Origin of the sequence: Sphingopyxis sp. MG (genome assembly GCF_002953155.1) — a bacterium.
GTDB classification, from domain to species: domain Bacteria; phylum Pseudomonadota; class Alphaproteobacteria; order Sphingomonadales; family Sphingomonadaceae; genus Sphingopyxis; species Sphingopyxis granuli.
In genome coordinates this window covers 3624672-3680406 of record NZ_CP026381.1, presented here as the reverse complement: position 1 = coordinate 3680406, position 55735 = coordinate 3624672, and the positions used below count along the sequence as shown (strand labels likewise).

The following is a 55735-nucleotide window of genomic DNA, read 5'->3' as shown; positions in this document are numbered from 1 at the left end:
GGCGAGAGCGAGCGGCGCGCGCCTCATGCCGCTGCCTCCCGCCCGGCGCCGCGTTTGCCGAAACGGGCGCGCAGCGCCGCGAACCCGTCGCGCACCCCGCGCCGCACGAGGACGAAGAACAGCGGGATGAAGAAGATGGCGAGGAAAGCGGCGGTCATCATGCCGCCGATCACCGCGGTGCCGATGGCGACGCGGCTGTTCGCGCCCGCGCCGGTCGCGAGCGCCAGCGGCAGCACGCCGAAGATGAAGGCGAAGCTCGTCATCAGGATCGGACGCAGACGGATGCGCGCCGCCTCGACCGCCGCCTCGATCACGCGCTTGCCCTTCTTTTCCTCCTGCTCGGCGAACTCGATCATCAGGATCGCGTTCTTCGCCGCGAGCCCCATCGTCGTCAGCAGGCCGATCTGCAGATAGACGTCGTTCTGCAGCCCGCGCAGCGACACCGCGAACACCGAACCGACGAGCCCGAGCGGGATGACCAGCAGCACCGCGAGCGGGATCGACCAGCTTTCGTAGAGCGCCGCGAGGCAGAGGAAGACGACGAGCAGCGACAGCGCGTAGAGCAGCGGCGCCTGCCCCGACGACAGCCGCTCCTGATAGGAGGCGCCCGCCCAGGCGACGCTAGTGCCTGGAATCTCGGCCGCCATCCGCTCCATCTCGTTCATCGCTTCGCCCGAACTGGTGCCGGGGGCCGGCTGGCCCGAGATTTCGAAGGCGGAGACGCCCTGGAAGCGCGAGGTGCTGCTCGGCGTCGTCGACCAGCCGATGTCGGCAAAGGCGGAGAAGGGTGCCATCTGCCCGTTCGACGAGCGGACATACCATTGGCCGATATCCTCGGGCCGCGCGCGATAGGGGGCGTCGCCCTGAACATAGACGCGCTTGACGCGCCCCTTGTCGATGAAGTCGTTGACGTAGCGCCCGCCCCACGCGGTCGCGAGCGTGCTGTTGACGTCGCTGTTCGACAGACCATAGGCGGTAAGCCGCTGCGTATCGATGTCGATCTTCAGCGTCGCGACGTCGGGAAGGTCGCTGAGGCGCACCGATTGCAGCTTCGCATTGGCGTTCGCCATCGTGAGCAGCCGGTCGCGCGCCGCGGCGAATTGTTCGTGGGTCATCCCGCCGCGATTCTGCAATTCCATCGTGAAGCCCGACGTGTCGCCCAGCCCGCGCACTGCGCCGGGAACGAGCGCGAACACCTGCGCATCGCGCAGGCCCGACAGCGCCTTGCGCGCGCGCTGGGCGATCGCGTCGGCGCTGTTCTCCTTGCCCGGCCGGTCGTCCCAATGGACGAGGTTGACGAAGCCCTGGCCGGTATTCTGCCCCGACGCACCGCCCCCGCCGCCGCCGGCGATCAGGAAGGCCGACTGCACATTCGCCTTCTCCTCCGTCAGCAGATAGCGCTCGATCTGGTCGCGCACCTCCAGCGTCCGCGCCTGGGTCGCGCCCGCGGGCAGGCGGAACTGGATCGAGACGCGGCCCTGATCCTCGTTGGGCAGGAAGCCGCCCGGCAGCCGCACGAACATCGCCGCGAGCAGGACGAGGAGCAGCGCATAGATGGCGAGGAACAGCCACTTGCGGTCGACCACGGTGGTGACATTGCCGACATAGCGGTCGACCGTGCGGTCGAAGCGCGTGTTGAAACCGTCGCGGGCGCGGATCATCGCGGCATGCAGGCGCGGGAAGCGATGCGGCCGCTCGCCGCCGTGCGTGCGGGGCTTGAGCAGCGTCGAGGTCAGCGCCGGGCTCAGGATCAGCGCGACGAGCACCGACAGCGCCATGGCCGAGACGATGGTGACCGAGAATTGGCGATAGATGACGCCGGTCGAGCCGCCGAAGAAGGCCATCGGCAGGAACACCGCCGACAGCACGAGCGCGATCGCGATCAGTGCGACCTGCAATTCCTTCATCGACTGGATCGTCGCCTCGCGCGCCGACATGCCGGGATTCTCTTCCATCAATCGCTCGACATTCTCGACGACGACGATCGCGTCGTCGACGAGCAGCCCGATCGCGAGGGTCAGCCCGAACAGCGTCAGCGTGTTGATACTGAAACCCAATATGTAGAAGACGGCGAAGGTGCCGAGCAACACGACGGGCACCGCGATCGCCGGGATCAGCACCGCGCGCCAGCTTTGCAGGAAGACGAACATGACGAGGACGACGAGCAGGATCGCCTCGAACAGCGACTTCTGCACTTCCTTGACCGACAGCTTGATGAAGGCGGTCGAATCGTTGGTGTAGCCGTAGGTGAGGCCGTCGGGGAAGTCGGCAGCCAGTTCCTCCATCCGCGTCTTGACGCGGTCGGCGGTTTCGAGCGCGTCGGCCCCCGGCGACAGCGAGATCGACATGCCCGCGCCCGGGTGTCCGTTGATCCGGCTGATCGTCGTATAGCTTTCGGCGCCGATCTCGACCCGCGCGACATCCTTGATCCGCACCGTCGCTCCGTCGGGGAGCGTCTTGAGGACGAGGGCCTCGAACTCTTCGGGGGTCTGCAATCGCGACTGGGCGGTGACGGTCGCGTTGAGCATCTGGCCCTGTGGCGCGGGCAGGCCGCCGACGTCGCCTGCCGCGATCTCGCTGTTCTGGGCGCTGATCGCGTTGATCACGTCGCTTGGCATCAGCGACACCGCGGCGAGCCGCTGCGGGTTCAGCCAGATGCGCATCGCGTGCGGGGCGCCATAGACATTGACGTCGCCGACGCCCTCGACGCGCGACAGCGGGTCCTGGATGTTCGACGCCATATAGTCGGACACGTCCTGGTTCGACCGCGTGTTGGTCTCGTCATAGACGCCGACGAGCAGCAGCGAGTCCGAATTGGACTTGGTGACGCGCACCCCCTGCTGCTGCACCTGCTGCGGCAGGCGGGAAACGGCGGTCTGAATCTTGTTCTGGACCTGGACCTGCGCGATGTCGGGGTCCGTGCCCTTGGCGAAGATGGCGGTGATGCTCGCCTGCCCGCGCGAACTCGACTGCGAGCTGAAATAGAGCAGGCCGTCGATCCCGGTCAGCTGCTGTTCGAGGACCTGCGTGACGCTGTTCTCGATCGTTTCGGCCGACGCGCCCGGATAGGAGGCGCGGATATTGACCTGCGTCGGTGCGATGTCGGGATATTGTTCGAGCGGCAGCGCGCGCAGCGCGCCGAGTCCGCCGAGCATGACGATGATCGCCAGCACCCAGGCAAAGATCGGCCGGTCGATGAAGAGGCGCGACATCGGCTGCTATTTTCCTTCGTTCGCATCCTTGCCCGCGGATGCCCCCACGCGTTCCGGGCTGCTGGCGGGAACCGGTTTCACCTGCGCGCCCTGCCGAAGGTTGCCGACCCCCTGCGTGATCACCCTGTCGCCCGGTTTCAGCCCGTCGGTGACGACCCAGTCGGCGCCGACGGTGCGTTCGGCGACGACCTTGCGCCGCGCCGCCTTGTCGTCCTTGCCGACGAGATAGACGAAGGCCGATCCGTCGAAGTCGCGTTGCACCGCGGTCTGCGGCACCAGCATAGCCTTCGGATCGACCGCCTGCTCGAACAGCGCGGTCACGAACATGCCGGGCAGCAGCAGCCCCTGCGGATTGGGGACGCGCGCGCGCAGCGTCACCGTGCCCGTCGCCTCGTTGACGGTGACTTCGGAGAATTGCACCGTCCCCACGATCGGATAGAGGCTGCCGTCCTCGAGCCGCAGGCGCACGGCGGTGCTGCCCGGCTGCACCCCGCCGGCGGCGAGCGAGCGGCGCAGCGCGGTCAGTTCGGCCGCCGACTGCTGGATATCGACATAGAGCGGATCGGTGCGCTGGATGACGGCGAGCGGTTCGGCCTGGTTTGCGCTGACGAGCGCGCCGGGCGTCGCCAGCGATCGGCCGATGCGGCCGCTGATCGGCGCCGCGATCGCGGTGTAGCGCAGGTTGATCCGCGCCGTGTCGAGCGCGGCGGCGGTCTGCGCCACAGCGGCGCGGGCGACGCGCGCGGCGGCGAGCGCGTCGCTGTAATCCTGCTCGGCGATCGCCTGCATCTTGGCGAGCGGTTCAAAGCGCTTCGCCTTTTCCTCCGCCGCCTGCGCATTGGCCCGCGCGCTCGCCAGATTGGCCTCGGCCTGCGCGACCGCGGCGCGATAGAGGCTCGCGTCGATCTGGAACAGCGGCTGGCCCGCGCGCACCGTCGCGCCCTCGGTGAACAGGCGCTGGCGGATCAGGCCGTTCACCTGCGGCCGCACCTCGCTCGTTTCGAAGGCGACGGTGCGCCCGCCGAGCTCGGTCGTGATCGGCACCGCCGCGGTGGTCACGACCACATAGCCGACCTGCGCGGCCTGCCCGCGCTGGCCGGCATCGTCATCCTTGTTCGCGCAGCCGGTCAGCAACAGAATCGCTGCGACCAGGGTCCCGCTCAGGGACGGCAGCCTCTTGTGGGGCATAGTCGATAAATCTCGTGTCGATCCGCGGGGAGGGAGCGGGAATTAGGGCCTATTCAACCGATTGAACCGAAGGAAGCAAGGGAAATAGCCGCCGTGCGACAATTTGCGACATTTTTGTCGTCCGATCAGGGAACGAGCAACTTCCGATGCGTCTGCACCGCGCCGTCGAGCCAGTCGATAAAGGCGCGAATCCGCGGTTGCGGCGCGATATCGCGGTGGAGCGCGAGCCAGAAACTGCGGCTGATCGTCTGGTCGGGCCGCACCCGCACCAGCGCCGCATCCTCGGCCGCCAGGAAGCAGGGAAGCACCCCCACACCCGCGCCGCTCGCGATCATCCGCCGCTGGGCGAGAATCGACGACGACCGCACGGTCGCGCGCAGCCCCGGCTCGATCTCGTCCAGATAGTCGAGTTCGGGGGCATAGAGGATGTCGGGGACATAGCCGACCACGGGCAGGCCGGCGCGCCCCAGCGGCGATTCCTCGGCCGCCGCCTGCCAGTCGGGCCGATCCGCGGGCGCATAGAGGCCGAGGCTGTAGTCGGCGAGCTTGCGCGTGATCAGCGGGCCTCTTCTGGGCCGCGCGAGCAGGATCGCCATGTCGGCCTCGCGCCGCGAGGGGTTGAGGAACCCCGACGAGGCGACGAGGTCGATCTCCAGTTCGGGGTGCGCGGCGGCGAAGCCGGCGAGGCGCGGGGCGATGAAGCTGCTGCCGAAGCCCTCCGACACGCTCAGGCGAAGGTGGCCCGACAGCGCCGCGCCGCCTTCGCTCGCCGAATCGACGCGCGAAGCCGCCGCCGCCATCGCCTCGGCATGCGGGACGAGCGCGCGGCCCGCGGCGGTCAGCGCGAATCCCGTCGGCGCGCGCTCGAACAGCGTCTGCTGCAACGCGCGTTCGAGCGCGCTGACCCGCCGGCTCACCGTCGTCGCGTCGACCTGCAGCGCCTGTCCGGCACGCGCCAGCGTGCCGTGCCGCGCGACCATCAGGAAATATTGCAGCCCATCCCAGTCCATATTCCTGCAGATATGCAGGATTAAACTGCAAGTCTATCCCTTGCAATCGGCCCGCCGTTGGTCTGTGGCGAAAGGCAAGGACAGACGGGAGACTTGACCATGCGACAGATCGACCATCATATCGTCGGCGGTGCCGGCGGCGGCTCGCGCCACAGCGACATCTTCGACCCCAACAACGGCGGCGTGCAGGCCGCGGTCGCGCTCGGCGACGCCGCGCTGCTCGACCGCGTCGTCGCCGCCGCAAAGGCGGCGCAACCCGCTTGGGCGGCGGTCAATCCGCAGCGCCGCGCGCGCGTGATGTTCGATTACAAGCGGATCGTCGAATCCCATCTCGACGAACTGGCCGAACTGCTGGCGAGCGAGCATGGCAAGGTGGTCGCCGACGCGCGCGGCGACGTGCGGCGCGGGCTCGACGTTATCGAATTCTGCTGCGGCATCCCGCATGTGCTGAAGGGCGAATATACGCAGGGCGCGGGCCCCGGCATCGACGTCTATTCGATGCGTCAGCCGATCGGCATCGGCGCGGGCATCACGCCGTTCAACTTCCCGGCGATGATCCCGATGTGGATGTTCGGCCCGGCGATCGCGACCGGCAACGCCTTCATCCTCAAGCCCAGCGAGCGCGATCCGAGCGTGCCGGTGCGCCTCGGCGAGCTGATGCTCGAGGCGGGGCTGCCCGAGGGCATCCTTCAGGTCGTCCACGGTGACAAGGAGATGGTCGACGCGATCCTCGATCATCCCGACATCGGCGCGGTCAGCTTCGTCGGTTCGTCGGACATCGCCCATTATGTCTACAATCGCGGCGTGTCGAACGGCAAGCGCGTGCAGGCAATGGGCGGGGCGAAGAACCACGGCATCGTCATGCCCGACGCCGATCTCGACCAGGTGGTGAACGACCTGACCGGCGCCGCCTTCGGCTCGGCGGGCGAGCGCTGCATGGCGCTGCCGGTCGTCGTGCCGGTGGGCGAGGACACCGCGAACCGGCTGCGCGCCAAGCTGATCCCCGCGATCGAGGCGCTGCGCGTCGGCGTGTCGACCGATGCCGAAGCGCATTACGGCCCCGTCGTCTCGGCCGCGCACAAGGAAAAGGTCGAAGGCTGGATCCAGAAATGCGCCGACGAGGGCGCCGAACTCGTCATCGACGGCCGCGGCTTCACGCTGCAGGGGCATGAGGACGGCTTCTTCGTCGGTCCGACGCTGTTCGACCATGTCACCCCCGACATGGAAAGCTATCGCGAAGAGATTTTCGGCCCGGTGCTCCAGATCGTCCGCGCCCCCGATTTCGAGAGTGCGCTCGACCTGCCCTCGAAGCACCAATACGGCAACGGCGTCGCCATCTTCACCCGCAACGGCCACGCCGCGCGCGAATTCGCGCAGCGCGTCAACGTTGGCATGGTCGGCATCAACGTGCCGATCCCGGTGCCCGTCGCCTATCACACCTTCGGCGGCTGGAAGCGCTCGGCGTTCGGCGACACCAACCAGCACGGCATGGAGGGCGTCAAATTCTGGACCAAGGTCAAGACGGTCACCGCGCGCTGGCCCGACGGCGGCGGCGACGGATCGAACGCCTTCGTCATCCCGACGATGGGCTGACGACGGCCACGCCGATGAAACCGGACCCGGCCGCCGGGCATTTCTCCTGCGAAGGAGAAAGACGATGAGACTTGGAAACGGCAGCGCCTCCTCGACGGGGCTGGGCTTGATGGCGGCCACGCTGCTGCTTGCCGCGTGCAGCGGCGGCAACGACGAGCAGCCGCCGGCCGAGACCGCCGAAAAGGCGGCGCCGGCACCCGTTGCCCCGGCTCCGTCCGCCCCGGCCGAACCCATGCCCGCCGACGCCGACCTCACCTATGCGGCCGACCCGGCGCTGGCGCCCCCCGCCGCTCCTGAGGCGGGCATCGGCAGCGGTGCCAAGGCGATTCCCGCCGCGATCCAGGGTCGCTGGGCGCTCGATGCCGGGGATTGCGCCGCGCGCGCCGGTACCGATCTCACCGCGCTGGTCATCGACGCAAAGACGCTGCGCTTCTTCGAATCGGCCGGCGATCTCGCCCGCGTGCGCGAGCGGAGCGCGAACCGCATCGTCGCCGATTACAAGTTCAGCGGCGAAGGCGAGCAATGGGACCGGCTGATGCTGCTGGCGCTCGCCGACGGCGGCAAGACGCTGGTGCGCCGCGACTACGGCGAGGGTGCGGCGCCCGAGCCGATGCGCTATAGGCGTTGTACGCCCTGACCGGGGAAGAGAGAAGGGGAACAGAGACATGGATATTCGTTGGATCGCCGCCGCCCTCGCCCTGCCGCTCGCCGCCTGCGCGAGCGCCGATGGACCTGCCGAATCGACGCCGCCGCCCGCCGCGATGACCTGCAACGCCGATGCGGGGCAAGGCTTCGTCGGCCAGACCGCGGCGCCCGACCTCGGCGCCGCGGTGCTGAAGGCGACCGGCGCGCGCACGCTGCGTTGGGGCCCGCCGCGTTCGGCGATGACGATGGATTACCGGCAGGATCGGGTGAATGTGATGTACGATGACGCCTACAAGATCACGCAGGTCACCTGTGGCTGACGCTGCCCGTCGCAGCCACGGCTCCGTCTCGTTCTGTGAGCCCCTCGATGGCTAGGCAGGGGCGTGCGCGTCGAGTCCGAGGCGATCGTGGGCGCCCTCTCGTCAGCATGACGGGGAGGGAGCAGAATGCGCGAGCGGAACCCGTGCGTCTATATCATGGCAAGCGGTCGCCACGGCACGATCTACATCGGCGCCACGTCCGATTTGATGGCTCGCGTCTATCAGCATCGCGAAGGGCTGATCGACGGCTCCACGAAACGCTATGGCGTGAAGCGGCTGGTCTTTTACGAGATGCACGAAACGATGGACGCGGCGATTGTGCGGGAAAAACGGCTTAAGGCATGGAAACGCGACTGGAAGATCGCCCTGATCGAGACGGACAATCCTTTTTGGGAGGATTTGGCCATTCACCTTGGCTTCCCGCCGCCGACCTAGTTCCGAATGGATGCTGACTTTCGTCGGCATGACGTAGAGACGAGTGATGATGACCGACCAGTTCCAGCTTACCGACGACCAGCTTGCCATTCAGGACATGGCGCGCAAGTTCACCGCCGATGCGATCACGCCCTTTGCGGCCGAATGGGACGAGCGGGGCCATTTCCCGCGCGACGTCATCAAGGCGGCGGCGGAGCTCGGCTTCGCCGCCATCTATGTCGGCGAGGAATCGGGCGGCATCGGCCTCGGCCGGCTCGAGGCGGCGCTGATCATGGAGGCGATGGCCTATGGCTGCCCCGCGACCAGCGCCTTCGTCTCGATCCACAATATGGCGAGCTGGATGATCGACAGTTTCGGCAGCGCCGAAGTCAAGGCGAAATATCTGCCCGACCTCGTCACCATGGATCGGATGGCGAGCTATTGCCTGACCGAGCCCGGCTCGGGGTCCGACGCCGCGGCGCTCAAGACCACCGCGAGGCTCGAAGGCGATCATTATGTCGTCAACGGCACCAAGCAGTTCATCTCGGGCGCCGGGGTCAACGACATCTATGTGACGATGGTGCGCACCGGCGCGCCGGGGCCGAAGGGCATTTCGTGCCTCGTCATCGAAAAGGACATGCCCGGCGTCAGCTTCGGCGCCAAGGAGCGCAAGCTCGGCTGGAACGCATCGCCGACCGCGCAGGTGATCCTCGACAATGTGAAGGTGCCGGTCGAAAACCGCGTCGGGGCGGAAGGCGACGGCTTCCGCTTCGCGATGGCGGGGCTCGACGGCGGGCGGCTCAACATCGGCGCCTGTTCGCTCGGCGGGGCGCAGCGCTGCCTCGACGAGGCGATCGGCTACACGAAGGATCGCCAGCAGTTCGGCCAGCCGATCGCCGATTTCCAGAACACCCAGTTCACGCTCGCCGACATGGCGACCGACCTCGAAGCCGCGCGCGCGCTGCTCTATCTCGCCGCGGCGAAGGTCACCGCGAACGCCCCCGACAAGTCGCGCTTCTCGGCGATGGCGAAGCGGCTCGCGACCGACAACGGCAGCGCCGTCGTCGACCGCGCGCTCCAGCTTTTCGGGGGTTACGGCTATCTGAAGGACTATCCGATCGAGCGCTTCTGGCGCGACCTGCGCGTTCATTCGATCCTCGAAGGGACGAATCAGGTGATGCGGATGATCGTGGGAAGGGACCTGCTGCGCCAATGACCGAAGATGTATTGATCGGTGTCGAGGGCCGCGTCGGCCGCATCGCGCTGAACCGCCCGAAGGCGATCCACGCGCTCAACCTGCCGATGTGTCAGGCGATGATCGACGCGCTGCTCGCCTGGCGCGACGATGCCGCGATCGAGGCCGTCGTCATCGACCATAGCGAGGGCCGCGGCTTCTGCGCCGGCGGCGACATCCGCATGCTCGCGGAAAGCGGGGCGAAGGACGGGCGCGAGGCGCGGGCCTTCTTCCACACCGAATATCGCCTCAACCACCTGCTCTTCACCTATGCGAAGCCCGTCGTCGCCTTCATGGACGGCATCACCATGGGCGGCGGGGTCGGCATTTCGCAGCCGGCGAAATATCGCGTCGCGACCGAACATACGCGCTTCGCGATGCCCGAGACCGGGATCGGCCTGTTCCCCGACGTCGGCGGCGGCTGGTATCTGCCGCGGCTGGAGGGGCGCGTCGGCGCCTTCCTCGCGCTCACCGGCGCGCGGCTCGACGGGGCCGAATGCCTCGCGCTCGGCCTCGCCACCCATTATCTGCCGTCGGCGAATCTCGCCGAGGCGAAGGAGCGCATCGCGCAGCACCCCGACCGCATCGGCGGCATATTGGGCGAGCTGTCGGTCACCGCTCCGCCCGCCGCGATCACCGGCCAGATCGACAAGATCAACCGGCTGTTCGCCAGCGACCGCTACGAGGATATTCTCGCCGCGCTGGAAAAGGACGGCGGCGAATGGGCGCAGAAGGAATTGGGCGCGCTGCGCACCAAGAGCCCGCAGACCTGCAAGGTCGCGCTGCGCCAGCTTCGCGAGGGCGCGGCGATGCCCGATTTTGCCGCCGAGATGCGCCAGGAATATGCGATCGGCAGCCGCGTCGTCGCAATGCACGACTTCCTCGAAGGCGTCCGCGCGCTGATCGTCGACAAGGACAACAGCCCGAAATGGGACCCGTCGACGCCCGAAGCAGTGACCGACGAATGGATCGACGCGATCTTCGCGCCTTTGCCGCCGGGTGAAGCGTGGACGCCGCTAACATAGGCTCGTCACCCCGGACTTGATCCGGGGTCCATTCAGGCCTCGCGGGGCGGAATGGATGCCGGATCAAGTCCGGCATGACGAAAAACCGGAGACAAGAATGACCTACGAAACCCTCCTCGTCGAAACGCACGGCGCCGTTACCTTGGTGACGCTCAACCGCCCGCAGGCGCTCAACGCCCTCAACTCGTCGGTGCTCGATGATCTGATCGCGGCCTTCGCCGCCTATGAGGCGGACCCGGGCCAGCGCTGCGCGGTGCTTACCGGCTCGGGCGACAAGGCCTTTGCCGCGGGTGCCGACATCAAGGAAATGGCCGACAAGCCCGCTGCCGATTTCTATCTTCAGGATTTCTTCTCGAAATGGACGAGCGACTTCGTGAAGAAGGTGAGGAAGCCGTGGATCGCCGCGGTCAACGGCTTCGCGCTGGGCGGCGGCTGCGAACTGGCGATGATGGCCGACTTCATCATCGCGTCGGAGAAGGCGAAATTCGGCCAGCCCGAGATCAAGCTCGGCGTCGCCCCCGGCATGGGCGGCTCGCAGCGGCTGACCCGCGCGGTCGGCAAGGCGAAGGCGATGGAGATGTGCCTGACCGGCCGGATGATGGATGCCGAGGAAGCCGAACGCGCGGGGCTGGTCGCGCGCGTCGTGCCGCACGAAAGCCTGATCGACGAAGCGCTCAAATCGGCCGCGCTGATCGCGTCGATGCCGCCGATGGCCGCGATGGTGAACAAGGACATGGTCAATGCCGCATTCGAGACGACGCTCGACCAGGGGCTGATCTACGAACGCCGCCTGTTCCAGATCCTCGCCGCGACCGAGGACAAGGCCGAAGGCATGGCTGCCTTTATCGAGAAGCGCGAAGGCGTGTGGAAGGGGCGGTGATCTTCTGAGCCCTCTCCCCTTCAGGGGAGAGGATATGGAGGCTTGGCGCGTAGCGCCTAGCCGGAGTTGGAGAGGGGAATGCACGCCTCCCCCTCTCCCAACCCTCTCCCCTGAAGGGGAGAGGGCTTATGGAGAATGACATGAAAATCGCCTTCATCGGACTCGGCAACATGGGCGGCGGGATGGCCGCGAACCTCGCGAAGGCGGGGCACGAGGTGCGCGCCTTCGACCTCAGCGAAGAGGCGCTCGCGCGCGCCGTCGAGGCGGGTTGCGCCCGCGCCGCGTCGGCCGCCGAGGCGGTGTCGGGTGCCGAGGCCGTGGTGACGATGCTCCCCGCGGGCCGGCATGTCGCCGGCGTCTATGAAGCCGACGTCTTCCCTAACGCCGCGCCCGGCACCCTGCTGCTCGACTGCTCGACGATCGACGTCGCGACCGCGCGGGCGAATATCGAGGCGTCGACCGCGAAGGGCCTCGTCGCGGTCGACGCGCCGGTATCGGGCGGCATCGCGGCGGCCAATGCGGGGACGCTGACCTTCATGGTCGGCGGCACCGACGAAGGCTTCGCGCGCGCGCAGCCGATCCTCGCGAAGATGGGCAAGGCAGTGATCCACGCGGGCGACGCGGGCGCGGGGCAGGCGGCGAAAATCTGCAACAACATGCTGCTCGGCGCCTCGATGATCGCGACCTGCGAAAGCCTTGCGCTCGCGCAGAAGCTCGGGCTCGATCCGCAGAAATTCTTCGACATCGCCAGCGTCTCGTCGGGGCAGTGCTGGTCGCTGACCAGCTATGCGCCGCTCCCCGGCGTCGGTCCGACGACACCCGCCGACAATGGCTACAAGGGCGGCTTTGCGGCGGCGCTGATGCTCAAGGACCTGCGCCTTGCGATGGAGGCGGCGCAAAGCGTCGACGCCGACGTTCCGATGGGCAGCCGCGCGCGCGAACTCTACGAAGCCTTCGTCGCGGCGGACAAGGACGGCCACGACTTTTCGGCGATTATCCAGACGTTGCAGGGCTCACGGTGTCCCCTTTGATGCGGGTGCCACATTCCTCGTCACCTCGGACTTAATCGGCAATTATCCCCTTTCGACAAGTAGCTGTTCCCCGGCGAAAGCCGGGGCCCATGCGAAGCAGCGCTGCGCCATCTGGGCCCCGGCTTTCGCCGGGGAACAGCTCCTTACTTGCCCGAAGGACATATGTGCCGACTTGATCCGGGATTCATTTTCCCGGCGCTGGTTTGAATGGATCCCGGATCAGGTCCGAGGTGACGATGAACGTGATGGGCCGCTCATTCCCGGCACGCGCGGTTCAATAGAAATCTGCCGTTTCGCCGCCATCGCGGCGGTCGGTGCGATGCACCTGCGTCGGCGCGTCCTTTCGGCCGGTCCGCACCTCGATCCGCCCGTTCACCCGCCGCACTTCGGCGGGGGCGAGGATACGCGCCCGCGCCACGCCGACCGCGGTCGGTTGCGGCGCCGGTGCGGCAGCCGGGGTGCTCGCGGCGAGCGACAGGGCGGCGGCAAGGAGCATGACGGTCATGCTCTACCCTGACGGCAGCGCTTGCCAGCGTTTTAACCCTGAATCGCAAGATTTCGGCAGGTCGGGGAGGGCCGCTTTGACGAAGGCGGCGCCATTTGCTCCGCATCGGGACGAATCGGAGCGCGATGCCATCGAATCGCATCGTCATCCGCGAGCGGCGACACCGCGTGGCAATCCAGAGCAGGCGCAAACCGCCCTGGATTGCTTCGCTCCGCTCGCAATGACGAAGTGGGTCAATCCAATATCATCATGCTCCAACGCCCCTCTTCCGAAGAGGAGGGTGGATTCGTGTCAAAACCCGCTTTTCGCCGCCGCCTTTTCCTTCAGCAGCGGTGCAACCTCGAAACCGTGCTTTTCCAGCGCCGCGGCGATCTTGTCGGTGCCTTCCAGCCCGGCCCAGAACATCGGGCCGCCGCGATAGACCGGCCAGCCATAGCCATAGATCCACACGACATCGATGTCGCTCGCGCGCTGCGCCTTGCCCTCGGACAGGATCAGCGCGCCCTCGTTGACCATCGGATAGAGGGTGCGCTCGACGATCTCCTGATCGCTGATCTCGCGCTTCTCGACGCCCGCCTTGGCGCGGAACTGCTCGATGATCTCGGCGACGCGCGCGCTCTCCGACGGATTGCGCTTGTCGTCATAGTCATAGAAGCCCGCCTGCTTCTTCTGGCCCCAGCGACCCTCGGCGCACAGTGCGTCGCGGATGCTCTCGATCCGGTTGGGGTCGCGGTGCCAGCCGATGTCGACGCCGGCAAGGTCGCTCATCTGGAACGGTCCCATCGGCATGCCGAAATCGACGTGCACCTTGTCGACCTGCGCCGGGGTCGCGCCTTCGAGCAGCAGCTTCTGCGCCTCGATCTGGCGCGGCGCGAGCATGCGGTTGCCGATGAAGCCGTGGCATACGCCCGCGACCACCGCGACCTTGCCGATCTTCTTGCCGATCGCCATCGCGGTCGCGAGGACGTCGTCGGCGGTCTTGTCGCCGCGCACGACCTCGAGCAGCTTCATGACGTTGGCGGGCGAAAAGAAGTGCATGCCGAGCACGTCGCCGGGGCGGCCGGTCGACGCGGCGATCTCGTTGACGTCGAGATAGCTGGTGTTCGACGCGAGGATCGCGCCGGGCTTGGCGATCTTGTCGAGCTTGCCGAAAATCTCCTTCTTGACGTCCATATTCTCATAGACCGCCTCGATGATCAGGTCGCAGTCGGCGAGCGCCTCCAGTTCGAGCGCCGGGGTGATCAGGCCCATCATCTGGTCGACCTGTTCGGGCTTGAAGCGACCTTTCGCGGCGCTCGCGTCGTAATTCTTGCGCACCACGCCCAGCCCGCGGTCGAGCGCTTCCTGCTGCATTTCGACGATCGTGCAGGGGAAGCCCTTCTGCAGGAAGTTCATCATGATGCCGCCGCCCATCGTGCCGGCGCCGATGATGCCGACCTTCTTCACGTCGCGCAGCTTGATGTCCTTGGGCAGGCCGTCGATCTTCGCGGCCTGGCGCTCGGCGAAGAAGATGTGGCGCTGCGCCGCCGACTGGCTGCCCATCATCAGCTTCATGAACTCCTGCCGCTCGAAGGCGAGCCCTTCCTCGAACGGCAGCCGCGTCGCCGCCTCGACGCACGCGAGGTTGGCATAGGGCGCCTCGAAACCGCGCCAGCGCTTGGCGTTCTTGGTCTTGAGCTGTTCGATCACACCGACGTCGCCGAACACCGCGCGCTCGCGCGTCGGGCGCGGGCCGTCGGCGATCTTCGCGCGGGCAAAGGCGATCGCGTCGGCGGCGAGGCTGTCCTCGCCCGCCAGTTCGTCGACCAGGCCCATCTCCTTCGCCTTGGGCGCGGGGACGGGATCGCCGAGCGAGGTCATCGTCGCCGCAGCCTCGACCCCGACGACGCGCGGCAGCCGCTGGGTGCCGCCCGCGCCGGGCAGCAGTCCCAGCTTGACCTCAGGCACGCCCAGCTTCGCCGACGGAACGGCGACGCGATAGTGACAGACGAGCGCGGTTTCGAGACCGCCGCCCAGCGCCGTGCCGTGGATCGCCGCGACGACGGGCTTCGACGCCGCCTCGATCATGTTGAGCACGGCGTTGAAATCGGGACCGCGCGGGGCCTTGCCGAACTCGCTGATGTCGGCGCCGGCGATGAAGGTGCCGCCGTCGCAGCGCAGCACGATCGCCTTGACGCCGTCGTCGGCGAGCGCCGCCTTGAAATTGTCCTCGAGGCCCTGGCGAACGTGCCAGGACAGCGCGTTGACGGGCGGATTGTTGACGATGATGACGGCGACGTCGCCGTCCTTCTGCATCGTGACGCTGACGGGGGTATCTTCGGACATGGGAGAACTCCTTGGTCTAATGGTCAATCGTCGATCGCGGCGTGGACGAGCGTCTTGACCTCGCGCCGCACGGGATAGGTGGAAGAGGGCATGAGCTGGGTCATGAAGACCATGCACATCTCTTCGACCGGATCGACGAAGAAACCGGTCGAGAACATGCCGCCCCAATAATAATCGCCCGCCGAGCCGGGAATGCCTGCATGCGCGGGGTCGAGCGTGACCGCGAAGCCAAGCCCGAAGCCGACCCCGGCATTCTCGTCCTCGGAAAAGATGCCGACGCTGTGCTGCGTCAGGTCGCCGCCGCCGACCAGGTGGTTCGCCGTCATCAGGTCCAGCGTCTTGCGGCTGATGATTCGCGTCCCCTCCAGCTTGCCGCCGCCGAGCAGCATCAGGCAGAAACGGTGATAGTCGTGCAGCGTCGAGGCGAGCCCGCCGCCGCCCGAATGGAAGCTGCGCGCCTTGGCCCATCGGCTGCGGTCGCCGCTGTCGAACGGCTTCATCTTCTCCTTCGGGTCGAAGGCATAGCAGTCGGTCAGCCGGTGCTGCTGGTCGGCGGGCACCTGAAAGCCGGTGTCGGCCATGCCGAGCGGATCGAAGATGCGCTCCTTGAGCACCGCGGCGAAGGGCTTGCCCTCGATCCGTTCGATCACCGCGCCCAGCACGTCGGTCGCCATCGAATAGTTCCAGTGCGCGCCCGGGTCGAATTGCAGCGGAATCTTCGCCAGCCCCTCGATGAAACCGTCCATCGTGTAGTCGGCGTCGAAATCGTCGATCTTCGTCTTGCGATAGGCGGCGTCGACCGGCGTCCGCTCCTGAAAGCTGTATGTCAGCCCGGCGGTGTGGCGGAGCAGGTCGACCATCAGGATCGGTCGCGCCGGCGGCCGGGTCAGGAAGGGGACGTTGCCGCCCCCCGCGACGAACACGCCGGTGTCCCTGAACTCGGGGCAAAATTTGACCAGCGGGTCGCTCAGCGCGACCTTGCCTTCCTCGACCAGCGTCATGAAGGCGACCGAGGTGATCGGCTTGCTCATGCTGGCGATGCGAAAGATCGCATCTTCCTTCAGCGCCGATCCGGGACGGCCGTCGCCGATGCACGACAGATGCGCGATCTCGCCGCGCCGCGACACCAGCGTCGCGGCATGCGGCAGGCGGCCCGTCTCCACATATTTGGCGGATAGAAAAGCTGGAATGCGATCCAGCCGCGCCGTATCGAAACCGTGACCCATATCGTCTCCGTTCTAGTGCGAGGTCTGGCCGAGAAGCTGGCGCGTAACCGGGTGCGAGCTGGTGAGGCCGCCGTCGACCGCGATTGCTTGCCCGTTGACATAGCTCGCCTGGTCACTCGCGAGGAAGAGGGCGACGTTCGCCAGCTCCTCGGGCTGCCCTGCGCGCTTCAGCGGATTGAGCTGGCCGATCTTGTGGGTGACGCCTTTTTCCTTGGCATAGTCGAAGGTCGGCCGGGTCATTCCCGTCTCGGTCAGGCCGGGGCAGATCGCGTTGACGCGGACATTGGCGCTCGTCATCTGCTGTGCCGCGGTCTTGGCGAGGTTGATGACCCCCGCCTTCGACGCCGAATAGGCGGCCGGGCCCGCGCCCGAATTGATCCCCGCGACGCTCGCGGTCAGCACGATCGCACCGCCGCGGCCTTGGTCGACCATCGCCTTGCCGGCGTGCTTCACCATCAGCGCCGGGCCGATCAGGTTGACGCGCAGCGTCTCGGCGAAACCTTCGGGCGTGATGTCGAAGATGCCGCCCATGTCGCCGATGATCCCGGCGTTGGCGAAGACGATGTCGAGCCCGCCGTAAGTCTCCTTGGCGGCTGCGACGAGCTTCGCGACGTCGGCCTCGACCCCCGCATCGATTTCGAGCGCGACGGCCTCGCCGCCCGCATCCTTCACCGCCTGCGCCGTGTCATGCACCGCCGCCGTCTTGTCGCCGATGACCAGCTTCGCGCCCTCGGCGGCAAAGCGCAGCGCGCTCGCGCGGCCGATGCCGCTGCCCGCGCCGGTGATGATCGCGATCTTGCCGTCCAAAGCGCCCATATTCAGCCTCCGCTCGATGTGTTGCCGCCGTCGATGACGATCGTCTGGCCGGTGGTGAAGCCGCCCGCCGGGCTCGCGAGGAAGACCGCGGCGCCCGCGATCTCGTGCGGCTCGCCGATGCGGCGCAGCGGCGACCGGCGCGTCGACACCTCCAGCGTGTCGGGGCTCTCCCACAGCGCGCGGGCGAAATCGGTCTTGATCAGGCCCGGCGCGATGCAGTTCACCCGTACGCCGGCGGGCCCGAACTCGTCGGCCAGATTGCGGGCCATCTGCATGTCGGCGGCCTTCGAGATGCAATAAGCGCCGATGATCGATGATCCCTTCAGCCCGCCGATCGAGCTGATGATCGTGATCGACCCCTTGCCCGCCGCCGTCATCGCCGGGGCGCACATGTGAATCAGCCAGTGGTTCGACAGGATGTTGTTGTCGAGAATCTTGCGGAACGCATCGTCGCTGATCCCCGCCGACGGACCGTAATAGGGATTGGAGGCGGCGTTGCAGACGAGCGCGGTGACGGGGCCGAAGGCGGCCACCGTCTCGTCCACCAGATGCTGCAGGTTCTCCTTCGAGGAGATGTTCGCGGCAACGGCGATTGCGGTGCCTGCGCCGTGTTTTGCGTTGATCTTTGCGGCGACGGCGTCGCAGGCGTCCTGCTTGCGGCTCGAAATCACGACCTTTGCGCCGTGCGCGGCCATCGCCTCGGCGATCGCCTTGCCGATGCCGCGCGACGATCCGGTGATCAGCGCGACCTCGCCCTGCATGTCGAACAGATTCATGCGCCGGCCTTTCTGGCAAACTCCCACGCCCGCTGCGCGAGCGGCAGGACGCGTTCGGACATCTCCTTCGCATGGGCGGAGGAAGCGGTGCCGTCGATGACGCGCTTCTTGATCCCCTGCATGATGCCCGCGAGACGGAAGAAATTATAGGCGAAATACCAGTTCATGTCGGGCACGCTGTCGCGCCCGGTCGCCGCGCAATAGCGCTCGACCACCTCTTCGAGCTCGGGAATGCCCAGCGCCTTGCGGTCGAGGTCGGCGACGCCCGACCGGCCGCCGTTCTCGGTCACCCACGCCATGGCGACATAGGTGAAATCGGCGAGCGGATCGCCGAGCGTCGACAGTTCCCAGTCGAGCACCGCGCGCACCTGCGGCCGATCGCTGGCCCAGATCATGTTGTCGATGCGATAGTCGCCGTGGACGACGCTGGTGCGCGTCTGTTCGGGCAGCGTCGCGGGCAGCCACGCGATCAGCCGCTCCATCTCGTCCATCGTCTCGGTTTCGGACAGCCTGTACTGTTTGGTCCAGCGGTCGACCTGACGGCCGAAATAATTGCCCGGCTTGCCGAAATCGGACAGCCCCGCCGCCGCGACATCGACGCCGTGCAGCGCGGCGAGCGTGTCGATCATCGCGAAATAGGTGGCGCGGCGATTCTCCGGCGTCGATCCCGGCATCGACCCGTCCCAGATGGTGTGGCCGTCGACCATGTCCATCACATAGAACCAGCTTCCCACCACGCTTTCGTCGGTGCACAGTCCGTACTGGCGCGCGACCGGGAAGCCCATCTTGTGGAGCCCCGCCTGCACCTTGTATTCGCGGTCGACTGCGTGCGCCGAGGGGAGCAGCGGGCCGAAGGGCTTGCGGCGCAGCACATAATTGCCGGACGGCGAGGCGATCCTGTAGGTCGGATTCGACTGGCCGCCGGCGAACTTGCTCTGCGTCAGCGGTCCCTGAAAGCCTTCGACATTCGCTTCCATCCACGCCGTCAGCTTCGCCTCGTCGAGGATGTCGGCGCCCTCGGGCGCGACGGTGCCGGAGAAAAGTTTCTGTGCGTCCATTGCTGTCGTCATGCGGGCCTCTTTTCCCGTTCGGGCTGAGCAAGGGGATGGAGGATCACTGATCGAACACGATCACCGACCGCGCGGCATCGCCCTTCTTCATCTTGTCGAATCCCTCGTTGATCTTCTCGAGCGGAATCGTCTCGGCGACGATGCTGTCGAGGTCGAGCAGTCCGCGCAGGTAGAAATCGACCAGTCGCGGAATGTCGACCGGGAAGCGGTTGCCGCCCATGATCGCGCCCTGCAGCTTCTTGCTCGCGAGCAGGTCCATCGCGCCGAGCCCGACCTGTTCATTGAGCGGCATCATGCCCAGGATCGTCGCGGTGCCGCCGCGGCGCAGCGACGCCACCGCGAGCTTTGCCGAAGCCGGGCGCCCGACCGCCTCGATCGCATGATCGACGCCGCCCCTGGTCATCTCGACGATCTGCTTCGCAGCATCGTCGGCGAGCGCGTCGACCGTGTCGGTCGCGCCCAGCTTCATCGCCAGCTCGCGCTTCTCGGGCACCGGGTCGGCGGCGATGATGCGCCCCGCGCCCGCGATCTTCGCGGCGTTGATCGTCGCGAGGCCGACGCCGCCGCAGCCGACGACCGCGACCGTCTCGCCCGGCGTGACCTTGCAGGCGTTGAAGATCGTTCCCGCGCCCGTCGTCACCGCGCAGCCGATCACCGCGGCGCGGTCGAGCGGCATCTCCGGGTCGATCGCGACGCAGGCATGTTCGTGGACCAGCATCACCTCCGAAAAGGCGCTGAGGTTGAGCATCTGGTTGACGGGCGATCCGTCGGGCCGCGTGATGCGCGGCGCCGATCCGGCCGGCCGCCGCGTGTCGCCGCCGAGGCACAGCGACATGCGGCCCGTCACGCAAAATTCGCAGTGGCCGCAGAAGGCCGACAGGCAGGTGACGACCGCGTCGCCGGGCTTGACCGTGCGCACCTCGCTGCCGACCGCCTCGACGATCCCCGCCGCCTCGTGGCCCGGGATCGCGGGCAGCGGGTGCGGATAGGCGCCGTCGATGAAATGCAGGTCCGAATGGCACAGGCCGCAGGCGGCGGTGCGGATGCGCACCTCGTGCGGGCCGGGCGCGTCGACGACGATCTGCTCGATGACGAGCGGCTTGCCGGGTTCGATCAGGACGGCGGCTTTGGTCATTCTATGCTTCCCTCATTGCCGTTCGTGCCGAGCTTGTCGAAGCACCGTTCTTCCTTCATGTCGTCAAAAGAAAAGAACGGCCCTTCGACAGGCTCAGGGCGAACGGTTCAAGATTTAACGCGAAACCCCGACGTCGCCCGACGAAAAGCCCGGGTCGTTCAGCGCCGCCGAATGCTTGGCAAGCTCGATGCGGGCGATGGCGCGCGCGTGAACCTCGTCCGGCCCGTCGGCAAGGCGCAGCGTGCGCTGCCCGGAATACATCTTGGCGAGGCCGAAATCCTCGCTGACGCCGCCGCCGCCATGCGCCTGGATCGCGTCGTCTATGATCTGCAGCGCCATCGACGGCGCCTGCACCTTGATCATCGCGATCTCGGCCGCGGCCGACTTGTTGCCGACCTTGTCCATCATGTCGGCCGCCTTCAGGCACAGGAGGCGCGTCATCTCGATATCGATGCGCGCGCGTGCGATGCGCTGTTCCCAGATGCTGTGCTCGGCGATCGTCTTGCCGAAGGCGACGCGCGACTGGAGCCGCCGGCACATCTTCTCCAGCGCTTCCTCGGCGACGCCGATCGTGCGCATGCAGTGATGGATGCGCCCCGGCCCGAGCCGGCCCTGCGCGATCTCGAACCCGCGGCCCTCGCCCAGCAGCATCGCATCCTCGGCGTTGACGCGCACGTCCTTCAGCTCGATTTCCATATGACCGTGCGGCGCGTCGTCATAGCCGAAGACGGGCAGGTGGCGGATGATGTTGATGCCCGGCGCGTCCATCGGCACCGCCAGCATCGACTGCTGCTGGTGGCGCTTGGCGCCGAAGTCGGTCTTGCCCATCACGATCGCGACCTTGCAGCGCGGATCGCCCGCGCCCGACGACCACCATTTGATGCCGTTGATCACATAATCGTCGCCGTCGCGCTCGATCCGTGTCTCGATATTGGTCGCATCGGACGAGGCGACCTGCGGCTCGGTCATCAGGAAGGCCGAACGGATTTCGCCGTTCATCAGCGGCTTCAGCCATTTTTCCTTCTGCGCGGCGGTGCCGTAGCGATGGAACACCTCCATGTTGCCGGTGTCGGGCGCCGAGCAGTTGAACACCTCGCTCGCGAAGCCGACGCGGCCCATCTCCTCGGCGCACAGCGCATATTCGAGGTTGGTGAGGCCGGGCCCCTCGAACTCGAACGTCTCGTCGACATGATGGTGTGCGTCGCTGCGCGGCGGCATGAACAGGTTCCAGATGCCCGCGGCCTTCGCCTCGGCCTTCAGTTCCTCGACGATCTGGATCACCTTCCAGCGGTCGCCCGCCGCATCCTGCTCCTTGTAGGTCGGGACCGCGGGCCGCACCTTGCGTTCGATGAATTCGCGCACCCGGCCCTGCCAGTGCTTCTGCCGATCGGTGAGGTCGAAATCCATCGCAGCTTCCTTTCCCTTTACGTTCACGTAAGCCTATGGGCCGATTCGCCCCCCTTTGCCAAGTCCCGCGGCGCAGAAAATTGCCCGAAGCGCAAAGCGCGCGCAATCTTCCGCTACGGTGTCGGCCCCTCGCGCCTGGTCGAGGCGAGGGCGGCGAGGCGGGCCTCGTGGCCGGCCCGGTCGATCGTATAGCGGCGCAGCAGCAGCGCGGCGATGATGGAGATCAAAACCATCGCGCCCGCAAAGGCCCACGCCAGCGCGGTGGCGGTGCCGGGCGCCAGATCCTCGGGCCGGACGCGGTCGCCGAGCCCGGCGAAGACGACGAGTTCGCCGACCAGGAAGATGCCGAGCGCCTGGCCGAATTTCTGGGTCATCAGATAGCCGGCGAAGAAGACCCCCTCGATCCGCGTCCCGTGCTCGACCTCGTGCGCCTCGACGATCTCGGCGACCATCGACGAGGCGGAGATCGTCGCGACGACGAAACCGAGCAGCGACACGGTCATGAAGACCAGCAGCAGGATCATCGACGGCCAGCCGCCCAGTTCGGCCCACCAGCCGAGGTTGCGCGCGGCATAGGGCAGGAATCCAACCGCGCCGCTGAACAGGATCGCGCCGACCGCGGTGTCGCGCTTGCCGAAGCGGCGGTGCGCGCGGCCGACCGCGAAGAAGGCGCCGAACACCGCGATGGCGAGCCCGGCCGGATACCAGGCGAGCTGCGCGTCGCTGAGCTGCCAGACATAAAGCATCATGTAATTGACCGACGCGATCATCGTCGCATAGCCGGTGACGAGGAACAGCGCCCCGCTCGTCAGCGCCAGGAAGGCGGGATTGCGGAAGGCGAGCGCGATGTCGGCGAGCATCGCGAGCCCGTGGCGCTGCACCGGCGGACGCGGCGGCAGCGTCATGATCCGCCGATGCTGCCCGGCCGCCGAACCCAGCGTCGAGACGAGGATCAGCACCGCGCCGAACAGCCCGAAGGCGGCGTAGCCCGACGGATCGAGCAGGCCGTTCTGGCCCGGATCGTCCGATTTCAGGAAATAGCCATAGGCAAGCGCGGTCGCGAGCAGCCCGCCGAGCCAGCCGAACAGGAAGCGATAGCGCATCAGCGCGGTGCGCTCGTCATAGTCGTGGGTCAGCTCGGCGACCAGCGAGATCGACGGAATCTCGCACGCCGACACCAGGATGCGCACCGCGATCAGGTTGAGTGCGAGGCCCAGCGTCGAATGGGTCGCAATGTCGGGCGACAGCCACAGCAGCGTCCAGGCGATCGCCATCGGCACCGCAGCGCCATAGAGCCACGGCAGCCGCCGCCCCAGCCGCGTGCGCGTTGCGTCGGTCAGGCGGCCGATCAGCGGGTCGGCGAGCCCGTCGACGAACATCGCGCCGATCAGCACCAGCGACACGATGCGCGGGTCGAAGCCGAGCACCTGGTTGTAATAGATCATGAAGAAGGTGGTGAGCCCCGCCTCCTTCACCCCCAGCGCGACGCTGCCCAGCCCGTGCGCTAGCTTGATCCGCGTCGGCAGCAGGCCCGCGGGCGGCGCGGCGGTCATCGCTGCTCCTCTGCCGCCGCCTGCGCGCTCGCCAGCGCCGCGACGCGCGCCTCATGGTCGGCGCGGTCGATCGGATAATAGCGGAAGATCAGCGAGGAGACGACCGCGAACAGGATCACCAGCACGCAGTAATAGAGCGAGAAATCGTCGATCACCGCCTCGGGAACCTTGGCCGGGTCGGCCTTTTCGGGGATGCCCGCGATATCGACGAGCAGCCCGGTGACGAAGATGCCGAGCCCGGTCGCGCATTTCTGCATGAAGAAATTGCCGGCGAAGAAGGTGCCCTCGCTGCGCCGCCCGGTCTCGACCTCCGACGCCTCGACGATGTCGGCGATCATCGACCCGCCGGAGATCATCACCGCGACGCTGAACAGGTTGGCGAGGAAGAAGAAGACGAACAGGCCGGCGGTCGAGGCGGTGCTGCCCTCGACCGGCCAGGCGCCGAAATGGCGCAGCAGGAACGGCGTGACCCAGAAGGCCATGCCGATCAGCCCGCCGGCGATCGCGGTCGCGCGCTTGCCGAAGCGACGGTGCGCCGGGCCGACGAGCAGGAAGGTGCCGACGACGCTCGCGAACAGCACCCACGGATAGAGCATGAAGGCGCCGGGCGAGAAGCGCCAGATGAAGATATAGAGATAGTTGGAGATGGAGAAGGTCACCCCCTGGCTCGTATAGGCGATCGCCCCCGCCGCGAGCAGAACGAGGAAGGCCGGATGGCTCAGCGCCTCGCGAATCTCGCGAAAGGCGGTGCCGATGCGCAGCGCCGACGGCTTGCGTTCGGGCCAGCGCGCCGCCCAGCGATGCTGCCCGGCGGCGGAGACCAGCACCGTCGCCGCCATCAGCAGTCCGCCGAACAGCCCATATTGATAATAGCCCTCGACCTGCAGCAGCGACTTGGCGAGAAAGACGTCATAGGCGAGGAAGAGCATCAGCAGCCCGCCCGCCCAGCCGAACAGGAAGCGATAGCGCATCAGCGTCGTCCGCTCGTCGTAATCGCGCGTCAGTTCGGGAAGCAGCGCGACCGACGGCACCTCGCAGCACGACACCAGGCTGCGCACGATCATCGCGACGATGACGAGGTGCCAGAAGCCGGGCGCGGCGTCGGCGTCCGGCGTCCACAGCGCGAACCAGGCGAAGGCGAGCGGGATCGGCGCCAGATAGAGCCACGGCAGCCGCCGGCCCCAGCGCGTGTGCGTCTGGTCGGACAAATAGCCGATCACCGGATCGACGAAGGCGTCGAGCACGAGCGCGAGCATCAGCGCGAGGCTGACCAGCTTCGCGTCCATCCCCAGCACCTGATTGTAGAAAAGCAGCAGGAAGGTCGAGAAACCGTTGTCCTTCACGCCATAGGCGATGCTGCCGAGGCCGTGATAGAGTTTGAGGCGCAGCGGCAGCCGCGCCTCCGCCGCGGCGGCGGTCACGCGGCCGCCCCGGCCTTCGCCGCTTCCTCCATCGCCGTCAGCGCGTCGAACATCCCCGGTTCATTGGGGTCCCAGGCATGGCGCTGGCCGATCGTCAGCCCGCCGTCGACCAGCATGTGGGTGCCGGTCATGAAGCCCGCGTCTTCGCTCGCCAGATAGGCGACCGCATTGGCGATGTCCTCGGGCTGGCCGCCGCGCGCGACGGGCTGCGCGTGCGCGCTCATGTCGGCGATGATCGCCTTCGCGGCGTCCTTGCTCGCTTCGGGCACTTCGAGCGATTCGGTGAAGATGTTGGTGTTGATGAAGCCGGGGCAGATCGCGTTGACGCGGATGCCATATTGCGCGAGGTCGGTCGCCGCGACCTTGGTCAGGTGCAGCACTCCCGCCTTCGCCACGGCATAGGCGGTCGGCGAATAGCCGGCGCCCATCGCCGCGACGCTCGCAGTGTTGACGATGCTCGCGCCCCCGTTTTTCGTGGAGGGGCGCCCCTTCATGTGCGGCGCGGCATAGCGGATGCCCATCGCGACCGATTTCAGCAGCAGGTCCATCGTGCGGTCCCAGCCTTCGGGCGCGATCTCGTCGATCGGGGCGCGGTCGCCGCCCGCGCCGGCATTGTTGAAGACGATGTCGATGCCGCCGCCCTTGGCGGCCGCGGCGTTCATCAGCGCCTCGATGTCGGCCGGCTGCGTCACGTCGCAGCGGATGAAATCGATCCGGCCGTTCGAGGCGGCGGCGAGCGCCTGCCCGCCGGCTTCGTCGATGTCGGCGGCGAAGACGTGAGCCCCTTCGCTCGCCAGTTTCAGAACGGCGGCCTTGCCGATCCCCGATGCCGCGCCGGTGACGACGGCGACCTTGCCTGCGAATCGCATGATTGTCTGCTCTCCCGTTTTCTTTTGCCACCCAGCTTAGGCGCACGGGAAGGCGCGTCAACGGCTCGCAAACCGACGCTACGGCGCCGTAGCGGCAGCTTGTCGCATCCAAGTTGACGCTTGCGTAAACTTGCCGAGTCCTACTAGTTTGCGCGGCAGAAGAGGAGCCTGTGAAGATGAGCGATCCGGACGCTTTCCGCGCCGAGGTGCGTGCCTGGCTGGAAGCCAATTGCCCCCCCGAAATGCGCGAGCCCGTGCGCGACGAGGACGACGTCTGCTGGGGCGGACGCAAGTTCGTGTTCAAGAACGCGGCGCAGAAACAATGGCTCGAAGCGTGCGTCGCCAGGGGCTATACCGTTCCCGACTGGCCGAAGGAATATGGCGGCGCCGGCCTCAGCCCCGAAGAAACGAAGATCCTGCGTCAGGAAATGAAGCGCATCCACGCGCGCTCGCCGCTCGACAGCTTTGGCATCTGGATGCTCGGCCCGGCGCTGCTCAAGTTCGGGACCGAGGAGCAGAAGGTCCATTATCTGAACCAGATCGCGCGCGGCGAAATCCGCTGGTGTCAGGGCTATTCGGAACCGGGTTCGGGCAGCGACCTCGTGTCCCTGCAAACCTTCGGCGAAGACAAGGGCGATCACTGGGTCGTCAACGGCAGCAAGATCTGGACCAGCTACGCCGACAAGGCCGACTGGATCTTCTGCCTCGTCCGCACCGACAAGGCGAACAAATATCAGGGCATCACCTTCATGCTCTTCGACATGGAGAGCCCCGGCGTCACCACCAAGCCGATCCTGCTGATCAGCGGCAACAGCCCCTTCTGCGAAACCTTCTTCGACGATGTGAAGGTGCCGAAGACGCAGTTCGTCGGTGAGGTGGGCCGCGGCTGGGACGTCGCCAAATATCTGCTCGGGCACGAACGCGAGATGATCTCGGGTGGCGGCGCGGGCGGCGACATGGTCAGCATCGGCGGCGCCTTCGCGAAGGCGATCGGCCGGAACGAGCAGGGCGAGCTCGACGACCCGATCCTGCGCGCCGAAATGGCGGCGTTCGACGTCGACGTCTTTGCCTATCGCGCGATGGGCGAGCGGTTCATGGACATGTGGAAGACCGGCCGCGCACATCCCGCGTCGTCGAACATGATGAAATATGTCGGGACCGAGCTCAACAAGCGCCGCCACGAACTGGTGATGGCGGGCGGCGGCAGCGAGGCGCTCGAATGGGATAGCGAGGACAGCAAGGGCGGCGCGCGCGCGCGCACCTGGCTGCGCACCAAGGCCAATTCGATTGAGGGCGGGACGAGCGAGGTCATGCTCAACGTCATCGCCAAGCGCATCCTGGATCTGCCGGGGGCGTGAAAATAGCCCTCTCCCCCTCAGGGGAGAGGGTTGGGAGAGGGGGACGCACCCCACTTCCGTTGGTGTTTTTTCAGAGGGCCGGGGCGACTTCCCCTCTCCCCGGCCCTCTCCCCTGAAGGGGAGAGGGAGTTTCTATGCCGCTCTATCACAATGACGACCAGGCGATGCTCAAGGACAGCGTCGCGCCCTTCGTGGCCGAACAGGCGCCGGTCGCGCACCTCCGCCAGCTTCGCGACAGCGCCGATGCCACCGGCTTCTCGCGCGATCTGTGGGCGCAGTTCGTCGAAATGGGCCTGCCCGGCATGCTGGTGCCGGAAGCGCACGGCGGCCTCGGCATGGGCCACATGGAGGCGGGCATCGTGCTCGAGGAGATTGGGCGCAACCTAACGCCATCGCCCTTCCTGTCGACCAGCGTCGGCGCGGTCGCCGCGCTGGCGAAGGCAGGCGGGACGCAGGCCGACCGCTGGCTTCCCGCGATCGCGGCGGGCGAGGCGATCGTCGCGCTGGCGATCGACGAGGGCGCCAAGCACCGCCCCGACCGCATCGCCACGACCGCGACGCGCGCCGGCAACGGTTTCCGCCTCGACGGGAAGAAGAGCTTCGTCCTCCACGGCCATGTCGCCGACATGAGCATCGTCGCGGCCAAGACCGACGGCGGCCTCACCCTGTTCGCGGTGCCCAGGGATGCGAAGGGGCTGACCGCCGACCCGCGCCGCCTGGTGGACAGCAGCCTTGCGAGCCACGTCACGCTCGACGGCGTCGAGGTCGACGCCGACGCGGTGATCGGAGAGGTCGACGCGGGCGAGGCGGTGCTGAATGCCTTGCTTGCCGCCGCCCGCACCGGCGCCGCGGCCGAGATGGTCGGCGTCGGGCAGGGCGCGATGGACATGACGGTCACCTACCTCAAGGAACGCAAGCAGTTCGGCAAGCTGATCGGCGAGTTCCAGGCGCTCCAGCACCGCGCCGCGCATCTCTATGGCGAGATGGAAGTCGCGCGCGCCACCGTGATGAAGGCGCAGCAGCTTCTCGATGAGGGCAGCGAGGGCGCGAAGCTGATGGTCTCGGTCGCCAAGGCGAAGGCCGGCCGCGCCGCCAATCTCGCGGTGCGCGAGGGCGTCCAGATGCACGGCGGCATCGGCATGACCGACGAGTATGACATCGGCCTCTACATGAAACGCGACCGCGCGCTCGCCGAATATATGGGCGACGTGCATTACCACATCGACCAGGTCGCGCGGATGAACGGATACTAAGTCCGCCCAGGAGTTTTCAAACCCCGTTCGCCCTGAGCTTGTCGAAGGGCCGTCCCTTCTTTCGGGCGTCGCGGGGAAGACGGTGCTTCGACAAGCTCAGCACGAACGGAAGAGAGATAATCCTATGAACCTCACTGACATGTTCGGCCTCGACGGCCGCATCGCGCTCGTCACCGGCGGCTCGCGCGGGATCGGCGCGATGATCGTCGAGGGCTTCCTCGCCGCGGGCTGCGCGTGCGTCTATATCTCGGCGCGCAAGACGGCGCAGGTCGAGGCGGCGGTCGAGGATTTCAACAGCCGCTACCCCGGCAAGGTCGTCGGCCTGCCGGTCGACCTGTCGACCGTCGAGGGATGCCGCGGCCTCGCCAAGGAACTCGAGGCGCGCGAGGAGCGGCTCGACATCCTCGTCAACAACGCCGGCGCCGCGTGGGGCGAACCGTTCGAGGGCTTCCCCGAGGCGGGCTGGGACAAGGTGATGGACATCAACGTCAAGTCACCCTTCTTCCTGACGCAGGCGCTGCACGGCCTGCTCAAGGCCGCGGGCACGGCGGACCGGCCGGCGAAGGTCATCAACATCGGCTCGATCGACGGCATGCGGCTCAACCCGTGGGAGACATACAGCTACCACGCGTCGAAGGCGGCGATCCTCTACCTCACCAAGCGCCTCGCGGCGCGGCTGGTGCAGGATCATATCATCGTCACCGCGATCGCACCGGGCGCCTTCCAGTCGGACATGAACAAGGCGGCGCGCGACCATGGCGACGCGGTCGCGCAGAGCATTCCGGTGAAGCGCATCGGCGCGCCGGAGGACATGGCCGGCGCCGCGATCTTCCTCGCGTCGAAGGCGGGCGACTATGTCGTCGGAGACACGATCGCTGTCGACGGCGGGCTGGTCCACGGCGACCTGAAGACCAGCATCGACGCCTGATCGAATCCCCAGACCCTCGCTCCGTTCGTGTCGAGCGAAGTCGAGACACCCGTCGGTCTTGCGCTTCGCTTTCCCGATGGGCATCTCGACTTCGCTCGATGCGAACGGTGATGGTTGAGCTTTGCGCTACCCGCTATTCCGCAGCGCCGTCGCGATCGCGTTGATCGTCAGTTGGATGCCCTCGGCGATGCGCGGGTCGGTCTCGCCCGCGCGGTGGCGCTTCATCAGCTCGATCTGGAGCAGGTTGAGCGGCTCGATATAGGGCAGGCGCAGCCGGATCGACGCTTCGAGCGCCGGATTCTTCTCCAGCAGCCGCGACTGGCCGGTGATCCGCAGCAGGCCGTCGTGCGCGCGCTGCCAGCCGTCACGTATCGCCATGAAGATCGCGTCATGCCCGTCGATATGGCTCGCGAGCCCGGCATAGCGCGCCGCGATCCCCATGTCGGACTTGGCGAGCACCATCTCCATATTGTCGAGCAGCGCCGCGAAGAAGGGCCAGCCCGCCGCCATCTCGGCGAGCAGCGTCTGGTCGGGGAAGGCGGCGAACGCCTCGCCCGTCCCGTACCATCCGGGCAGCATCGTGCGCGCCTGCGCCCAGCTGAACACCCAGGGAATGGCGCGCAGGTCCTCGATCGCGCTGCTCTTCGTCCGGCTCGACGGGCGCGACCCGATCTTCAGCGTCGCGATCTCCGCGATCGGCGTCATCGCGCGGAAGACATCCCGAAAGCCCGGCGTGTCGTAGACAAGCCCGCGATAGGCGGCGAAGGCATGATCGGACAGCGCATCCATCGCGCCCGCGAAGCGCACCGCATCGGCCGCGCTCTTCGCCTCGGGCTCCAGGCTGGCGAGCAGGCTGGCCGACACCATCGCCTCCAGATTGGTCGCGGCGCTGTCGGTGGTGCCGTATTTGGCCGCGATCACCTCGCCCTGTTCGGTGATGCGGATGCGGCCCTGCACCGTGCCCGCGGGCTGGGCGCGGATCGCCGCGAAGGCGCTGCCGCCGCCGCGCCCGACCGCGCCGCCGCGTCCGTGGAACAGCTGCATCGCGGTGTCCGCCGCCGCGAACACCGGGGTCAGCGCCGCCGATGCCTGATGCAGTCCCCAGGTCGAGGTCAGATAGCCGCCGTCCTTGTTCGAATCGGAATAGCCGATCATCACTTCCTGCGACCCGCGCGCGCCGACGCGCTGCGCGATCTCGGGCAGCGCGAAATAGGCGGCCATGATCGCGGGCGCCTGATCGAGGTCGGCGATCGTCTCGAACAGCGGCACGACCATCAGCGCATCGTCGGCATCGCCCGACCACAGCCCCGCCTCGCGCGCGAGGACATGGACCTCCAGCAGGTCGGACAGGCTTTCGGCCTTGCTGATGATCCACTGGCAGATCGCCTCGCGCCCCAGCCGCGCGCGGATCGCGGCGGCGGCGTGGACGATCGCCAGTTCGCCCGCCGTTTCCTCGCTCCACCGGTGCCATGGCGCGGCGAGCGGCCGATCGACCGCCAGTTCGCGGCGCAGCAGCGCGACGCGCGCCTCCTCGTCCAGCGCCAGATAATCGCCCTCGACCCCCGAGACGCGCAGCAGTTCGGCGAGCACGCGTTCGTGCACCGCGCTGTTCTGGCGCATGTCGAGCGTCGCGAGGTGGAAGCCGAAGACTTCGACCGCGCGGATCAGCCGCCCCAGCGCGCCGAGCCCGCCGAGCTGCCCCTCGCCCCCCGCAGACAGCCCGTCGGCGAGGGTGACGAGGTCGCGGCGGAAATCGGCGGGCGCGGCATAGGGCTCGCCCGCCAGCATCGACGGGCGCGGCGGCGGGTGGCCGACGATCGCGACATGGGTGGCGCACAGCCGCGCATAGATGCCCGACAGCGCGCGGCGATAGGGTTCGTCGCTGCGGCTCGGCGCTTCGTCGCCGCTCGCATCGGCGAGTGCCGTGACCGTTTCGGGCACCGGGGCCAGCGTCTGCGATACCGACAGCTCGGTGCCGAGTGCATGCACCGCGTCGCAATAATGGCTGAGCACCGCCGCCGCGTTGCGTCCGGTCGCCGTCTCCAGCGTTTCGGCGGTGACGAAGGGATTGCCGTCGCGGTCGCCGCCGATCCAGCTTCCGACGCGCAGGAAGCTCGCGGGGCGCCGCCCCAACTCCTTTTCCCAGCGCGCATAGAGCCGCGGCACGACCGGCAGAAAGACGTCGCGCAGATAGGTGAGCGCATTGTCGATCTCGTCGGCGACGAACAAGCGTTCGGTGCGCAGCGGCCGCGTCTGCCACAGCAGCGCGATCTGGCGGCGGATCGCCGCTTCGACGCTGTCGCCCTCGGGCGTTTCCTCGCGCCCCGCGTCGCGCAGCCGCATCAGTTCGGCGATGCGGTTCTTGTGGTCGAGTACCGACTTGCGGCGCACCTCGGTCGGGTGGGCGGTCAGCACCGGGGCGACCAGCGCCCGCTCCAGCAGTGCCGTCACCGCATCGCCGTCGATTCCCTCCGCCGCCAGCCGCTCGAGCGCCGCCGCCACCGTCGCCCCGGGCTCGGCGGCGACGCCCTGCCGGTCCTCCGCCAGGTTGGCGAGCATCGAAAAGAGCATGAAGCCGCGCACGAAGGCGATTGTGTCGTCGAGACTCAGCGCGTCGAGCCCCGGGTCGATCGCCTCGGCCCCCGCGATACCGCGATGCCGGTCGACGCTCGCCGAACGGATATATTCGGTCCGGCGGAACAGCGTCTCGCCGCCCTGCGCGCGAATGACCTCGCCCAATATCCGCCCGAGATAGCGGATGTCGGGATTCTGGCTGATCTGGATCGGCTGGTTCATGGCGCCTTTGCTGCACCTGCGAAGGGGTGCGGTCAAGCGGCGCGTCGCGCGGTCAGCGCGCGCGGACCAGATTCAGCGTCCCCATGTCGACCCGCGCCTTGCCGACGAAATCGACGCCGTTGTGCGTGTCGGTGATGAACATCAGCCGGCCGTCGGCATCGCTGATCCGCGCGGCGACGGCATAAGTGTGGCGCGGATCGAGCCGGTTCCGGTCGACGGTCAGCGAGAAAGCGAACGGCACCTGCCGGCCGTCGGCGGTGAAGGCCTGACGTGCCAGCGTGCGCGCGGGGGCGTCGGCGAGGCTGACGTCGTCGAGCCGGATTTCGACCTGCGCCGTCGGCGGCAGTGCGATGCGCTCGCGATAGGCGATGCTGCCGGTCACCGTGACGGGCTCTTCGGACGGCATGATCGTCGCGCAGGCGGCGAGCGACAGGGCGGTGAGGCTGAGCGCGACGGCGCGGGCGATGGGGACCACGGCTGTTCTCCTGCGAAAAGGCTGCCGGCCGGCTAGGGCTGCGCGAATGAACCCCGGCTGACCCGTCCCGATACGCGCCGTTCAGCCTTCCAGTTCCACGTCCCAGTACAGCCAGTCGATCCAGCTTTCGTGCAGATAATTAGGTGGAAAGCCGCGGCCGTGGTCCTGAAGCTGCCAGCTTGTCGGGCGCCACGGCTGGCGGTGCAGCGGCATGTGCGCCTGCGCGGGGGTGCGGCCGCCCTTCTTCAGGTTGCACGGCGCGCAGGCGGTCGCGACATTTTCCCAGCTCGTCCGCCCGCCCAGCCGGCGCGGCACGACGTGATCGAAGGTCAGATCCTTGCCCGACCCGCAATATTGGCAGGCGAACCGGTCGCGCAGGAACAGGTTGAAGCGCGTGAAGGCGGGATATTGCGACGGCTTCACATATTGGCGCAGCGCGATCACGCTGGGGATCGGCATGGTGCGCGTCGGCGACCGGATTTCGCGCTCGTAATTCTCGACGATGGTGACGCGGTCGAGGAAAACCGCCTTGACCGCGGTCTGCCACGACCACAGGCTCAGCGGATAATAGCTCAGCGGCGTATAGTCGGCGTTGAGGACCAGCGCGGGACAATGATCGGGATGGCGGGCAAGATCGGGATGGAACATGGCTTCGCTGCGCAACCCCCTGTGGTGCGGGATGGCGCGCCACTGCCTTTCCCGAGTGACAGCAGCATTACATCACGCAACGGATTCCGACGTCAAGAGGGCATGTGCCGCAATATGTGGCAAGCTCGCTGTCGTTTCGCCACAGCATATGGATAAGTGCGCCGTTCGATGCTGACCCGTTTTGCCCCCAGCCCGACCGGCGAGCTGCACCTCGGCCACGCCTACAGCGCGCTGCTCGCGCACGATGCGGCGCGCGCGGCGGGCGGCCGCTTCCGGATCCGTATCGACGACATCGACGGCGGCCGCTCGCGCGAAAGCCATGTCGCGGCGGCGCTCGCCGACCTCGCCTGGCTCGGGCTGGCGTGGGACGGGGCGCCGGTGCGCCAGTCGGCGCATCTCGACGCCTATGCCGCGGCACTCGCCGATCTGGCGGCGCGCGGGCTCGTCTATCCCTGTTTCTGCACCCGCGCCGACATCGCCGCCAGCCTCGCGGCGCCGCACGGTCCCGCCGGCCCCCTCTATCCGGGCACCTGCCGCCGCCTGACCGCCGCCGAGCGCGAGCGGCGCCGGGCGGCCGAGCCGCATTGCTGGCGGCTCGACATGGGGCGCGCCGCGGCGCTCGCGGGTCCGCTTCGCTGGGAGGAGGAGGGGCAGGGCGTGCGGCTCGCCGATCCGGCCGCGCACGGCGACATCGTGCTCGCGCGCAAGGACGCGCCGGCCAGCTATCATCTCGCGAGTACGATCGACGATGCCGCGATGGGGGTGACGCACGTCGTGCGCGGCGCCGACCTGATCGCATCGACCGACGTTCACCGGTTGCTCCAGGCGCTGCTCGCCCTGCCGACGCCGCGCTATCGCCACCACGCGCTCGTCTGCGGTGCCGACGGCCGGCGGCTCGCCAAGCGCGACGGCGCCGCGACGCTCGCGATGCTGCGCGAAAAGGGCGTCGACGGGGGCGCGCTGGCGAATGATTTGCGCGCCGGGCGCCTTCCCGCTGGATATTCGCTGCGGATGGCCTAAATAGGGGGAATGCAGATTCTGCTCGTCCTCGCGGTCGTCGTTGCGGCCGGTCTCGTCCTTTTCTCGCTCGCGCGGGGTCTCATCTATTTCGCGCAGGGGCATCGCGCCACGACCGAGGGGGCGATCCACGACAATCAGGTGATGCAGAACCGGATGATGATGGCCCGCATCAAATGGCAGGCGATCACCATCATCCTGCTCATCATCATCGGTGTGACGGCGGCCGGTTCCTGAGCGCTTCGCCCGTATGCGGCACCGGCCCACGCCCCCACCCGGCCTCCCAAACAGCGTAACATTGCGTTGGGAGGCCGGGTGGGGGCGTGGGCCGGTGCCGAGCTCTCCGTAGGAATCCCATGGTCAAGCTCAACAAGATCTACACCCGCACCGGCGATCGCGGCACGACGGGGCTCGTCGATGGCTCGCGCATCGCCAAGTCGGCGCCGCTGATGCAGGCGGTCGGCGACGTCGACGAAGCGAACAGCGCGATCGGCATCGCGGTCGCGGCGCTGCCCGCGGACGGCGACGAAGCGGCGATGCTGGCCCGCATCCAGAACGAATTGTTCGATCTCGGCGCCGATCTCGCGACCCCCGCCGATGCCGAGCACGGCTTCGGCCCGCACGACATGGCGCTGCGCATCGTCCCCGGCCAGATCGAACGGCTGGAGGCAGAGATCGACGCGATGAACGCCGCGCTCGATCCGCTGCGCAGCTTCATCCTGCCCGGCGGCGGCGAAGCGGCGGCGCGGCTCCACCTCGCGCGCGCGGTGACGCGCCGCGCCGAGCGGTCGGCGGTCGCGGCGGGGGCGGACCGCGCCCTCAACCCGCTCGCGCTCGCCTATCTCAATCGCCTGTCGGACCATCTGTTCGTGCTGACGCGCCACCTGAGCGCCGCGGCGGGCGGCGACATCCTCTGGAAACCCGGCGCTACGCGCTGACCATCGGAACCCCGTTATCGTCATTGCGAGCGGTGAAGCCGCGCGGCAATCCAGAGCGGGCGCAAACTGCCCGGGATTGCTTCGCTCCGCTCACGATGGCTCTGGCCTATCCAAAATTGTCAGGACTCCAAGACACGCCCGACCCTCGCCGTGCGGAAGCAGAGTGGGGGCCTTGTTCCATTCGGATCATTATGGTAGAAAAGAAGAAGTTTTTCTAGAAAGGCATATTGTGAGTTTGAATGTCAAAGACCCGGAGGCACACCGCCTCGCACAGGCTATCGCGCGGGCGACTGGCCAGAGCATGACCCGCGTGGTCACGGATGCCTTGCGCGATCGTCTCGCCGCGATCCAGCGCCGCAAGGCCAGGGCCAGCGTGGAGGAACTCCTCGCGATTGCCGACCGAGCGGCTGCCCATGTGAAGCGCCCCTACGCCGATCATGCCGAACTGTTATACGACGACGCCGGCCTGCCTCGGTGATGCAGTGATAATCGACACTTCTGCTCTGGTCGCGATCCTTTATCACGAACCCGAAGGTCCGTCCTTCGTCCGGCTGATCCATGATGCCGAAAGCTGTCGCATCAGCGTCGCCAATCATGTCGAATTATCGATGGTCGTCGAAAGCCAGCTCGGACCCCAAGGGATGCGTCAGGCGGAAAACTTCTTTCGGCGCGCAGGCATCGCGATCGAACCCGTGACGGTCGAACAGGGCGAGCTGGCCCGACAGGCCTTTCTCGACTACGGCAAGGGACGCCACAAGGCCGGGCTGAACTTCGGCGACTGCTTCGCCTATGCCCTGGCGAAGGCGGCGGGCGAGCCGCTGCTGTTCAAAGGCGATGATTTCGCACGGACCGATATCGAGGCGGCCTGGAGCGGCGAGCGGTAGATCGATCGTCTTTGAGACATCCGTGCCCGTGTGCAGTGGGGCAGGGTGATGGCGATCGTTCCCTATATGTTCTGGACAATCGCCGCGTATCCGTGCATAGTTCCCCGCTCGCGAAACCGAATCGCCCTCTCGCGGATTGTTTCGACATGGCCAGCCGAATAGATGTTTCGTCCGCTTCGCTTTCCGGTGTCTCCGATCTGGCGCGGCGCTTCGCCGCGACGCGGCAACTGACGCTCGACCTCGCGGCGCCGCTGTCGGACGCCGACGTCAGCGCACAGTCGATGCCCGACGCCTCGCCCGCCAAATGGCATCTCGCACACACGACATGGTTTTTCGAAACCTTCGTGCTGCGCGATCACCAACCCAGCTATCGGCTGTTCGACGACCGCTACCCCTATCTCTTCAACAGCTATTACGAGGCGGAGGGGCCGCGCCACGCGCGCGCGCGCCGCGGGCTGCTGACGCGTCCGTCGCTCGATCAGGTGCGCGCGTGGCGGGACCATGTCGATGCGGCGGTGCAGGCGGCGCTGCCCGGCCTGCCGCCCGCCGCGCACGCGCTGATCGAACTCGGCATCCAGCACGAGCAGCAGCATCAGGAATTGCTGCTCACCGACATCAAGCATCTGTTCGCGCAGAACCCGCTCGGCCCCGCGCTATGGGAGCCCGAACCGCGATTCGCGTTTGAAGCCGCGCGCTCTTCCGCGCCTTCCGCATCCGCACCCGACCCGGCGGGCGCGCTGACCTGGGTCACCGGCGCGGAAGGTATCGTGGCGGTCGGCCACGACGGCGACGGCTTCGCATTCGACTGTGAAGTTCCGCGCTTTTCCGTGCTTCTGACGCCGCACGCGCTCGCCAGCCGTCCGGTGACCAACGGCGAATGGCAGCAGTTCATCGCCGATGGCGGCTACCGCACCGCGTCGCTGTGGCTCAGCGACGGCTGGGCCTGGGTGCAGGCGCAGGACGTCGACGCGCCCGCCTATTGGCGCGACGGGCGCTGCTTCACCCTGTCGGGCTGGCGCGAGATCGACCCGGACGCGCCGGTGACGCACATCAGCCTCTTCGAGGCCGACGCCTTCGCGGCCTGGGCCGGCGCGCGGCTGCCGACCGAGCATGAATGGGAAGCCGCCGCCGCGCCGCTCGACCCGGCCGCGGGGCAGCAACTCGACGCGGCGGGGCCGGTGCAGCCCGCGGCACAGGCCGCCGCCACCGGACTGCAACAAATGTTCGGCAGCGTGTGGGAATGGACCGGCAGCGCCTATCGACCCTATCCCGGTTTCCGCCCCGCGCCCGGCGCGGTCGGCGAATATAACGGCAAGTTCATGAGCGGCCAGTTCGTGCTCAAGGGCGGCAGCTGCGCGACCCCGCGCGGGCATGCGCGCGCCTCCTACCGCAATTTCTTCTATCCGCATCAGCGCTGGCAGTTCACCGGTCTGCGCCTCGCGCGGGACCTTTGACATGGGCGTCGTCCGTCATCTGCGGCAGGTCGATGCCGATGCCGCCGGGGTCGACACCGCCTTTCGCGCCGACGTCCGCGCCGGGCTGTCGCAGGCGCAGAAGGCGATTCCGGCGCGCTGGCTCTACGATGCGACCGGATCGGCGCTGTTCGAGGATATCACCGCGCTCCCCGAATATTATCCGACGCGCAGCGAGACCGACCTGCTGAAGCGCCATGCCGCCGCGATGGCCGCGGCGATCGGCCCGGGCCGCGCGGTGGTCGAACTGGGATCGGGCAGCGCGACGAAGACGCCGCTGCTGCTCGATGCCATCGCCCCCGCCGCCTATGTGCCCGTCGACCTTTCGGGGACGATGCTGCGCGACAGCGCCGCCGACCTCGCGGCGCGCTTTCCCGGCCTTCCCGTCTATCCGGTCGAAGCCGACTTCACCCAGCGCGTCCTGCTGCCGCGCGAGATCGCGGCGCTGCCCAAGCTCGGCTTCTTTCCCGGATCGACGATCGGCAACATGGTCGCGGCCAGCGCGGTCGACCTGCTGCGCAACTGGCGCGCGGCGCTGGGCGACGGCTCGCGCCTCCTGATCGGGATCGACCGGATCAAGGACCGCGCGACGCTGACCGCCGCCTATGACGATCCGGCGGGGGTCACCGCCGCTTTCAACCGCAACCTGCTCGAACGCATCAACCGCGAGCTGGAGGGCGATATCGCGATCGAGAATTTCCTTCACCGCGCGGTCTGGAACGATGCGCAGGCGCGGATCGAGATGCATCTCGTCGCCGCGTGCGACATGGCGTTCACCGTCGACGGGCAACGCTATCGCATGGCGAAGGGGGAGACGATCCACAGCGAGAACAGCCACAAATACGGCCCGCGTGATGCCAGCCTGCTGCTGCGCGCCGGCGGCTGGACCCCGCTCGCGACGTGGGACGACGCCGATCCCGCCTTCGCGCTGATCCTCGCCGAAGCGACCGAGCCCCGCTCCGCCCCTTGACGGCGCGATCGCTTTTCCCGACTGACGCCGGGAACCGGCACCAGCCCACTCCCCGACCCGCCTTCCGACGACAGCGTCCTGATGGGAGGCCGGGCGGGGCAGCGGGCCGGTGCCGCCAATTGGAAAGGGCAACATATGATCGTCGGCGTTATCGGGGCAGGGCAAATGGGCGCAGGGATCGCCCAGGTATCGGCGGGCGCGGGGCACGACGTCCTGCTGTCCGACGTCGACCTCGCGCGCGCCGAGGCGGGCAAGGCGGGCATCGCCACGGCGCTCGGCCGCCTCGTCGCGAAGGAGAAGATGGCGCAGGACGCCGCCGACGCGCTGCTCGCCCGCATCGCCCCGGTCGCCGATCATGCCGCCTTCGCCCCCGCCGGCCTCGTCATCGAGGCGGCGACCGAGCGCGAGGAGATCAAGCGCGCGATCTTTGCCAGCGTCGGCCCGCATCTGTCGGACACCGCGATCCTCGCGACCAACACCAGTTCGATCCCGATCACCCGCCTCGCGCAGGCGGCGCCCGATCCGGCGCGCTTCATCGGCGTCCATTTCTTCAACCCGGTGCCGGTGATGGGGCTGATCGAACTGATCCGCGGCCTTGCCACCAGCGACGCGACGCTCGCGGCGGTCGAGGCCTATGGCCGCGGCCTCGGCAAGGAGATCGTCCACGCCAACGACGCACCGGGCTTCATCGTCAACCGCGTGCTGATGCCGCTGATCAACGAGGCGGTGTTCGCGCTGGGCGAGGGCGTCGCGACGATGCGCGACATCGACGCCGGCTGCCGGCTCGGGCTCAACCATCCGATGGGACCGATCACCCTCGCCGACTTCATCGGCCTCGACACCTGTCTCGAAATCATCCGCGTGCTGCACAGCGGCACCGGCGACCCCAAGTTCCGCCCGGCGCCGCTGCTCGTCCAATATGTCGAGGCGGGATGGGTCGGCCGCAAGGCCGGGCGCGGCTTCTATGACTGGACGGGGGCGGAGCCCGTGCCGACGCGGTGACCGCCGCCATGACCGATACGCTTCTCCCGCTCCTCAAATCGACCTTCGGCTTCGACGCCTTCCGCGGCCGCCAGGCCGAGGTGGTGGAGCGGGTGATGGCGGGGCGCCACACGCTCGCGGTGATGCCGACCGGGGCGGGCAAGTCGCTGACCTACCAGCTTCCGTCGGTTGCGCTCGACGGCTGCGTGATCGTCGTTTCGCCGCTGATCGCGCTGATGCACGACCAGCTGCGCGGCGCGCGGGCGGCGGGAATCCGGGCGGCGTCGCTGACCAGCGCCGACGCCGACCATGCCGACACGCGGCAGGCCTATCGCGAGGGGCTGCTCGACCTCCTCTACGTCGCGCCCGAACGCGCGACCGGCGAAGGATTCCGCGCGCTGCTCGACTCGCGCAGGCCCGCATTGTTCGCGATCGACGAGGCGCATTGCGTTTCGGAATGGGGACATGATTTCCGGCCCGACTACCGCCTGCTCAGGCCGCTGCTCGACGCCTTTTCCGACGTGCCGCGGCTCGCGCTCACCGCGACCGCCGATCGCCACACTCGCGCCGACATCCTCGTCCAACTGGGTATCCCGCAGGACGGGCTGGTGCTCGCGGGTTTCGACCGGCCGAACATCCGCTACCGCGTGATGCCGCGCGTCGGCGCGGCGAAGCAGCTTGCCGCCTTCATCACCGCCAACCCGGGGCCGGGGATCGTCTATTGCCCGACGCGCGACGGGACCGAGCGCATGGCGGCCAGCCTCGCGGCGGCGACGGGACGGCCGGTCGCCGCCTATCACGCCGGGCTCGATCCCGAACGGCGCGCGCAGGTGCAGCATGATTTCGTCACGTCGGAGGAGGGCATCGTCACCGCGACGGTCGCCTTCGGCATGGGGATCGACAAGCCCGACGTGCGCTTCGTCGCGCACGCGGGCCTGCCTAAGTCGATCGAGAGCTATTATCAGGAAACCGGGCGCGCGGGCCGCGACGGCGACCCGGCCGAGGCGCTGATGCTGTGGGGCGCCGACGATTTCGCGCGGGCGCGAATGCGCCTGTCCGAACTGCCCGAGGCGCGCGTCGCGAGCGAGCGGACGCGGCTCGACGCGCTCGCGGCGCTGGTCGAGACGGTCGAATGCCGCCGCGCGCTGCTGCTGCGCCATTTCGGCGAGCATCCGCCCGAACGCTGCGGCAATTGCGACAATTGCCTCGACCCGCCGCGCCAGGTCGACGCGACGGTGCTCGCGCAGAAACTGCTCTCCGCCGTCTATCGCACCGGACAGAGCTTCGGCGCGGGGCATGTCGAGGCGGTACTGACCGGGCGGAGCGACGAGCGCATCGTCCAGCGCGGCCACGACAAGCTGTCGGTTTTCGGCATCGTCGCGGGGGAGGAGGCACGGCTGATCAAGCCGCTGGTGCGCAGCCTGATGGCGCGCGAGGCGCTGGCGACCACCGAGCATGGCGGGCTGATGCTCGGCCCGGCGGCGCGGCCGGTGCTGAAGGGTGAGGCGCCGGTGCTGATCGCCGAACCCCCGGCGCGGCCGGCGCGTCGCGGCGGGCGCGCCGACCGGGCGGCGGCGAATCCGGTCGGCGATCCGTTGTTCGAAGCGCTGCGCGCGATCCGGCGCGAGCTGGCGGCGGAGGCGGGAGTGCCGCCCTATGTCGTCTTCCACGACGCGGTGCTGCGCGCGATGGCGAGTGAGCGACCTTCGACGCGGGCCGAACTGGCGACGATCCCGGGGGTCGGCGCAAAGAAGCTGGAGGCATGGGGCGATGCCTTTCTGGAGGTGATCCGGCAGTATTGAGCGTGAGAAAGCGAACTGTATGTCATCCCGGACTTGATCCGGGATCCATTCATCCGACGCTGCGTGAATGGATCCCGGATCAAGTCCGGGATGACGAGCGGGGCCGGGCAATGTCCGCTCACCACCTCCCAGCCGCCGCGCTGCCCTCACCCTTGCCCGACAGGATCGCAGACCGCGCACCTTCACGCTTGTCAGCAAATGCGGCTGGCCTATACATCGCGTCATGAGCGATTTTCGTCCCCTGACCGACCATTACAGCGTCGCGCCGCAGATCGACCTCGAGGATGTCGCCGCGGCGAAGGCGGCGGGCTTCGCGCTTGTCGTCAACAACCGTCCCGATGGCGAGGACAGCGCGGCGCCGCAGGGCGATGCCATCGCGCACGCCTGCGCGGCCGAAGGGCTGGCCTATGCCGCGATTCCGATCGGCCATGCGGGGTTCAGCCACGCGCAGCTCGACGCGCTCGACACGTTGCTTCGCGACGCGACGGGGCCGGTGCTCGCCTATTGCCGCTCGGGCACGCGCTCGACGCATCTGTGGGCGCTGACGCGCGCGCGCGCCGGCGACGATGTCGACGCGATCTGCGCCGCTGCCGCGCGGGCGGGCTACGATCTGGCGGCGCTGCGTCCGATGATGGACGCGCTGGCGGGCGACGCGTGACGGCGGGCGCGCTGATCCAGCTTGCCGCGTCGCTGGTCGCGGTGCTGTTCGTCGCCTGGCTGGTGAAGGCGATGGGGCTCGGCGCGGACCCGCGCATCGCCGACGCCGCCCACGCGATCCGCCTCGCCGAGGAAGCCGAGACGGGGTTCGGCGGGGTCGACGTCGCGCGCGACCGTGCGGGCTATGCGGCGATCGTCCGCAACGCGGAGGGGCGGATGATGCTGGTCCGCGCGCACGGCAACCATTTCGCGGCGCGCGCCGTCGACGCCAGCGTGATCGGGCGGCTCGACAAGAATTTCCTGACCCTCGCCACGCCCGAGCGGACCTTCGGCGCGGTGACGCTCCAGCTCGGCAAGGATGCCGGGGTGTGGGCGGCGCGGATGCGGGCGCTGTCGGATCGCGCGGCGGCGCCGCCCGCGGCGGAGCGGATCGCCGCCGCCGCGGCGCGCGCGCCGGAAGGGGCGGCGAGCCATGGATAAGCTGCCCGATCCCGTCGTCTATGCGGTTCCGGCGTTCATCCTCCTGCTGATCGTCGAGATGATCGTGTCGCTGCGCCGCGACCGCAGCCGCTATGAAGCGCGCGACACGCTGACCTCGCTGATGCTCGGCACCGGCAGCCAGGTCGCCGGCGCCTTCGTCGGCGCGGCGGTGGTCGGCATGGCGGTGTGGGTCTATCAATATCGCCTGTTCGACATCGGCCTCGACCTGCGGCACTGGTGGTGGGCGTGGCTGCTCTGCTTCCTGCTCGATGACCTTGCCTATTACGCCTTTCACCGCAGCGCGCACCGCGTGCGCTGGTTCTGGGCGAGCCATGTCATTCACCACAGTTCGCAGCATTATAATCTCTCGACCGCGCTGCGGCAGACGTGGACTGGCTTCTTCAGCCTGACCTTCCTCTTCCGCCTGCCGCTGTTCCTGATCGGCTTTCCGCCGGCGATGGTCTTCTTCTGCGGCGGGCTCAACCTGATCTATCAGTTCTGGATCCATACCGAAGCAATCGGGCGGATGCCGAAATGGTTCGAGGCGGTGATGAACACGCCCTCGCACCACCGCGTCCATCACGGGGTCAACCCGCGCTATCTCGACGCCAATTATGCCGGCGTCTTCATCGTCTGGGACAAGCTGTTCGGCAGCTTCGTCCCCGAACGCGACGAAGATCCGGTGCGCTACGGCATCGTCAAGCAGCTCGGCAGCTTCAACATCCTGTGGGCCGCGGTCCACGAATGGGTCGGCATCGCCAAGGACGTATGGGCTGCGCCGTGGCGGCACAAGCTCGACTATGTCTGGCGCGAACCCGGCTGGAGCCACGACGGCAGCCGGCTGACCAGCGACATGATCAAGGACCGCTGGCGCGCGCGGCACGCGGTGGAAGAGGCGGCGGAGTAAGCGCCATCGCTTCGCGAGCGAGGCGTAATGGGCTTGCCTCGCCATCTAATGACATTCATGTAAGTCGCGATGGACCACCGAGCGGGTGGCGAGGGGAGCGGCATATGGATCAGTTCGACATCATCGTCATCGGCGGCGGCAGCGCGGGAAGCGCGGCGGCGGGACGGCTTGCCGCGGATGGAAGGCGGCGCGTCTGCCTGGTCGAGGCGGGCGGGCGCAACGATACGGTGCGGGTCAAGACGCCGGGCTTCATGCCCTTCATCCCCAAGGCGTCGAACTGGCAATATGACACGGTGCCGCAGGCCGGGCTGAACGGGCGCGTCGGATACCAGCCGCGCGGGCGCGGGCTCGGCGGGTCGAGCGCGATCAACGCGATGGTCTATATCCGCGGCAACGCCTTCGACTACGACCAGTGGGCCGAACTGGGCGCGACGGGGTGGGGCTATGCCGACGTGCTGCCCTACTTCAAGCGCAGCGAGGGCAACGAGCGCGGCGCCGACGATTTTCACGGCGGCGACGGGCCGCTGAACGTCATGGACCAGCGCTGGCCCAATGTGACGAGCCGGCGTTTCGTCGAAAGCGCGGCGGCGTTGCAACTGCCGCGCACCCCCGATTTCAACGGGGCGCAGCAGGAAGGCTTCGGCCTCTATCAGGTGACGCAGAAGGCGGGCGAGCGCTGGTCGGCGGCGCGCGCCTATGTCGAGCCGCTGCGCGGGCGCGCCAATTTTGATATCCGGACCGGGGCGCTGGTCGAGCGGATATTGATCGAGGACGGGCGCGCGACCGGGGTGGTGATCCGCCGCGGCCGGGGGCGAGAGACGCTGCGCGCCGCGGGCGGCGTGATCCTGTCGGCGGGGGCCTTCGGCAGCCCGCAGATCTTGATGCTGTCGGGTATCGGTCCTGCTGCGCATCTGCGCGAACATGGCATCGACGTCGCCCTCGACCGCGCCGGGGTGGGCGCGAATCTGCAGGATCATATCGACTATGTGTCGAGTTGGGAGACGCGCTCGACCGAGCCGTTCGGCGACAGCCTCGGCGGCACATGGCGGATGGTGAAGGCGATCGTCGAGCATCGCCGCAGGCGCACCGGCATCATGACCACCTGTTTCGCCGAGGCGGGCGGCTTCTGGAAATCGCGCCCTGACCTGCCCGCGCCCGATATCCAATATCATTTCGTCCCCGCGATGCTCGAGGATCACGGCCGCGCCAAGGTGAAGGGGCACGGCTTTTCCTGCCACGCCTGCGTGCTGCGCCCCGAAAGTCGCGGCAGCGTGACGCTGGCGTCCGCCGATGCCGCCGCCGCGCCGCTGATCGACCCCGGTTTCCTGACCGACGACCGCGACATGGCCGTCCTGCGCGCCGGGGTGCGGATGATGCACCGGATCGTCGCCGCGCCGCCGCTGTCCGGTTATGCCGGGGCCGACCGCCATCCGATCGACCTCGACGACGATGCGGCGCTCGACGCGCTGATCCGCAGCCGCGCCGACACCGTCTATCACCCGGTCGGCACCTGCCGCATGGGCAGCGACGCGGACGCCGTGGTCGATCCGACGCTGAAGGCGAACGGGATCGAGCGGCTGTGGGTCGCCGACGCGAGCGTCATGCCGCGGCTGGTCAGCGGCAACACCAACGCCCCGAGCATCATGATCGGCGAGCGCGCGGCCGATTTCGTCGCGGCGGCGCTAGGCTGACCGGCGCTACCGTCGATTCGGCGAATCGCTATATGGCGGCACGGCAAGCGCCTGCAAAAAGGGCGTTTCCGGCCCCGCGGATGGGCAAGGTAAAAAAAAGAGGGCCGGAACTTGCGTCCCGGCCCAGCCTTTCAGGCTCTCCCCTCCTGAAACTCATGACAGGCTGAATGCCATATTAATGAGGGGATGAAAAGGCCTAATTTGCAGGCAATGCTGCACCCGTCTTGTGCAGCGGCCCGGTGCACAAAAAACGGCCGGGACATCCGTCCCGGCCTGAGTGGTTCGCAGGAGGAACCTCGTCGGACCCCGCCGCCTTTTTCGAAGAGGAGAGCGTGCGGCGGCGGGTGTCCTGTCCGGTCGATCAATAGGTGTAGGCGCGCTCGCCATGTTCGCCGAGGTCGAGCCCTTCGCGCTCGACCTCCTCGCTGACGCGCAGCCCGGTGAGCGCCTTGGCGACGGTGATGGCGATGGCGGTGCCGACGCCGGCCCAGACGATCGTCGTGCCGACCGCCAGCACCTGCGTGACGAACTGGCCGCCGATCGCATAATCGGCCCCGCCGGGCCCGCCGAGACCGGGGGCATAGACGATGGCGGTGCCGAGCGCCCCGACGATGCCGCCGACGCCGTGGATGCCGAAGGCGTCGAGCGAGTCGTCGTAGCCGAGCCGCGGCTTGAGGACGGTCACCATGTAGAAGCAGATCACCGACGCCGCCGCGCCCAGGACGATGGCGCCGAACGGCCCCGCGTTGCCGGCGGCGGGCGTCACCGCGACCAGCCCGGCGATGATGCCCGAGCAGAAGCCGAGCGCCGACGGCTTGTGCCCCGCGACCTTCTCCGCGTTCATCCAGAACAGCCCGGCCGACGCGGTGGCGACGAAGGTGTTGATCATCGCCAGCGCCGCCGAACCGTTTGCTTCGAGCGCCGACCCGGCGTTGAAGCCGAACCAGCCCACCCACAGCAGGCCGGTGCCGACCATCGTCAGCGTCAGCGCGTGCGGCGCCATGATCTCTTTCTGATAGCCGATGCGCTTGCCGAGGATCAGCGCCGCCACCAGCGCCGAGACACCGGCGTTGATGTGCACGACGGTGCCGCCGGCGAAATCGAGCGCGCCCATTTCGAAGAACAGGCCGCCCGCCGCCCACACCATGTGCGCGATCGGGAAATAGACGATCGTCAGCCAGACGATGCCGAACACCATGACCGCCGCGAATTTCATCCGCTCGACCGTCGCGCCCAGCACCAGCGCGAGGGTGATCGCGGCAAAGGTCATCTGAAAGCTGATGAAGACATATTCGGGCAGCTTGAAACCGTCGCTGAACGTATCGGCGAGGCTGTCGGCGGTGACGCCCGACAGGAAGAACTTGCCCCAGGCGATGAAGGCATTGCCTTCGGGGCCGAAGGCGAGGCCGTAGCCGTAACAGACCCAGACGAGCATCGCGAGGCAGGCGGCGGCGCCGACCTGCGTCATCGTCGACAGCATGTTCTTGGTGCGCGTGAGGCCGCCGTAGAAGAGCGCGAGGCCGGGCAGGATCATCGTGAGCACCAGCACGGTCGCAGTCATCATCCAGGCGACGTCGCCTTTGTCGACAACGGCTTCGACAACGGCTTCGGCGGCTTCGGGCGCGGCCTGCTGCGCCCAGGCGGGTGTCGCGGCGATCAGCGCGAGACCGGCGGCGCCGGTGGCTGCCGCCATTTTCTGTGCGAACGTCATATCAGTCCCCTTGGTCATTTTACAGCGCCGCCTCGCCGGTCTCGCCGGTGCGGATGCGCACCGCCTGGCCGACGTCGAGCACGAAGATCTTGCCGTCGCCGATCGCGCCGGTGGCGGCGCTTTGCTGCAGCGTTTCGACGACGCGCGGTGCGATTCCGTCGTCGCAGACAAGCTCGATCCGCACCTTGGGCACCATGTTCGCCGCATATTCGGCGCCGCGGTAGATTTCGGTCTGCCCCTTCTGCCGTCCGAAGCCCTTCGCCTCGGTCACGGTCATGCCGGCGATGCCGAGCGCGGTCAGCGCCTCGCGCACCTCGTCGAGCTTATATGGTTTGATGATCGCCAGGATCAGCTTCATGATGCCCCCTTTCGCTTGTGGCATCATGCTGCGGTGCAACAGCCGTGCCAGATCGGACACGGCACAGGATTTGCGCGACATTTTATGTCAAACTTTGGATTACGATAACATTATTCGTTCGAGAAATAAGCAGCATGTCGTAGATGTGCCTAAAATTTAGGCTATCGCCGCGAGATGCGATCCCGGAGCCTCGTCATTGCGAGCGGAGCGAAGCAATCGAGGGCGGTTACCGCACGCTCTGGATTGCCGCGCGGCTTCGCCGCTCGCAATGACGAGTCCATTCGCTGTCATCTCGTTCGAGGCGGAACGACGGTGGCTGGGATTGCCGCGGCTCCTGAGGGAGCCTTGCAATGACATAGCGGGTGTCCCGCGCGATCCGCCGGTTTCGACGGGAGCGCGCTCAGTCGCCGGCCTTGAATCGCGCCCAGATCGGCAGATGGTCGGAGGCGCGCGCGGCGAGCGGGCTCTGGTGGACGCCGGCGTCGACGGCTTCCAGTTCAGGCGAGGCGAAGATGCGGTCGAGCCGGGCGACCGGGCGGCGGCTGTGGAAGCTGTGGCCGGTGTCGACCGGCCGGTGCTGCGCGCCGAAGTCGGCAAGGCAGCCGCCCGTCGCGCGCCATTCGTTACAATCGCCCATCAGGATCGTCGGCAAAGGCTCGCCCTCGGCGACATGGCTCAGGATCGCGCGCGCCTGCTGGCGGCGGCGCAGGCCCGATATGTCGAGGTGCATGCCGACGACGCGCAGCCGCGTGTCGCCGATGCGCACCGTCGCCGCGACCGCGCCGCGCGGTTCGAGCGTCGGCAGGTGCAGCGAATGGCTTTCTTCGATCTCCACGCCGCGCCGCACGAGCAGCGCATTGCCGTGCCAGCCGAGGCTGAGCGGCCGGCCGTCGAGCGCGACCGGAACATAATCGCTATGATCCTCGAACATGTGCGGCGGAATCGCGCTGGCGCGGGCGCCGAAGCGGCGGTCGGCCTCCTGCAGCGCGACGATGTCGGCGTCGAGTTCGCCGAGCACCGACAGCACGCGGCCGGGATCGCGGCGGCGGTCGAGCCCGATGCCCTTGCGCATATTGTAACTGGCGACCTTGATCATCGGCGGAAGCGTCTGTCTTTCATGGGGCTGTCATCAACACGAACGGGAGTGAGATGGGGTTGCATCTAGCCGACGTCAAATTCCCTGAGCAGCGCACGTGCCTCGGCGAGTTCCTCGTCGAGGACCATCACCCGCACCGGGATCATCAGCCCGACGCTTTCGGCGATGTTCATTCCGGCGTCGAAGCACACCGCGTGCACCCCCGCGCTTTCGAGCCGCCCGCGCAGCAGCTCGGCCTCGGCTCCGTTCGGCAGGCGGATCAGTTCGACCAGCGGCATCAGGCGGCTCCCTCGATATAGCGGTCGGTCGGCCGGGTCGGCAGGCCGTCGATGCTGCGCGTGCGGCCCTGATGTTTCTCGACCCATTCGCCGGCATCGGCCTGGCGGTGATATTTCTGCAGCGTGTCGCGCTCCTGCTCCAATGCCATCCGCGGCACGCCCCAGCCACAACTCGTCTGCACGCTGTCGACGGCGATGTCGAAAATCTGCCGCGTTCCGGGGAGCAGGGTGAAATGGCGTGCCAGATCGTCCCATCCGGCATCCTGCGGCAGTACGGCGCGGCCCCGGCCATAGATGCGCAGGATCAGCGCGCTGCGGTCGAAGGCGCAGAACATCAGGGTGATGCGCCCGTCGGCGGCGAGGTGGGCGTGCGTCTCGTTGCCCGACCCGCCGAGGTCGAGCCATGCGACCCGCGTCGGCGACAGCACCCGGAAGCTGTCGGCATAGCCTTTGGGCGACAGGTTGATCCGCCCGTCGCGCGCCGCCGTCGCGGTGAAAAAGACCGGCTGCTTCGCGATGAAGGCGATGTGCCGGTCGGTCAGCGCGTCGAAAAATTCGGCCATATCGGATGCTCCGGCGGGACGGAGGCGGATTCCGTCACCAATTGCTGCCTTCTTCTATCGCGGCCTGCTCTTCGGGGCGCGTCGCGCGGCCGAGCGCGGCGTTGCGGTGCGGAAAGCGGCCGAAACGGTCGATGATCGCGAAATGCTTCTGCGCATAGTCGAGGAAGATCGGATCGGCGAGTTCGCCCATCAGGCGCAACGATTCGCGCTGGTCGGCGATGTCCTCGCTATGTTCGAACGGCAGATAGGCGAACTGGCGCCGCGTATCGGGCCACGCCTTGTCCCAGCCGCGCTCGACGATGCCGCGCGCGATCGCGCGGGCGAGGCTGTCGGTGGCGAAGGCGTCGGCATGGCCGCGAAAGATGTTGCGCGGCACCTGATCGAACAGGATGGCCGCGGCGAGCGCGGTATCGGGGTCCGACAGAAAGGCCGCGGCCGGCTGCGACCGCAGCGCGGCGTGCCAGTCGGCCGCGCGTTCGCGCACCGCCGCATCGAATTCGGGACCGCCGCCATACCAGTCGGCCATGCCGTGGGCGTCGAACCAGAAGCCCAGCAATTGCTGCGCCCAATCGGCAGGCGGCGCGGGCGGCGGCCTGTCGTCGTCGTCGGTCATGGCGGGGTCCTTTCGGGTGACGGTCTCATGATGGCGGGCGCACTCTGGATTGCCGCGCCCTTGGGATCAAGCCGGCGCATATCCCTTCCGGATATCGACCGCCCTGTTCCCCGACGAAAGCCGGGGTCCAGGTCAGGTAGCGCTGCGTATTGGACCCCGGCTTGTGCCGGGGACCGACACCATGCTCGAAGGAACGCCGTCGCGGGCGGCGTCAGTCGGATGCGGCCCGGCGATAGGGAACGAATTTGCCGAGGCCGACGAAACCGCGATAGAAATGGCTGGTGCGGTCGTGCAGTTCGACCGTGTCGATGCTGCACAGCCGCCCGGTCGGCAGCTTCGTCACCAGCACGACGTCGTCGTTCAGCGATTCGGCGCCGGTAGTGGGCCGGTTGACCCACAAGGTGCCGCCGATGCGATAGACGATCGCGGTCTTGTCGATCACCTGCGAATCGCTGACCGAGGACAGGGTGATGCAATCCTGCGGCTCGCCGGCGGTGCGGCCTTCGAGCAGTTTGGCGAGCTGCGCCTCGGGCGCGAGCTTCTCTTTCGCGACGGCTGGCGTCGCAACGAGCGCCGTGGCGGCGATGAGGACGGGAACAAGCGAACGCATGGCTCGACTCCTTAGGTTGTTATCCTCACCCTCGGTTCGCTCTAGCCGCATCCGCGTGAACCGGGCCTGACTCGTCGGTCAGCACGCTCCGTCGGGCAATGGTATGCCGAGCGGCCCCTTGCACTTCTTCTTCCTGGGCTTTTCGGCCGGCGCGCTCGCGTCGCCGGCACCGCCTGCCGCGCCCATGCCCCCGAAATCAGCGCCGATCATCAGCATGGTGTGCGAACGGAAGCGCACCTTCGCCGTCCAGTCGATGTTCCACACCGCATTGCCCGCGGGCTTCGGCGGATAGGCGAAGTTGGCCTCTGGCCCAAAGGCGTTGAGGTTGCCCATCAGCATCTCGCCCGACGCCTTCTTGACCTCGGCGGGGATCTGGCAGCTCGTCTGCGTCGGCGGCATCACGATCTTCTTAGTGACCAGATTGGCGACGACCGAGGGCGGCAGCCAGTCCCACAGCCCGCCGCCGAATTCGCGCGCGCTGCTGCTCGTCCACCACACCATGTCGCCGCCGGCGCCGCCGCGGTCCATGCCCCCGAAGGCCCAGGCGACATAGCCGGTCGCGGGCGCAAGCTGGTTCCAGCGGATCAGGATCGACCCGTCCGCCTGCTGCGCGGTCGAGGCATTCAGCGCGGGCATATAATCCTGCGCGAGGGTGAAGCTGATGTCGGGGCCGACATTGCCCGCGATGCGGTGCGCGCCGAGCAGCGACGAATCCTTCGGCGGCTGCTTCGACGATTTGCTGTTCGGCCATCCGGCGTAGGATTTGCTGTTGCCCGTCGTCACCTCACGAATGCGCGGGACGGTGGAGGTGAACAGGTTCGGCGGCATCTGTCCCGCCGCCAGTTTCGCGAAGTCGATGATCACCGGCTGTCCGGGCCCGGCCTTGGCGCCGCAGCCCCAGAACAGCAGCATCCGGCCCTTCGGGCGCTCGAACCCGTCGGGCATCGTGTCGCTGGTTTCCTCGCGCGGCGCCCATTTGCCGGGCTCGGGGCCGAGCAGGGGCACCGACTTGCCGAGTTTCGTCTGCGGCTCGAAATAATGGTCGGCGCGCACCGGCGGGCTGGTCGGCGCCTGATTCGATCCGAGCCGGAGGTCGAGCGTATGCGCCACCTTGCTGTCGGGACCGCCGCCCAACATCATGCCGAGCGCGCTGCCCATGCCGCCGCCGCCGGCCGCCATCGCGGCGAAGCCCGACGCGGTCGCGACGTCCATCTCATAGCGTTCCTTGGGGCCGCTCGTCTTTTGCGCCGATCCCGGAACGGCGGCGAGCATCGCGGCGATCGCCGCCACGGAAACGAAATGCAGACTCGAACGCATGTCAATCCTCCCCTGTCATCGGGATCAATCCCGGCGGATGGCGCGGCCCGAATATTCTTGTGCTTTATGGGCTTATAGGCTGCCCGGCCCAAAGCGCCAAGCCAATGACGCACATCACAGGCGCGTCGTTCAGGGGATGGGGCGGGGTGGGCCGTCAGGCCGTCCCGCCCACCGTCAGGCCGCTGACCAGCAGCGTCGGCTGGCCGACGCCGGCGGGGACGCTCTGGCCGCCCTTGCCGCAGATGCCGATGCCCTCGTCGATCGCCATGTCGTTGCCAATGCCGACGACCTTGGTCAGCACGCTCGGGCCGTCGCCGATCAGCGTCGCGCCCTTGATCGAATCGCCGATCCGGCCGTTCTCGATCCTGTAGGCCTCGGTGCAGGAAAAGACGAATTTGCCCGACACGATGTCGACCTGCCCGCCGCCGAAGCTCTTGGCGAAGATGCCGGTCTTGACGCGGCTCAGCAGTTCGGCGGGATCGTCGCTGCCGCCGCGCATGAAGGTGTTGGTCATCCGCGGCATCGGCGCGTGGGCAAAGCTTTCGCGGCGGCCGTTGCCCGTCGGCTCGGCGCCCATCAGCCGCGCGTTGAGGCGGTCCTGCATATAGCCCTTGAGGATGCCGTCCTCGATCAGCACCGTCTCGCCGGTCGGCGTCCCCTCGTCGTCGATCGACAGCGAGCCGCGGCGGCCGCCGCCAACCGGGCTTTCGAGGCTGCCGTCGTCGACTACGGTGACGCCGGGGGCGGCGACGCGCTCGCCGATGCGGCCCGAAAAGGCGCTGGTGCCCTTGCGGTTGAAATCGCCCTCCAGCCCGTGGCCGACCGCCTCGTGCAGCAGCACGCCGGGCCAGCCGGGGCCGAGCAGCACGGTGAACTCGCCCGCCGGGGCATCGACCGCGCGCAGGTTGACGAGCGCCTGGTCGAGCGCCGCGTCGATCGCGCGGTTCCACTGCGCCTCCTCGAACAGATGGTCGTACATGTAGCGGCCGCCGAGCCCGAAATAGCCGCTTTCGCGCCGGCCGTTCTCCTCGACGACGATGCTGACGTTCAGGCGGACGAGCGGCCGGATGTCGGTGGCGAGGAAGCCGTCGGCGCGGACGATCTCGACCACCGACCAGCTTCCCGCAAGCGCGACCGACACCTGCACGACGCGCGGGTCGCGCGCGCGCGCGGCGGCGTCGACCTTCTGGCAGAGATCGACCTTCTTCGCGAAGGGAATGAGGTCGAGCGGATTCGCCTCGTCATAGAGGTGGCGGTTGGTGCGCGGCGGCGGCGCGGCGTGCGCCTGCCTTGCGGGGTCGAGCAGCGCCAGCGTCTCGGCGGCGCGGCGGATCGCGCCGGCGCTGATGTCGCTCGCATGCGCGAAGCCCGTCATCTCGCCCGACACGGCGCGCAGGCCGAAACCGGCGTCGGTCGAATAGTCGGCGGTCTTGAGCCGCCCGTCGTCGAAGCCGAAGCTCTCGGTCGCGCGATATTGCAGGTAGAGTTCGCCGTCGTCGGCCTGGGCGAGCGCTTCGCGCGCAAGGCGCTGTGCGAGATCGGGATCGAGCGCGTCGGCACGATAGAGGAAGCGGCGGGGGTCGGTCGGGCTTGTCATCGCCCCGATATAGGCGGGTCGGCGCGCCCGCGAAAGGGCGCGATCCGAATTTGGCTGCCGACCTCAGTCGTGATCGGCGACGCCGCCGATCAGCACGAAGCGGCGATCGCAATAGCCGCAGTCGATGAAGCCGTCGTCGGGATCGATCTCCAGCCACACGCGCGGGTGGCCGAGCGCGGCATGAGTGAGGCCGTCGCCTGTGCCGTCGCAGGCGATGCGGGTTTTCGAGACGCGAAGCGTTTCGGGGGCGGGGGCAGCGTTGGTCATCGCCGGCGCCCATAGCAAGCGCGGCGGGCCTCGGCAATCGGCTGCGGACGGTCAGAGATAGTCGAGCGTGATGGTGAAGCTGCCGCTGTAATCGCCCGGTGCCTGATTCGCGTTGACCTCGAGCGTCGCGCCGACCGGAAAGTTGAAATTGCCGAGCGTGGAGGTGATGCGAAAGCGCGTCGGCGCGGTCGACAGCATCGCGGTCGGCGTGCTGCCGATCTCGAAATCGCGCACGCGCATCCGCTGGCCGGGCCCGGTGATCCAGATGCTGTTGGCGCCGAGCGAGATGTTGACCTGCCGGTTATAGCTGCCGAGGCCGGCGAAGCGCGCCGGTTCGCCGCCGCCGCCGGCCAGCGTGACGCCGCCGGTGCGCGTGCGCGCGCCGTCGGGGGCGACGCGCACCGTTCCGGCGCCGATCGCCGCGACGATGTCGCCAAAATCGAGGTCGCTCACCTTGAAGAAGGACAGCGGCCGCAGCACGATGGCGTCCGCTTCGCCCTGGGCGCTGGCCTGGGCGAAGGCCGGCGCGCCGATGGCCGGGGCCATGGTGAGCGCGCAGGCGGCGATGCCGCGCAGCAGGGGCTGCGGGGATAGGGTGTGTCTGGTCCTCACCCGCTTTCCTCTAGCGGCGATGTCGGAAAATAGCGTTGCCCATCGTGGTAAAGAAATGCTTGCCGTCCAGCCCCTTTCGTCCGCGCGGGGCGAAGGCTATGGAGGCGCGATGAGTGAAGCCGCGATCCGCATCGACGCCGTCTCCAAAATCTATGCCGGCGGCAAGCAGGCGCTCGACCATGTCAGCTTCGAGGTGCCGCGCGGGCAGATATTCGGCCTGCTCGGCCCCAATGGCGCGGGCAAGTCGACGCTGATCAACATCCTCGCCGGATTGATCAACAAGACGAGCGGCCGCGCCAGCATCTGGGGCTTCGACATCGACGCCGATCCGCGCAACGCCAAATATTCGATCGGCATCGTGCCGCAGGAAATCGTCTTCGACCCCTTTTTCACCCCCTATGAGACGCTCGAGATCCAGGCCGGGCTCTATGGCGTGCCGAAGGCGCAGCGCATTTCGGACGAACTGCTCGCCGCGGTGCACCTCGCCGACAAGCGCGACGCCTACGCCCGCACCCTGTCGGGCGGGATGAAGCGCCGCCTGCTCGTCGCCAAGGCGATGGTCCACTCGCCGCCGATCATCGTCCTCGACGAACCGACCGCCGGGGTCGACATCGAGCTTCGCCAGCAGCTCTGGGACTATGTCCAGCGCCTCAACGACCGCGGCGTCACCGTGGTGCTGACCACCCATTATCTGGAAGAGGCCGAGGAGCTGTGCGATCGCATCGCGATCATCAACCACGGCCGGCTGATCGCCAACAAGCCGACGCGCGAGATGGTCGACATGGCGCGCGAGAAGGTGGTGGTGGTCACGCTCGACCGCGACGTCACGGTGCTGCCGTCGCACCCCGCCTTCGACCGGGTCGAGCGCGAGGGCGAGCGCGGGCTCGCCATCGCCTACAACAAGGACCGGATGAATGCGGGCGAGGTGCTCGCGGCGGTGAATGCGATGGGCCATGGCATCGTCGACGTCTCGACGCGCGAAGCCGATCTGGAGGACGTGTTCCTGAACCTGACGCGGGCGGCGAATGGATGAAAGCAGCGCTTTTCCTCCCCTCCCGCAGGCGGGAGGGGCCGGGGGTGGGCCTGTCCGCAAGTTTCGCCCGCGCGAGACGCTGAAAGCGCAAAGGCTTCGCCGGGAAGCCACGCCGTCCGAACGAATATTATGGCGCGCATTGTCCAGGCGCCAGCTCGAAGGCTGGAAATTCAGCAGGCAAATGCCGATAGGCCCCTATGTGGCCGATTTTCTTTGTCGCGAAGCAAAGCTGGTCGTCGAACTCGATGGTATCTCTCATGAATCGCGACAGGATGAAGATCGGCGCAGGGATGGCTATCTGCGCTCGCAAGGGTATCAGACGCTACGTTTTGCAAACGCCGATGTTGTGTCGAATCTGGAAGGTGTGTTGATGGCGATTCTTGCCGCGTTGAATTCGGGCCCACCCCCGACCCCTCCCGCCTGCGGGAGGGGAGGCGCATGACCGGAGCAGCATCCCACGACGTCATCATCATCGGCTCCGGTGCCGCGGGGCTGACCGCGGCGATCAGCCTTGCCGACCATTGCCGGGTGCTCGTCCTCGCCAAGGGCAATCTGACCGGCGGGTCGACCGCCTGGGCGCAGGGCGGGATCGCGGCGGTGCTCGACGCCGGCGACACGTTCGAAAATCATATCGAGGACACGATGGTCGCGGGCGCGGGGCTCAACCGGCGCGAAACGGTCGAGTGCGTCGTCGAGAATGCGCCGCATGCCATCGAACGGCTGATCCAGATGGGCGTCCCCTTCAACATGGAAAAAGGCGCGCTGCAT

Annotated in this window: 56 protein-coding genes (2 of these 56 only partly in view); 27 read left to right on the top strand and 29 right to left on the bottom strand. The window is 67.7% G+C overall.

Annotated elements, in window-relative coordinates; genetic code table 11:
• From C3E99_RS16840 to C3E99_RS16825, 4 genes are all read right to left on the bottom strand, one after another.
• Nucleotides 1-27, bottom strand: the beginning of a protein-coding gene (locus C3E99_RS16840) for an efflux transporter outer membrane subunit (RefSeq protein ID WP_067186508.1). Its footprint begins 1377 nt before the window's first position; only the first 27 of its 1404 coding nucleotides appear in the window; it begins with the start codon at nt 25-27; its stop codon lies beyond the left edge, outside the window.
• On the bottom strand, nt 24-3212 hold the full coding sequence (locus C3E99_RS16835) for a multidrug efflux RND transporter permease subunit (protein WP_067186506.1): 3189 nt from the start codon (nt 3210-3212) through the stop codon (nt 24-26). The genes C3E99_RS16840 and C3E99_RS16835 overlap by 4 nt, the downstream gene beginning before the upstream one ends.
• Before the next feature lie 6 nt (nt 3213-3218).
• Nucleotides 3219-4400 carry an efflux RND transporter periplasmic adaptor subunit gene (locus tag C3E99_RS16830; protein ID WP_067186504.1) on the bottom strand — a complete coding sequence of 394 codons (1182 nt, stop codon included), beginning with the start codon at nt 4398-4400 and terminating at the stop codon, nt 3219-3221.
• Nucleotides 4401-4525: 125 nt separating this feature from the next.
• Nucleotides 4526-5410: a LysR family transcriptional regulator gene (locus C3E99_RS16825; RefSeq protein WP_067186502.1), complete on the bottom strand. Its 885-nt coding sequence runs from the start codon at nt 5408-5410 to the stop codon at nt 4526-4528.
• Between the two features lie 99 nt (nt 5411-5509).
• Here C3E99_RS16825 and C3E99_RS16820 point away from each other — a divergent pair, with 99 nt between their 5' ends.
• The 8 genes from C3E99_RS16820 (at nt 5510) to mmsB (ending at nt 12552) form a co-directional block, all read left to right on the top strand.
• Nucleotides 5510-7003, top strand: a complete 1494-nt coding sequence (locus C3E99_RS16820; RefSeq protein WP_067186500.1) for a CoA-acylating methylmalonate-semialdehyde dehydrogenase — start codon at nt 5510-5512, stop codon at nt 7001-7003.
• A 64-nt stretch (nt 7004-7067) separates the two neighbouring features.
• Nucleotides 7068-7640, top strand: coding sequence for a hypothetical protein (locus tag C3E99_RS16815; RefSeq protein ID WP_234002520.1), 573 nt, complete (start codon nt 7068-7070; stop codon nt 7638-7640).
• A gap of 28 nt (nt 7641-7668) precedes the next feature.
• Entirely contained in the window at nt 7669-7968 is a 300-nt protein-coding gene (locus tag C3E99_RS16810; RefSeq protein WP_067109717.1) for an I78 family peptidase inhibitor, read from the top strand.
• 126 nt (nt 7969-8094) lie between these two features.
• Nucleotides 8095-8403, top strand: coding sequence for a GIY-YIG nuclease family protein (locus C3E99_RS16805; protein ID WP_067186498.1), 309 nt, complete (start codon nt 8095-8097; stop codon nt 8401-8403).
• A 49-nt stretch (nt 8404-8452) separates the two neighbouring features.
• Nucleotides 8453-9598 carry an acyl-CoA dehydrogenase family protein gene (locus C3E99_RS16800; RefSeq protein WP_067187219.1) on the top strand — a complete coding sequence of 382 codons (1146 nt, stop codon included), beginning with the start codon at nt 8453-8455 and terminating at the stop codon, nt 9596-9598.
• Nucleotides 9595-10641 carry an enoyl-CoA hydratase/isomerase family protein gene (locus tag C3E99_RS16795; RefSeq protein WP_067186496.1) on the top strand — a complete coding sequence of 349 codons (1047 nt, stop codon included), beginning with the start codon at nt 9595-9597 and terminating at the stop codon, nt 10639-10641. The genes C3E99_RS16800 and C3E99_RS16795 overlap by 4 nt, the downstream gene beginning before the upstream one ends.
• A gap of 97 nt (nt 10642-10738) precedes the next feature.
• Nucleotides 10739-11521 carry an enoyl-CoA hydratase-related protein gene (locus tag C3E99_RS16790; RefSeq protein WP_067186494.1) on the top strand — a complete coding sequence of 261 codons (783 nt, stop codon included), beginning with the start codon at nt 10739-10741 and terminating at the stop codon, nt 11519-11521.
• 140 nt (nt 11522-11661) lie between these two features.
• Nucleotides 11662-12552, top strand: a complete 891-nt coding sequence (gene mmsB / locus C3E99_RS16785) for a 3-hydroxyisobutyrate dehydrogenase (RefSeq protein WP_067187217.1) — start codon at nt 11662-11664, stop codon at nt 12550-12552.
• A gap of 274 nt (nt 12553-12826) precedes the next feature.
• Here mmsB and C3E99_RS16780 read toward each other — a convergent pair whose 3' ends face one another.
• From C3E99_RS16780 to C3E99_RS16730, 11 genes are all read right to left on the bottom strand, one after another.
• Nucleotides 12827-13057: a hypothetical protein gene (locus C3E99_RS16780; protein WP_067186492.1), complete on the bottom strand. Its 231-nt coding sequence runs from the start codon at nt 13055-13057 to the stop codon at nt 12827-12829.
• Nucleotides 13058-13348: 291 nt separating this feature from the next.
• Nucleotides 13349-15382, bottom strand: coding sequence for a 3-hydroxyacyl-CoA dehydrogenase NAD-binding domain-containing protein (locus C3E99_RS16775; RefSeq protein WP_067186491.1), 2034 nt, complete (start codon nt 15380-15382; stop codon nt 13349-13351).
• Nucleotides 15383-15405: 23 nt separating this feature from the next.
• Nucleotides 15406-16608: a serine hydrolase domain-containing protein gene (locus C3E99_RS16770; RefSeq protein ID WP_067109733.1), complete on the bottom strand. Its 1203-nt coding sequence runs from the start codon at nt 16606-16608 to the stop codon at nt 15406-15408.
• A gap of 12 nt (nt 16609-16620) precedes the next feature.
• On the bottom strand, nt 16621-17424 hold the full coding sequence (locus C3E99_RS16765; protein WP_067186489.1) for an SDR family NAD(P)-dependent oxidoreductase: 804 nt from the start codon (nt 17422-17424) through the stop codon (nt 16621-16623).
• 2 nt (nt 17425-17426) lie between these two features.
• Nucleotides 17427-18200 (bottom strand): SDR family NAD(P)-dependent oxidoreductase, encoded by a 774-nt coding sequence (locus C3E99_RS16760; RefSeq protein ID WP_067186487.1) that lies wholly within the window; start codon nt 18198-18200, stop codon nt 17427-17429.
• On the bottom strand, nt 18197-19270 hold the full coding sequence (locus C3E99_RS16755) for a phosphotransferase family protein (protein ID WP_067109741.1): 1074 nt from the start codon (nt 19268-19270) through the stop codon (nt 18197-18199). The genes C3E99_RS16760 and C3E99_RS16755 overlap by 4 nt, the downstream gene beginning before the upstream one ends.
• Nucleotides 19271-19313: 43 nt before the next feature.
• On the bottom strand, nt 19314-20405 hold the full coding sequence (locus tag C3E99_RS16750; RefSeq protein ID WP_067186485.1) for a Zn-dependent alcohol dehydrogenase: 1092 nt from the start codon (nt 20403-20405) through the stop codon (nt 19314-19316).
• Nucleotides 20406-20519: 114 nt separating this feature from the next.
• Nucleotides 20520-21812, bottom strand: coding sequence for an acyl-CoA dehydrogenase family protein (locus tag C3E99_RS16745; RefSeq protein ID WP_067186483.1), 1293 nt, complete (start codon nt 21810-21812; stop codon nt 20520-20522).
• Between the two features lie 113 nt (nt 21813-21925).
• A complete protein-coding gene (locus C3E99_RS16740; protein WP_067186482.1) occupies nt 21926-23365 on the bottom strand; it encodes an MFS transporter in 1440 nt (479 codons plus the stop codon).
• Nucleotides 23362-24786, bottom strand: a complete 1425-nt coding sequence (locus tag C3E99_RS16735) for an MFS transporter (RefSeq protein WP_234002519.1) — start codon at nt 24784-24786, stop codon at nt 23362-23364. Before C3E99_RS16735 ends, C3E99_RS16740 begins: the two co-directional genes overlap by 4 nt.
• Complete coding sequence (locus C3E99_RS16730; RefSeq protein ID WP_067186480.1) at nt 24783-25655, bottom strand: SDR family NAD(P)-dependent oxidoreductase; 873 nt, start codon at nt 25653-25655, stop codon at nt 24783-24785. The genes C3E99_RS16735 and C3E99_RS16730 overlap by 4 nt, the downstream gene beginning before the upstream one ends.
• Nucleotides 25656-25831: 176 nt before the next feature.
• Between C3E99_RS16730 and C3E99_RS16725 the strand changes: the two genes are divergently transcribed.
• From C3E99_RS16725 to C3E99_RS16715, 3 genes are all read left to right on the top strand, one after another.
• The gene (locus C3E99_RS16725) at nt 25832-27013 is read left to right on the top strand and encodes an acyl-CoA dehydrogenase family protein (protein WP_067109766.1); all 1182 of its coding nucleotides are present in this window, start codon (nt 25832-25834) and stop codon (nt 27011-27013) included.
• A 134-nt stretch (nt 27014-27147) separates the two neighbouring features.
• Nucleotides 27148-28266, top strand: coding sequence for an acyl-CoA dehydrogenase family protein (locus C3E99_RS16720; RefSeq protein ID WP_067113384.1), 1119 nt, complete (start codon nt 27148-27150; stop codon nt 28264-28266).
• Nucleotides 28267-28390: 124 nt separating this feature from the next.
• Nucleotides 28391-29194 (top strand): SDR family oxidoreductase, encoded by an 804-nt coding sequence (locus tag C3E99_RS16715; RefSeq protein ID WP_067186478.1) that lies wholly within the window; start codon nt 28391-28393, stop codon nt 29192-29194.
• Nucleotides 29195-29320: 126 nt separating this feature from the next.
• Here C3E99_RS16715 and ppc read toward each other — a convergent pair whose 3' ends face one another.
• From ppc to C3E99_RS16700, 3 genes are all read right to left on the bottom strand, one after another.
• Entirely contained in the window at nt 29321-31990 is a 2670-nt protein-coding gene (gene ppc / locus C3E99_RS16710; protein WP_067186476.1) for a phosphoenolpyruvate carboxylase, read from the bottom strand.
• A 52-nt stretch (nt 31991-32042) separates the two neighbouring features.
• A complete protein-coding gene (locus C3E99_RS16705; RefSeq protein ID WP_199775028.1) occupies nt 32043-32465 on the bottom strand; it encodes a YbaY family lipoprotein in 423 nt (140 codons plus the stop codon).
• 81 nt (nt 32466-32546) lie between these two features.
• Nucleotides 32547-33113 (bottom strand): HNH endonuclease, encoded by a 567-nt coding sequence (locus tag C3E99_RS16700; protein WP_067113387.1) that lies wholly within the window; start codon nt 33111-33113, stop codon nt 32547-32549.
• Between the two features lie 168 nt (nt 33114-33281).
• On the opposite strand from C3E99_RS16700, the gene gluQRS reads away from it, so the two are divergent.
• The 13 genes from gluQRS to C3E99_RS16635 all read left to right on the top strand — a co-directional run bounded on the left by gluQRS (nt 33282) and on the right by C3E99_RS16635 (nt 44912).
• Nucleotides 33282-34133 (top strand): tRNA glutamyl-Q(34) synthetase GluQRS, encoded by an 852-nt coding sequence (gluQRS, locus tag C3E99_RS16695; protein ID WP_067186474.1) that lies wholly within the window; start codon nt 33282-33284, stop codon nt 34131-34133.
• 9 nt (nt 34134-34142) lie between these two features.
• Complete coding sequence (locus tag C3E99_RS16690) at nt 34143-34367, top strand: HIG1 domain-containing protein (RefSeq protein ID WP_067113372.1); 225 nt, start codon at nt 34143-34145, stop codon at nt 34365-34367.
• Between the two features lie 119 nt (nt 34368-34486).
• On the top strand, nt 34487-35068 hold the full coding sequence (locus C3E99_RS16685) for a cob(I)yrinic acid a,c-diamide adenosyltransferase (RefSeq protein WP_067186472.1): 582 nt from the start codon (nt 34487-34489) through the stop codon (nt 35066-35068).
• 163 nt (nt 35069-35231) lie between these two features.
• Nucleotides 35232-35546, top strand: coding sequence for a type II toxin-antitoxin system VapB family antitoxin (locus tag C3E99_RS16680; protein ID WP_324787686.1), 315 nt, complete (start codon nt 35232-35234; stop codon nt 35544-35546).
• A gap of 4 nt (nt 35547-35550) precedes the next feature.
• Nucleotides 35551-35952, top strand: coding sequence for a type II toxin-antitoxin system VapC family toxin (locus C3E99_RS16675; RefSeq protein ID WP_067112639.1), 402 nt, complete (start codon nt 35551-35553; stop codon nt 35950-35952).
• Between the two features lie 146 nt (nt 35953-36098).
• The gene (gene egtB / locus C3E99_RS16670; protein WP_067186470.1) at nt 36099-37406 is read left to right on the top strand and encodes an ergothioneine biosynthesis protein EgtB; all 1308 of its coding nucleotides are present in this window, start codon (nt 36099-36101) and stop codon (nt 37404-37406) included.
• Nucleotide 37407: 1 nt separating this feature from the next.
• The gene (egtD, locus tag C3E99_RS16665; protein WP_067112645.1) at nt 37408-38394 is read left to right on the top strand and encodes an L-histidine N(alpha)-methyltransferase; all 987 of its coding nucleotides are present in this window, start codon (nt 37408-37410) and stop codon (nt 38392-38394) included.
• A 135-nt stretch (nt 38395-38529) separates the two neighbouring features.
• Nucleotides 38530-39396 carry a 3-hydroxyacyl-CoA dehydrogenase NAD-binding domain-containing protein gene (locus C3E99_RS16660; protein WP_067186469.1) on the top strand — a complete coding sequence of 289 codons (867 nt, stop codon included), beginning with the start codon at nt 38530-38532 and terminating at the stop codon, nt 39394-39396.
• Between the two features lie 8 nt (nt 39397-39404).
• Nucleotides 39405-41177: a DNA helicase RecQ gene (gene recQ / locus C3E99_RS16655; protein WP_067187212.1), complete on the top strand. Its 1773-nt coding sequence runs from the start codon at nt 39405-39407 to the stop codon at nt 41175-41177.
• A gap of 223 nt (nt 41178-41400) precedes the next feature.
• The gene (locus C3E99_RS16650; RefSeq protein ID WP_067112652.1) at nt 41401-41835 is read left to right on the top strand and encodes a TIGR01244 family sulfur transferase; all 435 of its coding nucleotides are present in this window, start codon (nt 41401-41403) and stop codon (nt 41833-41835) included.
• Nucleotides 41832-42314: a hypothetical protein gene (locus tag C3E99_RS16645; protein WP_234002518.1), complete on the top strand. Its 483-nt coding sequence runs from the start codon at nt 41832-41834 to the stop codon at nt 42312-42314. The genes C3E99_RS16650 and C3E99_RS16645 overlap by 4 nt, the downstream gene beginning before the upstream one ends.
• On the top strand, nt 42307-43221 hold the full coding sequence (locus tag C3E99_RS16640; RefSeq protein WP_067186467.1) for a sterol desaturase family protein: 915 nt from the start codon (nt 42307-42309) through the stop codon (nt 43219-43221). Before C3E99_RS16645 ends, C3E99_RS16640 begins: the two co-directional genes overlap by 8 nt.
• Nucleotides 43222-43325: 104 nt before the next feature.
• Nucleotides 43326-44912, top strand: a complete 1587-nt coding sequence (locus C3E99_RS16635) for a GMC family oxidoreductase (RefSeq protein ID WP_067186465.1) — start codon at nt 43326-43328, stop codon at nt 44910-44912.
• Between the two features lie 361 nt (nt 44913-45273).
• Here C3E99_RS16635 and C3E99_RS16630 read toward each other — a convergent pair whose 3' ends face one another.
• The 11 genes from C3E99_RS16630 to C3E99_RS16580 all read right to left on the bottom strand — a co-directional run bounded on the left by C3E99_RS16630 (nt 45274) and on the right by C3E99_RS16580 (nt 53934).
• The gene (locus C3E99_RS16630) at nt 45274-46623 is read right to left on the bottom strand and encodes an ammonium transporter (protein WP_076078202.1); all 1350 of its coding nucleotides are present in this window, start codon (nt 46621-46623) and stop codon (nt 45274-45276) included.
• A 19-nt stretch (nt 46624-46642) separates the two neighbouring features.
• Nucleotides 46643-46981, bottom strand: coding sequence for a P-II family nitrogen regulator (locus C3E99_RS16625; RefSeq protein ID WP_067112661.1), 339 nt, complete (start codon nt 46979-46981; stop codon nt 46643-46645).
• 400 nt (nt 46982-47381) lie between these two features.
• A complete protein-coding gene (locus C3E99_RS16620) occupies nt 47382-48077 on the bottom strand; it encodes an endonuclease/exonuclease/phosphatase family protein (RefSeq protein WP_067186459.1) in 696 nt (231 codons plus the stop codon).
• Between the two features lie 65 nt (nt 48078-48142).
• Nucleotides 48143-48355, bottom strand: a complete 213-nt coding sequence (locus C3E99_RS16615) for a putative signal transducing protein (protein ID WP_067111731.1) — start codon at nt 48353-48355, stop codon at nt 48143-48145.
• Nucleotides 48355-48918 (bottom strand): pyridoxamine 5'-phosphate oxidase family protein, encoded by a 564-nt coding sequence (locus C3E99_RS16610; RefSeq protein ID WP_067186457.1) that lies wholly within the window; start codon nt 48916-48918, stop codon nt 48355-48357. The genes C3E99_RS16615 and C3E99_RS16610 overlap by 1 nt, the downstream gene beginning before the upstream one ends.
• 34 nt (nt 48919-48952) lie before the next feature.
• On the bottom strand, nt 48953-49531 hold the full coding sequence (locus C3E99_RS16605) for a DUF924 family protein (protein ID WP_067186455.1): 579 nt from the start codon (nt 49529-49531) through the stop codon (nt 48953-48955).
• A 211-nt stretch (nt 49532-49742) separates the two neighbouring features.
• On the bottom strand, nt 49743-50141 hold the full coding sequence (locus tag C3E99_RS16600; protein WP_067186454.1) for a hypothetical protein: 399 nt from the start codon (nt 50139-50141) through the stop codon (nt 49743-49745).
• A 78-nt stretch (nt 50142-50219) separates the two neighbouring features.
• Nucleotides 50220-51458: a hypothetical protein gene (locus C3E99_RS16595; RefSeq protein WP_067186452.1), complete on the bottom strand. Its 1239-nt coding sequence runs from the start codon at nt 51456-51458 to the stop codon at nt 50220-50222.
• A 154-nt stretch (nt 51459-51612) separates the two neighbouring features.
• Nucleotides 51613-53055: a metalloprotease TldD gene (gene tldD, locus C3E99_RS16590; RefSeq protein ID WP_067186450.1), complete on the bottom strand. Its 1443-nt coding sequence runs from the start codon at nt 53053-53055 to the stop codon at nt 51613-51615.
• A gap of 63 nt (nt 53056-53118) precedes the next feature.
• Nucleotides 53119-53322: a zinc-finger domain-containing protein gene (locus tag C3E99_RS16585; protein ID WP_067111751.1), complete on the bottom strand. Its 204-nt coding sequence runs from the start codon at nt 53320-53322 to the stop codon at nt 53119-53121.
• Between the two features lie 51 nt (nt 53323-53373).
• Complete coding sequence (locus C3E99_RS16580) at nt 53374-53934, bottom strand: DUF4402 domain-containing protein (RefSeq protein ID WP_234002517.1); 561 nt, start codon at nt 53932-53934, stop codon at nt 53374-53376.
• 109 nt (nt 53935-54043) lie between these two features.
• Between C3E99_RS16580 and C3E99_RS16575 the strand changes: the two genes are divergently transcribed.
• The 3 genes in view from C3E99_RS16575 to nadB are tightly spaced (each overlapping or abutting the next) and all read left to right on the top strand, a layout consistent with a single transcriptional unit that may run on beyond the window.
• The gene (locus C3E99_RS16575; protein WP_067187208.1) at nt 54044-54967 is read left to right on the top strand and encodes an ABC transporter ATP-binding protein; all 924 of its coding nucleotides are present in this window, start codon (nt 54044-54046) and stop codon (nt 54965-54967) included.
• Complete coding sequence (locus C3E99_RS16570) at nt 54960-55409, top strand: endonuclease domain-containing protein (RefSeq protein ID WP_076077351.1); 450 nt, start codon at nt 54960-54962, stop codon at nt 55407-55409. Before C3E99_RS16575 ends, C3E99_RS16570 begins: the two co-directional genes overlap by 8 nt.
• A protein-coding gene (gene nadB, locus C3E99_RS16565; protein WP_067186448.1) for an L-aspartate oxidase crosses the window boundary here: on the top strand, nt 55406-55735 show its beginning. Its footprint extends 1257 nt past the window's final position; only the first 330 of its 1587 coding nucleotides appear in the window; it begins with the start codon at nt 55406-55408; the stop codon falls past the right edge of the window. Before C3E99_RS16570 ends, nadB begins: the two co-directional genes overlap by 4 nt.

Excerpts from the sequence above, each read along its gene's own strand:
- C3E99_RS16625 (WP_067112661.1), bottom strand. The coding sequence starts at position 46,981 with ATGAAGCTGATCCTGGCGATCATCAAACCATATAAGCTCGACGAGGTG.
- C3E99_RS16810 (WP_067109717.1), top strand. The coding sequence starts at position 7,669 with ATGGATATTCGTTGGATCGCCGCCGCCCTCGCCCTGCCGCTCGCCGCC.
- C3E99_RS16835 (WP_067186506.1), bottom strand. The coding sequence starts at position 3,212 with ATGTCGCGCCTCTTCATCGACCGGCCGATCTTTGCCTGGGTGCTGGCG.
- C3E99_RS16830 (WP_067186504.1), bottom strand. The coding sequence starts at position 4,400 with ATGCCCCACAAGAGGCTGCCGTCCCTGAGCGGGACCCTGGTCGCAGCG.
- C3E99_RS16615 (WP_067111731.1), bottom strand. The coding sequence starts at position 48,355 with ATGCCGCTGGTCGAACTGATCCGCCTGCCGAACGGAGCCGAGGCCGAG.
- C3E99_RS16700 (WP_067113387.1), bottom strand. The coding sequence starts at position 33,113 with ATGTTCCATCCCGATCTTGCCCGCCATCCCGATCATTGTCCCGCGCTG.
- C3E99_RS16575 (WP_067187208.1), top strand. The coding sequence starts at position 54,044 with ATGAGTGAAGCCGCGATCCGCATCGACGCCGTCTCCAAAATCTATGCC.
- C3E99_RS16570 (WP_076077351.1), top strand. The coding sequence starts at position 54,960 with ATGGATGAAAGCAGCGCTTTTCCTCCCCTCCCGCAGGCGGGAGGGGCC.
- C3E99_RS16820 (WP_067186500.1), top strand. The coding sequence starts at position 5,510 with ATGCGACAGATCGACCATCATATCGTCGGCGGTGCCGGCGGCGGCTCG.
- C3E99_RS16685 (WP_067186472.1), top strand. The coding sequence starts at position 34,487 with ATGGTCAAGCTCAACAAGATCTACACCCGCACCGGCGATCGCGGCACG.
- C3E99_RS16740 (WP_067186482.1), bottom strand. The coding sequence starts at position 23,365 with ATGACCGCCGCGCCGCCCGCGGGCCTGCTGCCGACGCGGATCAAGCTA.
- C3E99_RS16605 (WP_067186455.1), bottom strand. The coding sequence starts at position 49,531 with ATGACCGACGACGACGACAGGCCGCCGCCCGCGCCGCCTGCCGATTGG.
- C3E99_RS16790 (WP_067186494.1), top strand. The coding sequence starts at position 10,739 with ATGACCTACGAAACCCTCCTCGTCGAAACGCACGGCGCCGTTACCTTG.
- C3E99_RS16765 (WP_067186489.1), bottom strand. The coding sequence starts at position 17,424 with ATGGGCGCTTTGGACGGCAAGATCGCGATCATCACCGGCGCGGGCAGC.
- C3E99_RS16725 (WP_067109766.1), top strand. The coding sequence starts at position 25,832 with ATGAGCGATCCGGACGCTTTCCGCGCCGAGGTGCGTGCCTGGCTGGAA.
- C3E99_RS16610 (WP_067186457.1), bottom strand. The coding sequence starts at position 48,918 with ATGGCCGAATTTTTCGACGCGCTGACCGACCGGCACATCGCCTTCATC.
- C3E99_RS16720 (WP_067113384.1), top strand. The coding sequence starts at position 27,148 with ATGCCGCTCTATCACAATGACGACCAGGCGATGCTCAAGGACAGCGTC.
- C3E99_RS16620 (WP_067186459.1), bottom strand. The coding sequence starts at position 48,077 with ATGATCAAGGTCGCCAGTTACAATATGCGCAAGGGCATCGGGCTCGAC.
- C3E99_RS16715 (WP_067186478.1), top strand. The coding sequence starts at position 28,391 with ATGAACCTCACTGACATGTTCGGCCTCGACGGCCGCATCGCGCTCGTC.
- C3E99_RS16600 (WP_067186454.1), bottom strand. The coding sequence starts at position 50,141 with ATGCGTTCGCTTGTTCCCGTCCTCATCGCCGCCACGGCGCTCGTTGCG.
- C3E99_RS16815 (WP_234002520.1), top strand. The coding sequence starts at position 7,068 with ATGAGACTTGGAAACGGCAGCGCCTCCTCGACGGGGCTGGGCTTGATG.
- C3E99_RS16640 (WP_067186467.1), top strand. The coding sequence starts at position 42,307 with ATGGATAAGCTGCCCGATCCCGTCGTCTATGCGGTTCCGGCGTTCATC.
- egtD (WP_067112645.1), top strand. The coding sequence starts at position 37,408 with ATGGGCGTCGTCCGTCATCTGCGGCAGGTCGATGCCGATGCCGCCGGG.
- tldD (WP_067186450.1), bottom strand. The coding sequence starts at position 53,055 with ATGACAAGCCCGACCGACCCCCGCCGCTTCCTCTATCGTGCCGACGCG.
- C3E99_RS16825 (WP_067186502.1), bottom strand. The coding sequence starts at position 5,410 with ATGGACTGGGATGGGCTGCAATATTTCCTGATGGTCGCGCGGCACGGC.
- C3E99_RS16730 (WP_067186480.1), bottom strand. The coding sequence starts at position 25,655 with ATGCGATTCGCAGGCAAGGTCGCCGTCGTCACCGGCGCGGCATCGGGG.
- C3E99_RS16755 (WP_067109741.1), bottom strand. The coding sequence starts at position 19,270 with ATGACGACAGCAATGGACGCACAGAAACTTTTCTCCGGCACCGTCGCG.
- C3E99_RS16630 (WP_076078202.1), bottom strand. The coding sequence starts at position 46,623 with ATGACGTTCGCACAGAAAATGGCGGCAGCCACCGGCGCCGCCGGTCTC.
- C3E99_RS16635 (WP_067186465.1), top strand. The coding sequence starts at position 43,326 with ATGGATCAGTTCGACATCATCGTCATCGGCGGCGGCAGCGCGGGAAGC.
- C3E99_RS16585 (WP_067111751.1), bottom strand. The coding sequence starts at position 53,322 with ATGACCAACGCTGCCCCCGCCCCCGAAACGCTTCGCGTCTCGAAAACC.
- gluQRS (WP_067186474.1), top strand. The coding sequence starts at position 33,282 with ATGCTGACCCGTTTTGCCCCCAGCCCGACCGGCGAGCTGCACCTCGGC.
- ppc (WP_067186476.1), bottom strand. The coding sequence starts at position 31,990 with ATGAACCAGCCGATCCAGATCAGCCAGAATCCCGACATCCGCTATCTC.
- C3E99_RS16805 (WP_067186498.1), top strand. The coding sequence starts at position 8,095 with ATGCGCGAGCGGAACCCGTGCGTCTATATCATGGCAAGCGGTCGCCAC.
- C3E99_RS16595 (WP_067186452.1), bottom strand. The coding sequence starts at position 51,458 with ATGCGTTCGAGTCTGCATTTCGTTTCCGTGGCGGCGATCGCCGCGATG.
- C3E99_RS16770 (WP_067109733.1), bottom strand. The coding sequence starts at position 16,608 with ATGGGTCACGGTTTCGATACGGCGCGGCTGGATCGCATTCCAGCTTTT.
- C3E99_RS16775 (WP_067186491.1), bottom strand. The coding sequence starts at position 15,382 with ATGTCCGAAGATACCCCCGTCAGCGTCACGATGCAGAAGGACGGCGAC.
- C3E99_RS16650 (WP_067112652.1), top strand. The coding sequence starts at position 41,401 with ATGAGCGATTTTCGTCCCCTGACCGACCATTACAGCGTCGCGCCGCAG.
- recQ (WP_067187212.1), top strand. The coding sequence starts at position 39,405 with ATGACCGATACGCTTCTCCCGCTCCTCAAATCGACCTTCGGCTTCGAC.
- egtB (WP_067186470.1), top strand. The coding sequence starts at position 36,099 with ATGGCCAGCCGAATAGATGTTTCGTCCGCTTCGCTTTCCGGTGTCTCC.
- C3E99_RS16745 (WP_067186483.1), bottom strand. The coding sequence starts at position 21,812 with ATGGATTTCGACCTCACCGATCGGCAGAAGCACTGGCAGGGCCGGGTG.
- mmsB (WP_067187217.1), top strand. The coding sequence starts at position 11,662 with ATGAAAATCGCCTTCATCGGACTCGGCAACATGGGCGGCGGGATGGCC.
- C3E99_RS16795 (WP_067186496.1), top strand. The coding sequence starts at position 9,595 with ATGACCGAAGATGTATTGATCGGTGTCGAGGGCCGCGTCGGCCGCATC.
- C3E99_RS16690 (WP_067113372.1), top strand. The coding sequence starts at position 34,143 with ATGCAGATTCTGCTCGTCCTCGCGGTCGTCGTTGCGGCCGGTCTCGTC.
- C3E99_RS16660 (WP_067186469.1), top strand. The coding sequence starts at position 38,530 with ATGATCGTCGGCGTTATCGGGGCAGGGCAAATGGGCGCAGGGATCGCC.
- C3E99_RS16750 (WP_067186485.1), bottom strand. The coding sequence starts at position 20,405 with ATGACCAAAGCCGCCGTCCTGATCGAACCCGGCAAGCCGCTCGTCATC.
- C3E99_RS16760 (WP_067186487.1), bottom strand. The coding sequence starts at position 18,200 with ATGAATCTGTTCGACATGCAGGGCGAGGTCGCGCTGATCACCGGATCG.
- C3E99_RS16780 (WP_067186492.1), bottom strand. The coding sequence starts at position 13,057 with ATGACCGTCATGCTCCTTGCCGCCGCCCTGTCGCTCGCCGCGAGCACC.
- C3E99_RS16800 (WP_067187219.1), top strand. The coding sequence starts at position 8,453 with ATGACCGACCAGTTCCAGCTTACCGACGACCAGCTTGCCATTCAGGAC.